Raw genomic sequence first — 43,285 nt, forward strand, 5'->3', positions numbered from 1 at the left:
TGGCTGCCGAGGCTGGCGGCCACGCGTCGCAGCGTGTCGAGCGCGCTGTTTTCCGCTTCATCGCGCATGTCGGCGAGAAACAGTGCGTCGATGCGTTCCAGTAGCCACTGGCTCCATGCGGCCAGCGAGCGCGTCGAGCCGAAGGCCTGGCGCATGGCGCGCAGTTCGCCGAGGAGACGATCGAGCTGGCCGATCGCTTCGACCGCGCCGCCGGCAACGCCGTCCAGTGGCAGAATGTCGTCGAGCAGAATGGTGTCCGATATTTGGCCGTCTGGACGGCTATCGACTGCGTCGGTCGAAACGTCCGAATCGCGCCCCACGATCAGTCCGGCATACAGGCGGTCCAGCCCGAACTGCCAGGAGTTGGCGTCGGTGGCCGCCGCGCCCACGTCCGCCTTCATCTCGGCATCCAGCCCCCAGGCTACGTGCGCACGCTGCAGCCAGCGCTCCAGCGCGTCGCGGCTGCCGCGGTCGATGCCAAAGCGGCGGGCCACGGCGGGCACGTCGAGAAAGTCCATCACCTCGCTGACCGTGAAGCGGCTTTCGGCCAGGTCGAATGCCTGCGTAAAGGCGCTCATCAACGGATGCGCCCGCGCCAGCCCGACGTCGGCCAGATGCCAGGGGATATGCCTGGGATCGCTGCGGTACTGCGCCTGCTCACCAAACACGGCGGCGAGATAGGGGGCATAAGCGCCGATGTCCGGCGCCATCACCACGATGTCGCGATGCTGCAGGCTCGGTTCGTCGGCCAGGGCCCGCAGCAAGGCGTTCTTCAGCACCTCCAGTTCGCGCAGTCGCGTGTGGCAGGCATGCACGCGCAGGCTGGCGTCGTTGCGCAGGGCTGGCAGCACGTCTTCGGCGCGTTCGCCGCCGTCTATCGCCTCGCGAATGGATTCGCCCACCAGCTCCGGCTGCAGGCAGCGGATGCTGGACTGCAGCTGCGCCAGCAGCGAGGTTTCGCCGGGCAGCGGTTCGGCCTCGTCCAGCGCGTCGCGTTCGTCGATGGCGTCGCAGTCGTCCAGGGTCAGGCAGAAATCCTGGGCGATGCGGCCGAGCGCCACCAGCAGCGGATGGCCGACCTCGAAATACAGCGCATCCGGATCGTTCTGGCGCTCCAGCAGAAAGCGCTGGCGGCGGAGATAAACCCAGTGCTCGCGGCACGGGTCGGGGAAATACAAATGCACCGGCCGGTGCAGCGCGCAGGCCTGCAGCGCGGCGAGTACGTCGGGCGGCAGGTGGCTGATGCCGAATACGTGCAGCGGCGTACTGTCGCGGTGGCTCTCTGTCTGCAGTGCATCGAGCAATGCGCCGCTGCGTTTGGCGCGATGCGGCCGGTTGATGGTCTGTTGCACCTGCCGCCACAGCGCCGCCTGCCAGTCGCGTGCGTGCTTGGCGGGGTGCTGCTCGCAGTCGAGAATCCAATCGGGCCGATACGTTAGATATTGGGTGTACAGGCCGGCCAGGTATTCGGCAAGTTGAAAGCCGCGGCGCGCGGCGTCGTCTCCGGCCAAGTATGCGCTGACTTCGGCGGAGCCCAGCGTCGGCAGCGCCATCAGCAAACGCCAGCGCAGCACGTCGCTACGGTACGCGCCGCCGATCAGCGCCTCGTCGCCGAGCGTGCGGCGGGCCACGCGCTCGAACCACTGCCACGGCAGAATCATCTCGATATTCGCCGCGATGCCGTGACCGCCATGGGGGCTGGGGCGATGCGCAATGCGGCCCAGCAGCCAGCGCTTCAGGCCCGGATGCGCCACCACCACGGTTTGCGCGGTCAGCGGATGGGGCGGTCGCTCGGCTTCGAGCAGTTCTGCCAGAGTATCGGCCAGCCGCTCGGTGCGGCTGCCGCGGTGCACGATCAAGTCGCCAGCGTTCGAATTCATCCGGGAAGACTAAGGTATCTCGGTCTCAATCGGCGATATGCGGGCAAGTGTCGGTCGCTTCTCGCGTATCCACCCGCTGCGACGCAGGCAGCGCCCGGGGCCTAGGCCGGGGCCGTATTCACGAGGCCGCCACTGACGTTCGCGGCACGATTCAGGCACGATGGGCTTATACGTGGTTTCGGGGATGGGCGATGTCGAGTCTGGAACAGGCACGGGGCGAACTGCGCGAGCGCTTTTATCAAAGCGTGGCGGAGACCCTGACACTGTTGCATACCGCACCCGGTTACGACCGTCGCCTGGCGATGGTCGAAATCGCCCGTATTCTTTCCTCGATCATCGACCTGCCTCTGGTATGGGTCGGGCGGCGTGAGCCGAATCGCTCCGACATCGACATTGTGGCCGCAGCGGGGCCGGCGGTCGATTACGTGGATACGTTGCGACTCAGCATCGACGAACAAGATCCCGGAGGCCAGGGGCCGACCGGCAGGACGTATCGCCTTGGCGGTGCCCGCATCACGTCCATCGATGATCCGGCCTTTGCGCCGTGGCGCGAGGTAGCCAGTCGATACCACTTCGGTTCGGTCATCGTGGCAGTGTCGAGCACACGCGACGGCGGCCAGATCAGTCTTTCCGCGTACGCGCGCAACGACGGTCCGGCGTTGAACGAGGAGCTGCTGGACTGGGCGCAGCGGCTGGTCGAGGAGCTGGCGCGTTTCTGGGATCACCAGGCCCTGCTCGAGCGCAATATGCGCATGAGCCGCTACCGCGATGCGCAGCGTACGATCCAGCGTGCGCTGCTGGATCAGCCCGATCCGGATGCGGTGTACCGCACGCTGGCACACGCGCTGGCCGAGATCGCCGGTGCCGCCGCAGTGGATGTGTATGCCGCCGAAGAGGGAAAGGACACACTGCAACGCGTGGCCTTGGTCGGGCCGATGGCCGAGGCGATGCGCACGCTGCCGCTGCCGGATCGCTACAGCGACGATCCCGATGCGCCGTCGCGCACGCGCGTGTTCATGCACGGCCAGCCGGTCGTGCTGATTCGCCCCTCCGACTATCCCGGCGCGTCCCAGCCCTGGCGCGAGTCCCCGCTTTCGCAGACCGGCGCGATCGGCTGCTGGCCGGTGTTGGCGGCATCGGGCGGCCACGGCAAGCCCGTACCGGTGGCGGTTATCGCCCTGGTCACCGTGGAGGCCGATGCGTTTGACGAGGAGATGCGCCGGCTGCTGGACGAAATTGCCGACGCCGCAGGCCTGGCCCTTCGCCAGCACAGCCAGCGACGCTCGCTGTTTCTGGAGCAGCAGCGACAGACCTATCTGGCCCTGCATGACGCGCTCACCGGTTTGCCCAATCGCCGCGCGTTGGATCTGCGTCTGGAAAAAGTGCTGGACAAGGCAAAGCGCGAGGTCAACCTGGTGGCGCTCGGCATGCTCGATATGGACGACCTGAAGCCGATCAACGACCGCTATGGCCATGCCATGGGCGACCGCATCCTGGTCGGCATTGCCGCGCGCCTGCGTCATGCTCTGCGCAACGAGAATTATGTGGCGCGCCTGGGCGGCGACGAGTTCGTGCTGCTGTTCGACCAGCTCGAATCTGAGCAGGATCTGGACACCTTGCTCGACCGCGTGGGCGACGCGCTACAGCAGCCCATGGTGATCGATGGCAATACTTTTCAGCTGTCGGCCAGCCTGGGCATTGCGCTGTTTCCCGTGCATGCCGATGCCAACGGCGAGCAGCTGCTGCGGCGTGCCGATCAGGCGATGTACCAGGTCAAGGCGCACAAGCGCAAACGCAGCCGCTGGTGGTCGTTGCCGACCTCACTCTCACCGGAGCGCATGAGCGGGCTGTCGGCCGAGCTCGATGCGCACGGCATAGCGCCCTACGGCGCGGCGGCGGCGAGGCTGCTGAAGAACGGCTTCGACGCCATAGATGAGAAGCTGCCGCGCGCGCTGGAGAACTACTATGCCGAACTGCAGCTGCATGAGGGCGTGGCCGGACTTATCAGCGTGCTGCCCGAAGACGGTGTCAGCGAGTTCAAGCGGCGCGTGGCCGATCACGTGCGCATGCTCTTTCAGCCCGAGCTGGAGTGGGAGGCGCACCGTGCGTACGCCATGCGCGCCGGCCTGATCTACGCCGCGTGCGGCACGGAGGAAGTGTGGCAGTTGGAAGTGATCGACCGGCTGCGCGAGGTGCTGGCTTCTACGCTTGGCGGCGGAGTGGAGCGCGATGCACGACCGCTTAGCATCGTGCTGCAGCGGCTCGGGCTGGAGCGCCAGTGGCAGCTGGAAAGCATGCGCACCTTGCAGCGTCGCCGCGTTGCCGTGCTGGCCAAGCTTAACGCGCTGGCATGGTCGGCGGAGAGTTATCTCGATCTGATCGAGGGTGTGGTGCATACGCTGGCCGCGCACGAGGAGGTTCTGGCCAGTGCGGTGGGACGGCCGGATGCGGCCGGCAAACTCATCTACGAGGCAGTGTCCGGTGAGGTGTTCGCGTGCTATCTGCGCGCGCTGGAGAGCGGTGAGGTGGCGCCGATTCTGATCAGCGCAGACCGCCCCGAAGGCAACGGCCCCAGCGGTCGGGCATGGCGAACTGCTACCGTACAGCGCTGCGCGCATTACGCCACCGATCCCAGCATGACGAGCTGGCGCGATCTGGCGGTGACGATGGGGCTGATTTCCAGCGTCGCCATACCGCTCTGTCCGTCGCCGCGGACCCCTGCGGCAGTACTGACGATCTACGGCGCTTTTCCGGGCGGCTTTCAGAGCGAGGATCAGCAGGCCTTTGTCGAGCAGATCAAGACCGTGCTCGACCTGGCCCTGTCGCGCCTGGCGCCGCCGCGACCCGGCGCCGAGCTGCTGCCATTTTTCATGCGCGAGCGCTGGCGCGGCCTGATCGCCACCGACGCGATGCAGATGCATTATCAGCCGGTGGTGCGGATGGCCGACGGCTACATCACCGAGCTGGAGGCGCTGGCGCGGCTTCGCGACGTTGACGGCACGCTGCTGCTGCCGGCGCGGTTTCTTCCCGCGCTCGGCGAGGTCGAGCTGATCCAGCTGTTCGGTCAGGGCCTGACCCAGGCCACCGCGTGCCGCCAGCGCTTGGCTGGGCTCGGCTTTACGCTGGATATTTCGGTCAATATCCCGGCGGTTGCGGTCGAGGATTCGCGCTATGTCGATATGGCGGCTGCCGTGCTGTCCGCCTCCAGCTGTCCGCCCGCGGCGGTGCTGCTGGAAATACTGGAGTCGCCCATCGGCACCGGCGATTCCGCGCCGCGCGTGCTCAACGGTATGAAGGCGCTGAAAGCGCTCGGCGTGCGTCTGGTCGAGGACGATCTCGGCGCCGGCTACAGCTCGTTGGTTCGACTGCGGCAGTGGCCGTTCGACCGGGTCAAGATCGATCAGGCGCTGGTCCGGCAGGTAGCCGACGATCCACTGCGCACGCTGCGCTTTATTCGCCAGCTGATCCGGCTTGGCCACGATCTCGATCTCGAAGTGGTGGTCGAGGGGCTGGAGACCATCGGGCTGATCGAGGCGGCGATGATTCTAGGCGCCGATCTGGGGCAGGGCTATGCGCTGGCTCGGCCCATGCCGGTCGATCGCCTGCAGGACTGGCTGGCCGGTTCGCACACCGCAGCGGACGCGAACCTCCCGATCACCGCGCTCGGTGCGCTCGCCTCTGCCTTGTTCTGGGAAGAACGCCTCACGGCGCTACCGTCTCACCCGACGTTCTGGACATCGCACGCCGAAGCCAGCTGCGCGCTGGTCAACTATCTGGAGTTCGGCGAAGGCGTATCGCCCCGTCTCGTCGATGCCCATACCGCGATGCACAAAGCCTGCGTCAATGGCCCCACCGACTCGGCGTATCGCAAGGTCCGCAGCGAATTCATCGATCTCCTGGTCGAGCACGTCAAGGCGGAGGAAGAGCGGCAGGATCGGGCAACGCCGCTTGTGTCGGCTTAGCGAGCCGGTTCAGCGGTTTGTGCCCGGCTACCACGCGAAGACTTTGAACAGGCTCTTACAGAAAATACCGGCTTCCGCGGAGTTGAGCCCTACGATGTGCCATGCCAAGGCTTCGCGACCTCGGCATGGCCTAACGCTACAACGGCCGTGCCTCAGGCCTTGTCGACAGACGCCTCGTAGATCTCGTCGATGGCTTCGGCCAGCGCGGCGTCGAACTCGCTGTCGCTCATGGACTTCTTCAGATCGTTGATCAGCGCACGTGAGAAGCTGGCGATCATGCCGTGGTTCTCGGCGAGTTTCTGGCAGGCTTCGCTGCGCGAATAGCCGCCGGAGAGCGCCACCACGCGAACCACCCGCGGATGCTCGATCAGCGGACGATAAAAATCCGGCACGCTCGGTATCGTCAGCTTGAGCATGACGCGACTGCTTTCCGGCAGTGCATCCAGGCCCTTCAACAGTTCCTCGCGCAGGATCGACTCCGCGCCCGCCTTGTCCGGGCTCTTGATCGAGACCTCCGGTTCGAGGATCGGCACGAGGCCGTGCGCCACGATCTGCTGGCCGATCTCGAATTGCTGTTTCGCAATGGCCGCGATGCCTTCCTTCGATGCGAGGTTGATCACCGAGCGCATCTTGGTGCCGAAGATGCCCAGCTTCACCGCGCGCGCCAGCAGGTCGTCCAGCCCGGGGATCGGCTTCATCAGCTGCACGCCATCGGCTTCGGTCTCCAGCCCCTTGTCGACCTTGAGAAACGGTACGACGCCGCGGTCTTCCCACAGGAACATCGGCACCGGCTTGTTCTCGGCCTGACCGTCCATGGTGGCTTCAAACAGAATCGCGCCGATGATCTTGTCACCGGTAAACGCCGGCGCGGTCATGATGCGTACCCGCATGGCGTGCATCAGCTGGAACATCTCGGTGTCGCCGCTGTACTCGCTATCGGCGATCCCGTAATGCCGCAAGGCGCCCGGCGTCGACCCGCCGCTCTGGTCTAGCGCTGCAAAAAATCCCCGCTTCTCAGCAATCTGTTTCAACATCTTTTCATGGGCCACGGATAGTTCTCCTTTCAAGACACAGCAATCGATGCGTAATACATCCAGCTTGTGCAGGTATCACACCTGCCGGTGAAGATACGATCTGGACGATCACTGACCCTTTAAGTCCGCTGTGGAGCAGGTGGGTTCAACCGGTGACGGAGAGAGCATTGATCGCCTCCAGTCGTGCAGATCTTCCGATCACAAAACGTCATGCTCTCATACATCAGTCCAATACAGTTCGAGCAGCACAGGCAACGGTGTCCATGACACCGACAGCTGTCCTGTTCCGAAGTCTTTGAAGATGCATCAGCATACCGATAGAAAGCGTATCGTTCCTGAAGTAGTTCAACGCTTTCAAGTCCAGCCTAAGGGTGCTGTTATGCTGGATGAGTCGTGTGAGTGACCAGGCCATGCGCAGCAAATAGCGAATGATGCGGCACGTGCTCAATGGTTTTGCTGGTGGCGGACTCTAAAGATGCATGGAGTTCTCACAGGGAGAAAACCAGAGCTTGCGTTTGTTTGGAGAGGACTCTCTTTTCGTCTCGATATAGATCTTTCGCAGTTGTCGTCTTGATCCGCACAGCTTTATCGAAACTCCAAAAAGCATGCCGTATGCAAAAAGTACAGATTTGAGCGTGTTTCGTAATTATGTGCGATTTACTTCGCAAGTAATTACATGTTTGCGCGGTCGAGGGCACCGCGATGTATGATCAGATCGTAAATAAGCGTTGCCGCAGCAATTGCGGTGACGCGTGCCCGATAGGGATAGGCAACAGGAAGTCTTCGCTACAAGGAACGTAATAGATGACCGCTAGTCTCCCTGAATCATGGTCCGCGCCGCCTCTGAGCGACAGCGCACGATGCTTTTCTTTGGTTGACGAAGACCTCTCTCAATTGCAAAAACCTGGACATAACGCTCGAAACTTTAGACGCGTTTTTCCCAGCCGAATCTTCTTCGTAAGGCGAGAGCAAAACGGCCTCCTTTTTTCGCTTGAAGAAGCGAGGTTGCATCTAGCTGCCTTGTCTGCGCATCCCATATTAAGAATTCAGGGGAGCCATGCAAATTTCATTGTTCACTGAGGTAATTGGTGACCTAGCCAAACCTCTTCATGCCGCGTCACGAAGTTGGCTTATGCCCTTGCTCTTCGGTTTTGCGTGCACCTTGCAGGGCTGCAGTGACCCGCCCGCACCAACACCCACTCCGAATCCACATCCTACACAGATCCTGAAATTGAAGATCAGCGTGGAGAAGGGATCGGACGTGAATCGAGTCGAAGTCCAGTCGCTTTGGGTTGTTAGCAATCTAGGTTGTGCACCCGTGATCTGGCCTGCAGGCAATACCAGGGTAAAACAGGTACAAGTGGCAGAACACGTAGAAAAAATCGGTGACAGTTACGTCGTGACTATTTTCAGGGATCGCTTCCTACTCGATAAATGCCGCTGGGTGGGAGGCGCCGCAGGCATAAGGTTTTTCAACGGCGATCAGCCCCTTTCATCAGTTGGTGTGAATGATGAGGTTTTAAGCGGTAAGCGGACCTTAGAGATGACATGCCTAACAAAGCCATTCGTCGAGGTCGGTACATGCGGCTTAAGGGAGGAGGAGTCGTTTTACAAGAGCGAAGACAAGCACGCCTTTAATATTACCGTGGAGTTGATGAAATGAATCATCCGATAAATGGACTTGATGGTCTTGATGCACTTCTTAACGGCGATGAGGACCGAACGGCATGCATTATTTAACGAAACTATCCGTCTTCGGGATGGCGTTTTTTACGTCAGTACAAAGTATCTGCGCTCCGGTTGCATACAGATTGATCGAAAGTAATAGCTATCCTCAATGCGGTGCCTTCCTGGAGGCTTTGGAGAGAGCTGGAGTCGCTGCCATGTCAGATCAGCAAATTTGCAACGTAATGAATTCCAGAATTACTGATCTGATTAAAGGTAAGGATTTTAGCGAGGTTGCATGGACACCGCTCCCAATACCGAATGATTTAGAAAAGAGAGAGATCGCAAAGAAAGTGTATGAGGCGCGATTAGATCGTGGCCACTTGCAGCGATTCGCGAGAGACGAAGCCAAATACCTGTCTTCTTTTACAAGTGCAATCTCTAAAACAGACATCATCTTTGAGAAGGCGGATTTAAAGGTAGGGCACGAACCGGCCTATGCCCTCCAGTACCGAAGGTCGTGATGCGCAGCTGGATACAAAGGTTACGACGGTATACCCAACTGGGCCGTCTTTGCGGATAAGAAATATCAATCCGGTTTGCTATCGGGGCCTTACACGCCACCGGGAAATTTATTCTATTTGGACGGCCGCCTAGCCGTTTTATCCATTATGCCAGATAGCTGGTATGCGGAATCAAATGCAACTACTAAGCGCAATCTGCTTAGCGTCAACATCCAATCAGTTGATGGTGCGATCCTCGCAGACGGAAGCATTCAATTCAGTACAAAAGTTTTGTGCGTGGCGACTATTCACAGGTAAGGTTTACTTAGGAGCATAGGACATGGCAGCTAACACTCCAGATCCACAAGATTACACGCCAATTGCAGCGGGAGAATCGGTAAATACTTCGCCTACTGGTGTGCCAAGCACGGTAGATCCCACCGCGGTTAAGAACAATGCGTATGGATTCTTTTGGAGGCCTGTACTGACCTTGTTTTTGGCTATATCAACCGCGAGCTACGGCGCCACCTTTAAAACGCAGGTGGACAACGATGGTCCCATCTGTACCACGTTCCTGGAGGACTTGAAGGCAGTGCATATCGAGCGGATGACCGACGCGCAGTTGTGCGATCTGGACCTGTCGAAAATCATGCGGGGGTTTGATTTCCCCACTTGGCAACGGCATCCGGAGATGGATGGCATCGCTACCTTGGAGAAGATACAGAAGGCCAGCCTGCTACCAAACCCTTCGTCCGACTGGTCGAAATCCTGGCCGCAAAACATCGACTACGCGAAAGACTTGGATCGCAAGCATAAGCTTTATGTGGAAAGCAGCAAGTTGACTCAATTGGGAACCGATGTCCATGTGCTTCAGGTAGAGGTCGATGGGTGTTACTTCAAATGGAGCAAAACCTCACCAGAACCTTTGAGGCTAACGCCGGATCTTTATGCATTGCCTGAATTTTCATTCGAACTCGATCCGGGACCCACACGGATGCTTCCATTCTTTATGGACCCTGGGTATTTATCAGGCACGTTGGCGAATTTCGGCAAAGGCAAGCGGCAGATATTGGGATTGAAGCTGGACCATTCATGGGCCGTGCAAGATGATGGATGGAAGGTTCTAATAACCCAGGTAACGGGCTTCAGTTTTGAAGTGCCTAAACCAGACTCAACCAACCATATCGACAAAGAAGCCGGGCTCAAGCCGTATATCTACAATTTCCCCATTTGTCAGTTCGACATCTGGGTCAACGCCAAGGAGCTTTCTCATGACTGACCATTTGACCGCCCTGACCGGGGGCGTTTCGCTGACGGACATTGTCGAGAAATTTCTCAGCATGCCCGGCGTGGAAGGCACCGTAGCAACGCCTTATATCGACAGCAAGGGCATTCCCACAGTGGGCGTTGGGATTAATCTCTCTAACTCTAAATTCTCAACAATTTACCTGAATGACCTTGGGATAACCGATACGACGGTTATTAGTAATTTACAAAAGAATGTTTTTACCCATACATATACAACGTTGGATGCTTTAAAAACAGACATCAAGAAATATTATAACGGTAATCTGCTGCAACCGTTAAGCGACGCTCAAATACTGAGCCTCTATACCGATATAGCCATTGGAACGCCGCCAGTCGCTGGCGGTGATCCCACCACCTATCAAAGCCCGGACGGGAAGTTATCGATCTACGCGAATTTCGCAAAATATATCAAAGACAATCATATCGATCCGGCGATGCTGACCTCGCAAGAAGGCGCGGCACTGCTTTCCTTGTATTTCAATGCGCCGGCCACGCTGGGCTCGAAGATCACGGCGGACTTGAATGAAAATGCCTTCAACCGGGTCGATGCGTGGTTCCAGATTCGCTACGAAACGAACAAGGGTGCGCTGACCACATCCGACCCCACCGACGGACATAACGGCGTGGCGATACGTCGCTATATGGAAAGCGCAGTCTTCGGCCTTTATGACCCGACCGATGCAACCAACGCTGATGGCACGCCGGTGCCAAGTATGGCGGAGGCCACGTCCATCTACGCCGATTTTTCCGGCACGCTGACAGATGCCAGCAAGCAGCAGCATTCGTTGCGCAATTGGGCGTTTAACTATGAGCAGGTCTACAGCTCGCAGGTCGATATCGCCACGCAGCGGCTGACGCAATCCGGGCTCAACGGCACGCCGATTCAGAACCTGCAGGTGCTGAGCTTAGAGAACGAACTCCAGCCTGCCGCCAACACCCTGAACGCCTCGCTCAACGACAAGTTGGAAAACCCGTATTACACCAATACCGCTGCATTTGATCCGCTTGACATTCAGGTGGCGGTGCAGGGGGGTGGTAACGACCTAATTGCAACGGCGCGCAATGGTTATCAACTGGCGACAGGGGCTTATAACGCCACGAATTCTGCTTTGCTCATCGCCCAGGGTGGCAACGACACGCTCGATGATACGGCCGCGGCATCAGGCACTAAGAATGTGCTGATCGGCGGTACCGGTAGCGACGTTATCAAAGTGGGCGTTGACACGTTCAAGGTGGGCAGCGGGGATGACTACATCGTCGCCGGCTCGGGCAATGCCTTGATCGAGGGAGGCACCGCCAACAGCGCCATCGGTGGCGGCAACGATACGATCGTTCTAGGCGAGGCCAACGCGCCATGGAAGGGTGGCGACGATACGGTGTGGGGCGGTTCGGGCAACGACGTCTACTATCTGGGTCTGCAGAGCCAAACTTCGCACATCCATCTAGGTTCGGGACATTCGACCATCAATGTGGTTTACAGCCCTACGGATATCGCCGCCTTGGCCATCGATGCTGTCGGCCTCGTCAGCGACCCTTTGAGCACAGTTCCGTTGGGCGAATCCCTGTTCGAAGACAACACGCATCACGAACTTGTCCTGAGCACGTCCAACTCCGATGGCACGAAGCATCTGGAAATCTTTGATTTACCGCCGCTGGTGTCCAACTCACCAAGCCAGGCCCCTCGCACGCGAAGCTTGAATGTCGCTGTCGGCACAGGCACAACCGATACGACCGGCGAGATCATCATCGACGGCTATACCGGCAACAATCTTTCCGGCATCCAACTGACGAACGGCCCGATCCAGACGATTCAATCCAGCAATTTGTCGCAGCTTTCCGAGTCGGGCGTTAACACTTACAACGATAATCCGAGCGGCGGTGGCGCAAACGTCGACAGCATTTACGGAAGCGATACGTCGAGCAGTACCAGCGGCAACACGATCAACGGTCAAGGGCATGCCCAGTACATCTATGCCGGCAACGGCAACAACGACGTGTTTACCGGCGAGAACATAGATTCGGCCGAAACGGCTTGGGCTAACGCGTTTAACGTGACCGTGCAGGGTGGCTCCGGCAATCAGTACCTAGTGGGTTTCGGCAATAGCAACGAAACCATCCTGGGCGGCGATGTCGGTCAGGACACCACCGCTTGGGACACCATTGATGGCGGCGGCGGCAACGGCTTGCTTGAAGGGGGCACGCAGAATAGCGTTATCTATGGCGGCACAGGGCAGGACACGCTGATCGCTGGCTCGGGCACGGCGAGCGGCTATAACCCGCAATCGTTCCTGTTGGCAGGGCTATCGTTCTGGAATGGAGGAGGCGTCGAGCCCGGTTGGTCCACTCCTGGTGGGACGGCGGCGAATTTTCAGGTCACCCTGACCAACGGTACCGATACGATCAGCTTGCTGGGTTCCTCGCTTGACCCTGCGACAGCCAATGCATCGACTTTGCCCGGCAGCCTGCTGATCGGTGGAACCGGTTATGACACGCTGATCGGCAATCAGGGCAATGACACGCTGATCGGTGGCACGCCGCTTCACTCCGTGGCGGGCGTGACTGACGAGGTTCTGGTAGGTGGTGCCGGCGCCGATCTGATCTATGGCGGCGATGGTAATGAATGGATTTTTGCCGACATGCCAGCCTCGGTCGCGAACTGGGCGGACGCTGACCCCAGTGATGCCGATACGATCTACGGTGGATCCGGCAATGACGCTATCTATGGTTCGGGCGGTAACGATGAAATTTATGGAGGTACTGGCAATTACTCGATCCAAGTCGGTAACGGCAATAGCTATGTCGACACGGGTACTGGCACGGCGATCGTCTACGGCGGAAGTGGTGCCGATACTCTGGTAGCCGATGGCAGCGTCGATCAAATCTATTCCGGAAGCGGCAATACCCTGATCGAGGCAGAAGGCAGTCAGTCGACCATCATTCTGCAGAGTGGCAACGATACTATTGCGCTGGGTGCGGGTAATAATTCCATCATTGAAGGGGCTGGCGCCACCACTTTGGTGACCGGGTTGAGCGGCGGATCGGATGTGGTTCAGTCGCTCCGCGGTACTACGACGGTGCAACTCATTGAGGGATTGACCGAGTCGAATCTTGTGGCCCGTGATGTCAACGGCGATTTGGTGCTGTCCGATGGCGGAAGCGCCGAAGTCACGCTGGGAGATTATTTTTCAGCTGGAGGCAGTGTTTCTCTGCAGTTCGCCGATGGCACGACATGGGGCAGTTCGCAGATTCTGCAGGCATCGATCACTCCGAGTAGTGACGGCAGCAATGATACGCTCGTGGGATCGAACGGAAGCGACAGCATTACAGCCGGTGATGGTGACACGTTGATCGTCGGCGTGTCGGGCAACAACACGCTCACCGGTGGCGCAGGTAACGACACTATCGAGGGCGGTAGTGGCGCCGATACGATTGAAGGTGGTTCGGGTACGAGCCAGATCTACGGCGGCTCGGGCACCGAAACCTACATTTTTAATCTGGGCGACGGATCTGACACCATCGAGGAGCACGGCACGGGCGCCGGTAACGATATTCTGCAACTAGGTGCTGGAATCAGCGCATCGGATCTCAGCTTCTCTTACAACAGTGCGACGAACACCATGCAGATTGGCTTTGGTTCGACGTCGGAATCGACGATGACCATCGAAAATTTCGCCGCTACGCAGAGTGGGCAGAATCAAATCAGCAAGCTGGTGTTCGCCGATGGCTCCTCTCTATCAACGATGCAAATGACCCAGTTGGGCATGATCATCAATGGCACAACGGGCAATGACAACCTCATCGGCACGACAGGGACAGATTATTTCGACGGCAAAGGTGGCAACGATACCGAAACAGGCAATGGTGGCAGCGACACATTCGTGTTCAACGCTGGGTACGGTGATCTGAATATTACAGAAGCCTATACCGCCGGTCAGCAGCCAGTGCTGCAATTGGGTAGTGGAATCACGCTCTCATCCTTGCATGTGACGCTCGGTAGAGAAGATTTCTCCTTTAATAGTGACGGTGACGGTAGCGATCTGTTGTTGTCCGATGGAGTGTCAGGCGACCAGATCACGCTAGTCGCTATGCTCAATTCTCAATTTGGCAACTATGGTGTGGCGAGGGTGCAGTTAGCCGATGGAACCACGCTGACAGCCAGTCAGCTGATTCAGATGGAAATGACCGGGACGAGCGGTAACGACACCATATTTGGTACGTCTGGTAACGATCGGATTGATGGCAAAGGCGGCAACGATGTGGTCTATGGCAATAGCGGTAACGACACGTTTGTGTTCAATACTGGCTACGGCCAACTGGAAATAATGGACACCAGTTATGCGGACGGTCAGCAACCGGTGCTGCAAATGGGTATTGGAATCACTGCGTCAACATTGCGCGTCACGAAAAGTGGAGACGATCTGGTATTAACCGATGGCATTGCCGGTGATCAGATCACATTGCCCCAGATGTGGCTCGCCGGCATCAGTGGCGGCAACTTTGGTATTGCAGCGGTGCAACTGGCGGATGGCACAACCCTGTCGGTAAACCAGCTGCTCCAGATGGAAATGATCGGAACGACTGGTAACGACACCCTTTATGGAACAGGGGGCGACGATCGCATGAGTGGCGATCTGCTTGATGGCAAAGGCGGTAACGATTTGTTGGTTGGTAATGGCAGTAACGACACCTTTGTCTTTAACTCGGGTTACGGGCACCTAGAGATTAGCGAGGCCTACACCGGCGATGCCCAGTCGGTACTGCAGCTGGGTGCGACAATTACCGCATCGGCACTCACCGTTGCACATGTTGGAAATAATTTGGTACTTACCGACGGCGTCGGTGGTGACCAGATTACGCTGGACAATATGTGGTCTAACAGTAGCGCCGCTGGTATCGGATCGGTTGCTCTTGCCGATGGCTCCACATTGACCAATGCCCAGCTCCTGTTCTTGGCCTCTGAAATCAATGGTACCTCGGGCAATGACACGCTGCAGGGCACCTCGGATGCTGACCTTATCGATGGTAAGGGCGGAAATGACTCGGTGGTTGGCGGCGGGGGCAGCGACACCTTCGTCTTCAATTCTGGTTACGGTCATCTGGAGATCAACGAGACTTACAAGAACGGGGAGGTACCGGTGCTGCAGCTTGGCGCGGGGATCACCGTCTCGGCATTACACGCAACAAAGAGTGGCAACAACCTAGTGCTGAGCGATGGCGTTAGCAGTGACCAAATCACCTTGGATGGCATGTGGAGCACTGCGAGTGACGGTGTCGTCGCCTTACAACTATCGGATGGCACAACGCTGACACGGACGCAGATTCTTGCTTTGGAGATGACGGGCACACCCGGTGCTGACACGATTACCGGCACGTCGGCCGCGGATGTGATCGACGGTAAGGGCGGCAACGATTCCGTCATTGGCAGCGGCGGTAACGACACGTTCGTCTTCAACTCCGGTTATGGCGATCTGGAAATCAACGAAGCTTTCAAGAGCGGACAGGTGCCCGTGCTGCAGCTTGGTGTGGGAATCACCGCCTCGGCCCTGCACGCTATCAAAAGTGGAAACAACTTGGTGCTGACCGACGGCGTCAGCGGTGACCAGGTCACGTTGGATGGCATGTGGACCACCGCCACCGATGGTGTCGCCAGCGTGCAGCTATCGGATGGTACGACGCTGACACGAGCGCAGATGATCGCGCTGGAGATGACCGGCACGACGGGTGCCGACACGATCACCGGCACCGCGGGTGCCGATGTGATCGATGGCAAGGGCGGCAACGATTCCGTCGTCGGCAGTGGCGGCAACGACACCTTTGTCTTCAACTCGGGCTACGGTCATCTCGAAATCAACGAGGTCTATAGCGGCAGTCAGCAGCCGGTGCTGCAATTCGGTGCGGGTATCACCGCGTCGTCGCTGCACGTGACCGAAAGCGCGAATAACCTCATCGTGACCGATGGGGTGGCCGGCGATCAGATTACGCTGGACAAGATGTGGTCCACCAGCACCGACGGTGTTGGCGAAGTGACCTTCGCCAATGGCACCACGCTTACTCGCGCGCAGCTGATCCAAATGGAAATGACGGGCACGACCGGCGCGGACACCATCACTGGGACATCGGGCGCCGACCTGATCGATGGCAAGGGCGGCAACGATTCCGTGATTGGCAGTGGCGGTAACGACACGTTCGTCTACAACTCGGGCTACGGCCATCTGCAGATCAACGAGGTCTACACCAGCGGTCAAACACCTATATTGCAGTTGGGTGCGGGCATTACCTCGTCGGCGCTGAAGGTCGCCAAGAGCGGCAATAATCTGGTGTTGACCGATGGCGTCAGCGGTGACCAGGTCACGTTCAATAATATGTGGACCACGGCCACGGATGGCGTCGCCAAGGTGACGCTGGCCAATGGCACGTCGCTCACACGCAGTCAGTTGATCACGATGGGTACGTCGGCGGCGACAAAGCCTGTCGCCCAATCGAAGGCCATGAGCACGTCCGCCGACCCGATGTCCGTCAATACGTTGATCCACGCCATGGCGAGCTACGGCGGAAGCGATCCTGCGGCCATCACGACATCGCCAACGCTTAATCCGGCCACCCCCGATCTCCTGTTGCATGCTGCGGCATAGCGGTGAGTCACCAAGCAAAAGGGCGTCGCTAGCGGTGAAGCACGGTTGTAGTCCATTGACTACAACCGTGGAGGGCTTTACCTCATAGCCCCTGTAAGCGAAGGAATGTAGCTTCAGCCAGCCAATGTGATGGGGAGCTCATGCTTGATGCAGCGGCATAGCAATCATATTGACAGAGAGAGAGCACCTGAGTGGAAACCGGCTCTCATGTGAGAGTCAGTGGATGTTTGCGAACCAAGCTTTTGCTTGGCTCGCAAACCATCGATGTGCTCAATGCCCGCTGATCTTATTGCCACCGATTGCACATTAACCGCCAAATTGAAACTTTCGCCATTCCTTAGCCCATGCCCCATCGAATCATCTTTATCCACCAGAATGCACCCGGACAGTTCAAACACCTCTTGGCGTATTGCGCAGCCAATAGTCAATGCGAAGTCGTCGTTATCGGGGAAAAGCAACGCCTGAAGGCTAACTTTCCCAAGGCTCTGCCCAACGTCCAGTTTCATGTCTATGAAATAACGGAGATATCACGCGAGCAAGTGCCTGTTGAGTTGTGGACGACAACGCAATCGATGCGTCGCGGTCGTGCCGTCGCGCTTTGTCTGCAGAATGTTCGTGACAGCGGTTTTCGTCCCGACGTCATCTACGGACATCCCGGCTGGGGCGAGATGCTTCACGTCAAGGACGTCTTTCCGGATGCTCGAATCGTCAACTACTGCGAGTTCTACTTCAATCGCGAGGGCCAGGACCTGAGCTTCGACCCCGAGTTTCAGCTGGAGGCCGTGGATAGCTATCGCGTCAGAACGGACAACATGGCCCAATTGGTCAGCTTGATCGATGCCGATGCCAGCATTTGCCCCACGCACTGGCAACGATCGCGCTACCCGACGTTGCTCAGGGATCGCATGACTGTGGTACATGACGGGGTCGATCCCACGGTGGTCAAGCCAGACCCTTCGGCAACCGTTCGGCTTAGCGATGGACTGGTGCTCGACCGATCACGCCCGGTCATCACCTACGTCAGTCGCAACCTTGAGCCGTATCGCGGGTTCCATGTCTTCATGCGTGCGCTACCTGAAATTCTACGAAGGCTACCGACCGCTCATGTCTTGATTGTTGGTGGTGATGATGTTTCCTACGGTCGCCAGCTCGCTGGTGGCATGTCGTATCGGGAGTTGATGCTCAAGCAGCTGGGTGCACAGATCGAAGCACAACGCGTGCACTTCCTTGGACGGATTCCCTACGCGCAGTATCTTCGGGTGCTTCAGGTATCACGTGTTCATGTCTATCTGACGTACCCGTTCGTGCTGTCGTGGTCGGTGCTTGACGCCATGGCCACAGGTGCGGTCGTCATCGGCTCGGATACCGCGCCGGTGCGTGAAGTCATCGACGATCAGGTCAACGGCTTGCTCGTCGATTTTTTCTCTCATGCCGCGCTAGCTGAAAAGGTATGTCAGGCATCTCTTAAGTTTGATCAATTCCTTGAGCTGCGGGAGCGTTCAGTAGCAACGATCAGGGATAACTTCAATCTGGCATCCTGCATCAGTCGTCAACTCGATGTGTTATTTCCTTCGTCCGACCTGCTGCGTCAGCAGCTGGCAACGGCCTAACGTGTTTTATGGAATAAAAGTTATGAACGGATGTCTCGAGCCACGCTTTGTTTCACCCGGTGAGTTAAAGCCCATATTCCGCATGGACTGGTTCTTGCTCACTAATGTGAGTGCTAAAGCATGACGCTGATCGCTGAAGACGACGCCACACAAACACAAGCACAACCTCAGGATGCCGGGCTGGCACTACTGCTGTTGATTGCACACTTCCATGGCGTGGCCGCCGAACCTGCGCAGCTGCGGCATAACGCTGCCCTGCAGGGCAGAGCGTTCTCAGAGGATGACCTTGTGCTTGCCGCTCGCTCGTTAGGGCTGAGGGCGAGGGCCGTGCCTTTGGAAGCCAAGCGCATGGATCGGTTGCCTTGGCCGGCGCTGGCGATGGATCGCGACGGTCGGCATTTCGTCATCGCTGGGATGAAAGATCAAACCGCGCTTGTGCAAGAAGCCACGGGAGGCGGACCGAGCATTCGCCCCCTCCAGGAAATCCTGGAACGTTCCAATGGCCGGATCATTTTGTTTACTTCGCGTGCTGCCATTGCCGGCGAGATAGCGAAATTCGATTTCTCCTGGTTCATTCCGGCGATGGTCAAATACCGGCGCATTCTGATGGAGGTCCTTGGTGTCTCCGCCGTCTTGCAGTTGTTTGGACTGGTCACGCCGTTAATGTTTCAGGTGGTGATGGACAAGGTACTGACCAATCGGGCGGAGTCGACTCTGCTGGTGATCAGTCTTGCCTTGTTGATCAGCGGATTGTTCGAAGTCCTTTTGACGGGGTTGCGTAATTACGTTTTCGCGCACACGACGAATCGCATTGATGTGGAGTTGGGTTCCCGGTTGTTCCGACACCTGGTCGCGCTGCCGTTGCCCTATTTTGCGTCACGTCGGGTTGGCGATACGGTGGCGCGAGTCCGCGAGTTGGAGAACATTCGCAATTTTCTGACCGGTCAGGGACTAACCGCTGTCATTGATGTGTTCTTCTCGTTTATTTTTCTTGGGGTAATGTGTTTGTACAGCGTGTGGTTGACGCTGATGGTCGCGGCATCGTTGCCCGTGTACGCCCTTATCTCCGTGTTATTGGTGCCGATCCTGCGTCAAAGGTTGAATGAGAAATTCGTACGGGGCGCCGACAACCAGTCGTTTCTGGTTGAATCGGTCTCGAGCATGGAGACGGTCAAATCGATGGCCGTGGAGCCGCAGTTTATTCGTCGCTGGGATACCCAACTGGCCGGCTATGTGGCCGCAGGCTTTCGCTCCAGTATGGTTGGCAACGTTGGTCAGCAACTCATTCAATGGGTCGGCAAGCTCGTGACCGTCGGCACCTTGTTCTTCGGCGCACTGTTGGTTATCCATGGGCGGCTGACCGTAGGCGAACTCATCGCGTTCAACATGATGGCGCAACGCGTTGCCGCACCGGTTTTGCGGCTTGCGCAACTATGGCAGGACTTTCAGCAGGTCGGCATTTCGATGAGCCGGTTGGGCGATGTGCTCAACGTGCGCAGCGAGGTGCCTACGCATCAGCAGTCGTTACCGACGGTGAAGGGCGAGATTGTGTTCGATCACGTCACCTTCCGCTATCGGCCGGATGCGCCTGAAGTACTCAAGGACATCAGCTTGCAGATACGCCCGGGCGAGATCATCGGCATCGTGGGCCGATCCGGATCAGGCAAGAGCACGCTGGCGAAGTTGCTGCAGCGACTCTATCTACCGGAGCGGGGGGCTTTACGTGTCGATGGCGTCGATCTGAATGTTGCCGACCCCGCATGGCTACGGCGTCAGATCGGGGTGGTGCAACAGGAAAATCGCCTGTTCAACCGATCGATCCGTGAAAACATTGCGTTGACGGATCCTGCCGCGCCCATGGATAAAGTGATTCAAGCCGCTACGTTAGCGGGAGCGCACGAATTCATCACGTTGTTACCCGATGGATACAACACGCGCGTCGAAGAGAATGGCGGCAACCTATCTGGCGGTCAACGACAGCGGCTGGCTATTGCGCGTGCCCTGTTGACTCAGCCTCGCATACTTATCTTCGATGAAGCAACCAGCGCGCTGGATGTAGAGACCGAGCAGGTCATTCAACGCAACATGGCCGCGATCTGCGCAGGCCGCACGGTCATCATCATTGCTCACCGACTGAGTGCTGTGCGCCAGGCACATCAGATATTGGCCATGGATGAGGGATGCATTATCGAGCGCGGCACGCATGCGGAACTGTTGCATCGTTCCGGGTACTACGCTCGCATGGTTGCGCTTCAGACGACGACGGTGGCCGCATGAGGGGTTTATTTTGGCAGGCTTTCGGCGACCTGTGGCGGCGCTATGGCGAGGTGTTTAAGGTCGCTTGGGGCGAGCGGGGCATGCATGCGTTACCTGATCGCCAAGGCCATGAGACAGCATTCTTGCCGGCGCATTTGGAGTTGATGGAAACGCCCGTCCATCCTGCTCCGCGCTGGACGATGCGTATCATTGCCGTAATGACGATATTGGTTCTGCTTTTGGCGGTATTGGGCAAACTCGACATTGTTGTTGTCGCCGACGGCCAGTTGGTCCCCGATTCCAACGTCAAAGTCGTCCAACCGGCGATCACGGGCGTGGTTCGTGCGATTCACGTTCAGGACGGTCAGCAAGTAAGCGCGGGTCAGCCTCTGCTGGAACTCGATACACGGCAGGCTGCCGCCGATGCCTCCACGGCGCACGCCAACCGCGTTCATGCCGCACTAGCGGTCGCGCGGGCACGGGCTTTGCTGGAAGCGGTCGCGACTAACCATTGGCCGAAGTTGGTTGCTGTTCCGGGAGCGACGGCACTCGAACAACAACAGGCCGCTGACCTGGCGGAGCAAACGTGGCAGGCTTACGTGGCAAAAGTGCAAGACGCCAAAGATGAGCTGAGCGCACGACAAGCAGATCTTGCCAGTACCCAGCAGGAAATTGCCAAGTATCAAGCCACGGCGCCTTTGGCGCGCCAACAAGCGGACGTCTATCACAGCCTGCTGCTGAAGAAGGACGTCGCACAGATCGACTATCTGGATCGCGAGCAAACCGCGCAAGGGCAGGAGCATGAGCTCGAAGCCCAGCGAAGCCATGCAGCGCAACTGGCAGCGACGATTCGTCAACAGCAAGCCGACCTGGCGGGCACGTCGTCAGGCTTCCTGCGCGACCAACGTTTGGAACTGGACAAGGATCTTCAAGATTTCACCACGAGCCAGGATGACGAGACCAAAGCGACCACGCGGCAGGGACTCATGGTTCTCACCGCGCCGACCGCGGGTACGGTGCAACAGCTGTCCGTGCATACCCTGGGTGGTGTCGTAACGACGGCGCAGTCATTATTGGAAATCGTGCCCAACGACACGTTGCAAGTGAAAGCGACGATTGAAAACCGTGATGTCGGATTCGTACGGGTAGGTCAGCCTGCTGTCGTGAAGGTGGCAGCCTTTCCTTATACCCACTACGGCTATTTGAAAGGGACAGTCGTCGAGGTATCCAATGATGCTGCCGCCGATCGCAAACGTGGCTCGGTCTTCGTAGTTTACGTGCAGCTCTCAAGCAATCGGATGCGGGTCGATGATCGTTGGGTCCCTCTCACGCCGGGTATGAGTGTCACTACTGAGATCACCACAGGACGGCGACGTGTGATCAGTTATTTCCTTGGGCCGCTCATACAGCATGCACAAGAGAGTTTGCATGAGCGCTAGGGCCATTCTTCTGGCGGCAAGCCTGGTTGGTCTGGGGGCGACTATCGCTGCTGGCGATTCTCGTGCTGTCGATCTTTTTCATACGCAGCGAGCCATCCCAGCAGCCGCAGCTAGCCCGATTCTGGCAGGACATGCCATATGTTCCTTCGGTGCGCCCAGTAACCCTTTGACGTTGCGCGAGGCGGTCGAGCGCGCGTTGTGCACCGGTCCGGATACGCGCGACGCCTGGACTATTATTGAAGAGCGAGCGGCAGCGGTCGGGGTAAGTAAGGCGGCTTATCTGCCGACCCTAACCGCAACAGGGCAATTAGTGCACGACGACTCTGTCACCAATGTGCGCGATCACGCTTCGCTAAGTTCCAACTATTCAACGATCGTCCAGTCCGACAGCTTGCAGCTTGGTTGGGTGCTTTATGACTTTGGCGGGCGTCGCGCCGCGCTGAAGAACGCGAAGGCGCTCCTGAGCGCGGCACAAGCTAACGAAGATGCGGTGCTTCAACAAACTTTTTCGGACACTGCAAAGGCTTATTACTCTGCGCAGGCTGCTATGGAGCAGCTTGTCGCGGACGCCGCGATTGTTGCCGATGCACGAGACAGTTCCATCGCCGCACAAGAAAGAATTACTCGGGGCGCCGCGCCAAGTACGGAGGGTTATCAGGCGCTCACAGCCTATGAGCAGGCACTGGTCACTCAGACCAAGGATCGAGGTTTAGCCGCCGCTGCATTGGGCACGCTTGCAAATGCTATGGGGCTCTCTCCAGATACGGCGTTAACGCTAGAGTCCGTCGATCAGAACCGGCTTCCGAACAAGGGCTTTACCGATACGGTTGCAGCGCTTATGCAACACGCGGAGCGAACCCATCCAGCGGTACTGGCAGCGGAGAAAGAGCTAGAAGCATCGCAAGCGGCGATTGTTCAGGCGAAGGCGCAGGGGCGCCCCACGGTCAAGCTGGTGGGTGATTACAGTCGCAACAATGAACCGGTTCAGTTAGGGCTTGGTCTGCCCCATTACCCGGCAACCGGACACGACGGTTACGTCGGTTTTCAGGTCAGCATTCCTCTTTTCTCAGGTTTCGCAACCCACTACCAAGTGCGTCAGGCGCAGGCGCAGCTGGATCAGCAATCCGTTGCGCTTGACAAGGCTCGACAGCAGGTGGCCCTGCAGGTTTGGACGAGTTATCAGACATTGCAGACCGACACACAGAACCTGTACGCCAGCCTGCGTTTGCAAGAGGTGGCCACTCAAGCTTGGGAATCGGCGCAGCGTCGCTATAAGTCTGGGATCGGCACCATCTTGGAATTGCTCAGTACCCAAACGGCGTTGGCACAAGCGCGGCAAATGCGTGTGGAGGCTATCACGGGGTGGCGCTACGACCGATTGGCTTTAGCCTCTGCATTGGGTCAACTAGGATGGGACGATCTCAGCGATCAATGAGGGATTCAAAAGAGCAGTGATTTCGGGCTGAGCTTTCGTTGACCACAAACCGAATCCATGTATCGATGCAGGAACGATCTCTTCAATGTTCGCCAAGGGAAAGCTGGCATGCGGCTGTTGCTAATTCATCAAAATCTTCCTGGACAATATCGCCATCTGTTGGTGCATTACGGACGGCAGCCCGACTGCCAAGTGATCGGTTTGGGCGAAGCGCGTCGTCTAAGGGAGAATTTTCGCGCCCCTATTCCGGGAGTGAAGTTGGTGGGCTACCAAACACCATCACCGTCAAAAGCAACGACGATGCCCACGATGCGTGCGACGGAAGCCGCGGTAACGCGCGGGCAGGTTGTGCTCAAAGCACTACTACAAATCAAGAAAGTCGGCTTTTATCCAGACGTTGTATACGCGCATCCGGGCTGGGGAGAGACGCTTTTCCTGAAAGATGTTTTTCCCAAATCGAGATTGCTGCACTTCTGTGAGTTCTATTACAACACCGCTGGACAGGACTTCAGTTTCGACCCGGAATTCCCCAATAGCGCCGACGACGTTCTGCGTCTGCGCATTCGTAATTTGCATCACCTCATGGCGCTTGAGCAGGCTGACGTTGGCATTGCACCTACGATATGGCAGCGCACGCGGTTTCCCTCCGCATATCAGCCAAAAATTGAGGTCGTGCACGATGGTGTCGATACGGATTATGTCAAGCCGGACGATCAGGCATTCATCGAGTTTCCAAACAAAAAGCTGCGTTTAACCAAGGCCGATGAGGTCATTACATTCGTTAGTCGGAACTTGGAACCTTACCGTGGCTTTCATATTTTCATGAGGGCGTTACCGGAATTGCTCAAAGCACGTCCCAATGCTCACGTTGTTATCGTTGGGGGTAGCGATGTTTCTTACGGGCGTCGGCCGGCCAAGGGGACTTACCGTGAACTCTATTTGGCAGAAATTGGGGATCGAATTGACTTCAGTCGTGTTCACTTTGTAGGCAAAGTTCCCTATGCAATATTTCTTAAGCTACTGCAGGTCTCTACCGCACATGTTTATCTGACTTATCCTTTCGTATTGTCGTGGTCGATGATGGAGGCCATGGCCGCAGGATGTTTGGTGGTCGGATCAAGAACACCGCCGGTGGAAGAGGTCATCACAAATGAGAAGAACGGTCTATTGGTAGATTTTTTCTCTAGCCAGCAACTCGTGGAATCGATTCTGCGTATTTGTGAAGATCCCAATCGGATGCAGGAAGTGCGAGAGCGCGCAAGGCAAACTATCGTGGATCGCTATGATCTGCACCGCATATGCCTGCCAAGACAAAAGGAATTGATTGAGTCAAGCAGGGCGTAAATTGAGCTTGGAATGGACAGATAGAGCGAAATGGAAGCCGCGATGTCGCCAGTAGTTTGGTGACCTCTCCCGGCTTGCGTTTGCCCTGCGTGAGGCTGAAGGCGGTAATGCCCACACTCCCCTCGGCCATCCGCCCTTCGTGTGGAGGGTGTACCCAACTGACTTCGCTGTCATATGGTAATGGCGACGTTCCCCCGTTTTCAGGGTAGTCCCCTGCTTTTGGCGGTCGCTAAAAGTAGAACTAGTCGAAGGGAAAGGAATTGAATCAACGCACGGGGTTTCAACCCAATGCTTCGCTCCGGCAATCAAAGAGACTTTCCGTACCGGCGTGCGTACAACGACTTAGGCCACCCGTTGAGGTGGCCTAAGTCGTTGAATCTAGTGGTGGGCGATGCAAGGATCGAACTTGCGACACCTGCCGTGTGAAGGCGAAATTCACACGCCCAGAAAGCTAGATGTACCAATGGTTTCAGAGATATTTCTGTGATGCGCGGAACGCCTATGGAACGGTTCGTTTTTGTATTGCGCGAAAGAAGCGATGCCCGACAATGAGGGCATGGCAACCATCTCAAAGACAGATGCAGGCACCTACAAGGTGCTCATCCGAAAGGCCCGTTTTGGTGTCCCCCAGCTGTACAAGACCTTCACCAGGAAAGAGGACGCGGAGGCTTGGGGAAGGAAAACCGAGAGCGAAATCGAGCGAGGCGCCTGGCGCGATGTTGGTGGAGCCGACAGGATGACCCTGGCGGTGGCGCTGGAAAAGTACCAGACCGAAGAAACTCCCAAGCACCGTGGTGCCGAGGTCGAGGGCTACCACATCAAAGTGCTGAAAGAGGAAGCGCTTGCACAGACAGTTCTCGACCGGATCACGCGTGGCAATGTGCGCGCCCTCTGTGACCGCTGGCTCACGAAGGGCTACGCCGTGGCCACGGTCAACCGTCGCCTGACGATCCTTCATGCAGTTTTCGAGTGCGCGCGAATCAATTGGGGTATGGCTGGGTTGAGCAACCCGGCTGTGTCTCTGAAGCTCAAGGGGGCGACCAAGCGCGAACGTCGTGTCAGTGTGGAAGAAGTTGCTGCGCTATGCGATGCCAGCGACTCGGCTTGGCTGCCTGCTGCAGTTCGCGTTGCCGTCGAAACGGCCATGCGTCGCGGTGAAATCTGCAAACTTCGCTGGTCGATGGTAGATATTGATGCCGGCGTGGCTTACTTGCCCGGTCGGATCACAAAGGCGGGTAGACCACGTGGTGTCCCGTTATCGCCTGAAACAGTCAAGGTGCTGAACGATCTTTTGCTTGTGACAAAGGGCAAGGACGAAGTGGCGGATGACTTCGTGCTTGGCGGTCTTCAATCGCATTCGATCACGCAGGCGTTTGCTCGCGCAGCCAAACGCAGTCGTGCCGGATATCTGGCTGACTGTGCAGTGAAGGGCACAACACCTTCGGCTGAATACCTTGCCGATCTGACTTTTCACGACCTCCGTCACGAAGCCACGAGCCGGCTTGCGGAGATTTTCAGCCTGCACGAGTTGATGAAGATCGTGGGTCATTCGTCGAGCTCCATGCTTGAACGCTACTACCACCCGCGCGCGGAAGACTTTGCCAAGCGTCTACGCGATGTGGCCAAGGGGCCACGAGTTCGATGATTTCGGAGGTGCAGCCATGATTCGTACGATCTACAGCAAGCGACCTGTGTGGTTGGTTGACAGCGAGCAAGAGCGCAGGTGAGTAATGTCTGATCTCTGGGCTATCGGCAAACAGCGCTTCATCAAGGGGCTTCGTGAAGGCTTCTACGAATTTTTTTGCCCAGGGATCGCCGCGGTGCACTGCGGAAAAATCATCGCTCATGTTTACCTCGAACAACTGGATCGAGCGATGGCCGAGGCGCGTGAGAAAGCCAGCAACACGAAAAAGGTAGGCGACCGTGAATGAGTTCCTTCAAGGTATGCGCAACGGCCACCGCAAGGGCACTATGTTGCCGTGGAGCGTAGTGTTGGCTGGTTATTTCGCGCCGTGGTCAGGCCTAGTACGCGCGATCATTTGGCTGCTGCGCGAAATGTCTGCCTGGCAAGATCAGGCGATGGCTGAAGCGCAACGCCGTTACGACCAGAAGATCGCCAGCCGCAAACGCAACAACTGAATGGGCTTCTATCTCTACCTGTTGGGCGTGCTCGCCACCGGTGGGTTTTTGGTCTGGAACGGTGCGTGCATCGGATCGAATGCATCACACGACCGATCGATGATGACCAGTCTGCCGGTCGGCATGATTAACTGCGGCTATTGCCGACGTAAGAAGGCTGTCCTTGGCTGCGCATCTTCTGTTGATGAAAGTGCTCCAGCAGCACATTGAAGGTCGAGAACGTCATGCGAGCGGATAGCCTCGTCCTCACCTCGGTAAGCGATTGCACGCTGTCCAATAGGACGTCGAGCTGGGCCACGCTCGCGGAGCCGGCATTGAGCGGATGCGCGTTGATGTGTTGGCCTGTCGCCTCAAGCAGGCGTGTCTCTTTCTGAAACAAGCGTAGATGCGTGTTGAATTCCTCGACTTGCTTTTTTTTCGTATAGCCAGGATCGCAGGTGAATTGGGCCGACAACAAAGCGTTATAAACGTTCCTAAGCATCCACCGATCCTGGAGCGCGCCGTGGTCCAGCAGGGTCACCGTGAGGCGCGTGATGTGCCGGTCTCGAAGCTCGAGACTCGTCCCGTCGCGGAAATGTATCGCGCCCACACTTCGCAAAATACGCTCATGCCTGAGAGCCTGAGCTTGAGAAGCAAACAAGCCACCTGCAAAATCAAGTAGCGCATCGCCCTGCATGCCAGTCATGGCGCCCCGCGTTAGCGCCTTCGCTTTGCACTCGACAAGGATGATATTTTCCTCATCCTCGAAAACGAGATCGCACTCGCCGGCACCTTGTTCACCCAGATCATAGATCGCGCTCTCGAAGCTCGGTTGAAAGTCGTGCTTGGTGAATATGTATTTCGTTAGCCGCTCTGCCGCATCGCCTCTCAGACGGGCGATTTCCTGATCGGTCTTGTTGGTTCTCCAAGCTGCGAATGTGGCTTCGAACAGGGCTGGGCCCAGTACCGAGGCCGCCGGCAGAACAACGCTGTTTCCCTTGAGCAGAATGAGCGGCTTGAAGATTACGTCAGGACCCGCGGCCCCGAAGGGGGAGCGATAGTGCTTGTTGGCCTCTCCCTCTTTGTGCGCAAAGAACGGCAACATGGACTTAAATATCCCCAGGTCGAAGCCGGTTTCAACCAACCTGGAGATCGGTACGACCTGAGTGCCAGGTGCGGCGTGCGCTTTAAGAACCTGGGCCAGCTCTATTGCATCCGCAACGTTCCAGCCGAGCCGCTGCTTCATATCGCCATCGAAGCTTTCACCGAAAAAAATGGTGAGAAACTGAGGCGTGAAGCTGAGGTGCCACTGACGAAGAGAGAAGCAGTGGTCGTAGTGAGCGACCTCTCGCAGTCCATCCTCCAAGGTTTCGGCGTTCAATCCTAAAAAAGCAAATTGTGAGTAGGATTCGAGATCGAGCATCGCCACGAGATCGCGCGCTAGGCAGACGGCCTTGTCCCAGAAGGACCTAGCATTGCGTTCGTTGGATCCCAGGGCCGGCAGCTTGACGGCAATGTTATAGAGCAGACCGATCGGCAATCCCGGGGGCCGATAGCCAAGGCCGCCGGCATATTTCCTGCCGAATAGAATTTGCTCGTAGGCGTAGTCTTGGGTCTCTAGGGCCACCCGCATGATATTCGAGAGCGCGTTGAGAGAGCCTACGCGCTGGAGGCATTTCCAAATTTGCCCGACGATATTTTCGATAACCTCAGGGCTGATCTGGTATCGGCCTGAGCGGATTGAAAAGGCGTAGCCGAACCGTTTGATCCGAGTCGCTGCGTCCGCAACCGCCTTGGTGCGAGCGTTGGAAAAAGGAAATCGCTTCAAGACCGTGAAGGCGCGGCCTATAAGCATGGCTTCCAGCCAGGCCGACTCATTGTCGAGTGCTTTCACGAAGGCAGTGACTTGCGGGGACGGAGATGCGCCTGGTTGAACGGGCCCAGATGGAATCCTCGTTCCGTCGGGCTGAGCAATTCCGGGCAGGCAAGCCGCAATGTTGTTGAGCGCCTCGGCGATCGGTTCGCTCACGTTATCCAGCACATTTGCCAAAAAGAAATGATTGGCTAGAGAGCGCACGGTGCCAACCGTTTGGTCAGTATTCTCCAAGACGATTAATAAATCGAAGAGTCGGTCCGGTGCGTGTTGTAGGCTCTGATAGGCTTCCAAAGCCTTATTCGCAGCAGCTTCATCTTTCATCGGCACGGTTGTGGCGGAATCCAGATAAATCGCTCTCAGCTTTTGCACCTGATCGTCCAGGTCCTGCATCCGGGTCTCCTTGAGGCTGGATGTTTCATGATGGGTGGCTCCGTAAATTTAAACGAGCCCCGCATGCTGGTTGTGGCAAGGCATATTGAATCAGCTACGCAAAAAATTAGCTTCCCCGCGGCTTACTATTGCACTGCAGTCCGTCAGATGGTTGTAGCCAAGGATTGGCGGCCGGCCGCTCCTGCCGATTCCTGCCGGTGGACTGATCATGATCGATTGGTGGTACTGATCAATTCCGTCGGTGTGCGCAGAACGGTTGCTTCCAGAACCGCGATCGTGACTCCGAATCTGTGCAGGATCGCGAAAACTCCTGTTGATAGGGGGCAACAATTTCTGCTGCCCCCTATCAACAGGAGGACAGCATGGATCACGAAACCCTCGCTCAGCGCGCACAAGATTGGGCACGGCGCCAACCGCGCGCATTTCTGATCCCCGTCGCGTTCATCGCGATCGTCGTTTTGCTATCACTCGCTTCGGCGGCGCGAAGGGGACTCTCTCGAACTACACCCGTGCCCGAGCACGCGCCAGTTGCGGAAGTTGTCCCTCATGAGCCACTGGCGCCGGCTCCGGTAATCAAACCACCTGTGGCCCCGCCGGTGGCGGTAGCACAGCCGCCGGCGGTAGGGGGTGGCGTTGCACTAGCGCCTGCACCGACAGAAGCAATCCGTGGCACCCCAAGCCCGGTTCCGCAGGTAATGGCCAAGCCGTCCGCGCCACCCCCCGGCATCGCGCCAGGCTGGGTCGAGTCTTCAACATTCCAGCGTAACCAATTCGGTCAACTCTCCCAGGTGGAGTCTGTTGCGGTAACGGCTCAACTGACTGAATTCCAGTCGGAGAATCCTGCGCGTGGTGGCCCGGACTGGGCGCAGAAATTTCAAGGCTGGTTCAAGCTCGATGCGCCCAAATCGATCTCAATTCTGCGTGCCGCTGCAGGGGTGGGTACGGTGGAAGCCACCATTGACGGCCAGCCGCTGGGGCAGCCGTTATCCCTTGCCAACGAACCGGCGTCGCAGACGGCCACGCTCAATCTCAATACGGGGTGGCACACGTTCGTCATTCAAGTGAGCCGGGGTGGTTTCCAGGGGGCCAGTACGGGCATCGACATGCAGATCGCAGTGGGTGATGGCACCACCTCGCCGGTGCCGATGGTGCCCTATGCCGTGCCGTCTGGAAATGGTGGCGATACCAACCACCCGGCCAACGTGCAGCCCTCGACGCCGGCGAAGCTTTCAGTAGTGGCTGCGCCTGCAAAAGGAGCGAACCATGAATAACCCGAACCTCAATGTGACTATGCCTCAGGGTTTGTCACGCGTCCGTATCGCAGTTGGTGTTGTGGTCGCGTTCCTTTTTCTTTCGCATCTTGAAGATCTCGCTGGCGGGCTGCTGACAGCGTCAGTAGCACTGGTTTATGCCCGTCTGCGGCGCTGGCCAGAGGTGAAGTTCCGGTACTACTTCTCAACATTGAAATTGGCGCTCCCCGGCTGCGCCTTTGTCGCGGGCGCTAGTGCCCAAGTGGCGCTCTTTTCACTCGATCAACCTGGCTTAGGAATCGGTGCTGCGCTAGCCGCCGCAGTTGCCGTTGCGGCACTCATTCTCATCCTCGAAGGCAAAGTTATGAAGAACATTTTCGACCTCGTACCCACCGACCAGCAAGACCAGTTGGACGATTTCCTCGGTGCCAAGGCGCCACAGGGTCAGCGCGCTGATTTTTCTCACCTAGACCCCGTGCGCGTGGAAGGATTTTTGCGCGATCGAGTGATTGGCCAAAACTCGGTCGTGCATGAATGCGTGCAGACAGCGTTCCGACGGGTGAGGCTGGCACGCTCCAACAAGCCGGTCATGACCGCGCTATTTGTGGGTGCCACAGGCGCAGGGAAAACCGAGCTGGCGAAGGCGTTGGCAGCCGAACTTTTCGCCGGGCGAATGATTCGCGTGGATTGCAATGAATTGAGCGCCGAGCACGGCGTGCAGCGACTGATCGGAGCACCTCCGGGCTACGCCGGTTCGGAGGATGGCGGGCAGCTCTGCCGCGCCATCGGACGGTTTGGCACAGGGTTGATTTTGCTGGACGAAATCGAGAAGGCGCATCCCGTGGTGTTGAAGACGGTGATGGGTCTTTTGGACGAGGCAAGATTGACCGAACAATCGACCGGGCAGGTCTATGACGCATCGGGCTTCATGATCGTGCTGACCAGCAACGCTAAGCAGGCCGAAATCGGCAAGATCGCGGCAGCGACCGCCGATTCTTCCGAACGCACGCGCAAGGTCAAGGACGAGCTGAAAAGCAGCGGATTTCTGCCTGAAGTGCTGGCACGTCTGGATGCCATTTTTCCTTTTGAACCTCTGAGCCGTCGGGCGCTCGCCGCCATCGTGGGCCGCTTCCTGATGGGCATCGCGGGGGAGGCTGGCGTCGAGGTGGTGAGTGTTGATGCGGAACTGTTGATCGATCTCGTCGCCAAGGCCGAGAAGCTCTCGGACTACGGTGTCCGTGAGGTGGTGCGGGCGGTCGAGAGTGCCGTGGTCGATCAACTGCTCGACCTCAAAGATCGCGGGGTCTCCCATGTTGCGATTCGCGTTGAAAACAGCCGTGTCGTCGTCCATCCGGCGACGAGGGCGGTAGCGATCTGATCGCCAAAACTTCAACAGGTACAGACAACAAATGAGGACGCGAACATGAGCAAGAAGATCGATGCCATCGAAGCCAAAATCGCCAAGCTGCGCGAGCAACTCAAAGCGGAGCAAGCCGCTGATCGTGAGCGAGACGAGCGGGAGCTTTTGCGCCTCGCTCGGGCTGCAGGGTGCACGCGTGACCTGATTCGTATCGCACAGCAAAAAGCAACTGCTGCGGCGAAGGCTTCGGTTGTGAAGTCGGGTGCGGAGACGAAGCCGGCATGAGCATCGGATCTGTGAAAACGGAGATTCATTCCCGCTACGCGGGGCCCGGAAAGTCGCGGACGAGTCCGCTTGCTCGCTCGCTGCGCTCGTTCGCACACACCATGCACGGCTGCGCCACCGCCTTCGGCGCTCAAACCCCGGCAAATCCAGCGGTGATGCGGGTTGTGGATGACGGCATGGGAGCCGTCGCTTTTTGCCGTCAATGTGCCGTCACAACACCCTGAAACCGTGTTGCAGCGCGGTTTCAGGTGCCGCCGCCATGCCGTCATGGCTCGCGGCCAAATCGTGGAGAAAAACAGCCATGCAGGACGAGAAGAAACTCACGTTACGCGTGTCGCCGGAGAACGCGGAGGCGATCGCAAGGCATGCCGCGAATCTCGGCATGTCGATCAACGCCTACCTCACTGCATCCGCGCTTGAGCGCGGTTCAGCCGATGAGCGGGATGAACTGCTTTTGGAGCAACTCCATGCCATGCGTGATGAGCAAAACGCACAGTTCGCCGAATTTAAGGCGGAGCTGACGGAGGCGATCTCGGCGACGTTGGCGACTGAACTCAACGCAAGCGCGGTGCGTATCAATGCCGGGCTCCAGAAGTTCACCCAGTGGGCGGAAGCACGTTGGCCTACGGATCGGAAGTGAGGAGGTTTCGAGCATGATCGGTGTAACGAAAATCGGCAATGCCGCCCAAGCATTCGACTACTACAGCGAGCGTGACGATTACTACCTGTCCGACCAAAGCGCGGCTGCGTGGTATGGGCGTGGTGCAACGGAATTGGGTTTGTGCAGAGACATCAATCCGATCGAGTTCCGTGATGTGCTGGCTGGCACGTTTGGAGCGGCGGCTGTCAAGAATCCTCATCGTCATACGCCAGGATGGGATGTGACTTTCAGCGCGCCAAAGAGCGTGAGCATTGCGGCGCTGGTGAACAAGGATGAACGCTTGACGGCTGCACACGACACGGCTGTCCGGGCGGCGCTCGATCACATCGAAGTGCACGCGATCATCACTCGCCAGCGCGATATGGCCGACGGCTACGCATACCGAAATACCGGAAACCTTGTCGCCGGTGTCGTCCGTCATTCGACGTCGCGGAACCTTGATCCACAGCTCCACAGTCATGCGGTGATTGCCAACTCGACGTACGATCCGGTTACAGGGCGTTGGACTAGCATCGACAGCCGGCAAGGGCTCTATTCCGCCCAGGTCGAGGCCAACAATGTTTACATGAACGCACTCGCTGCCGGAGCGCGGCAAGCCGGCTATAACGTCGATTGGACGGTGCATGACGGCGGGGCCGTCAGCTTTGAGTTACGGGAGGTTCCCAAGGAACTGTGCAACGATTTTTCGAGCCGAAGGAACGAGATCGATGCTGCCTTGGCCGAGCGGGGCCTGAGTCGTGAGGATGCGAGTGCAGCGGCCCGTGAGGCCGCCACACTCGATACGCGCAAGGCGAAAGAACACCTTCCGCCGGGGCAGCTGCATCAACGCTGGGAAGCGCAAGCGGTGCAAGTGGGATTTGCTCTCGGTCGTCGACCTTCCGGCCGGGACTTGGCTGGCGATTTCGAGCATACCGTGGTGGCTGCGGATACTGCCGTCCGTGATGCAATTACCCACCTTTCTGAACGCGAGACGCGCTTCACTGCGCGCCAGATTCTTGCGGCAGCCCGGACGTTTTCACAGGGCAGGGCTGATGAATTCACGCTGGGAAAAGCGGTTCAACTCGCTTGTACGAACGGAGGGCTGATCTCCCGCGAGACGCTACAAGACGTGCCTGGCGGTCGCCGCGAATACGTAGCTGGGTTTACCACCCGAGCGGGCGAGGAAACCGAACGGCAGATGCTGGCGGCAGCGAAGACTATCGCTGTGGCCGGCGAAGGCCAGATGCGGATCGGAGAGAAACAGCGCGGCGACAATTCAAAGGCCTCCATTGATGCGGCGATTGAGCGTCAGGAGGCGCGCAGTGGTCATCCGTTCTCCGAGGAGCAGCGGGCGGCTGTGCAAGGCATCCTGTCGAGCGAAAGTGGCCTCCATGTGATTCAGGGATTCGCCGGCACCGCCAAGACAACCACTGTGCTCGCCACTGTTTCGGAGGCAGCACGGGAAGCGGGCTGGACGGTACGGGCACTCGCGCCGACCAACAGCGCGGCCCAAACCTTGGGCGATGCCATTGGTGCGGAAGCACAGACTGTCGCGGCGGCCAACCATTCCCGTGAACGCGCAGGCCAGCATGGGCAGCGTGAGGTCTGGATCGTGGACGAGGCAGGCATGGTGAGCGCCGGCGACAAACGCGACTTGCTCCAGCTTGCGCGGGAGCGCGGCGCGCGCGTCATTCTCGTTGGTGATGACCGGCAGATCGGTAGCGTGGGGGCGGGGGCCGCCTTCGAGCAGATCAAGGCGGTCCACCTCGATGCAACCCACGAACTGACCGACATCAAACGCCAGCGGAGTGAGCGTCTCCGCGGAGCTGTCTACGATGCGCTGAATGGACAGGTGGCCGATGCGCTCGACAAGGTGGATGTGCGCGAGCATGCCTCGGCAGATGAGGCGGCGAAGTGTGTCGCTGATGACTACATGCGCGAGACGGCTGCGGGGAGGGACACCCTCGTTGTGACACTTTCTCGTGCCGACCGCGATGCGGTCAATGAGGCAATCCAGCAGTGTCGCGTGGACGTTGGTGAAGTCCAGAACACGCGGCCGGTTACTACGCTGCGAGACCGGCAGATGACCGAAAAGGAACGGGCTGACGCCGCTCGGTATCACGTTGGCGATGTCATTGAGGCTGGGCGGGACTATCGTGGTGGCCCGAAACGGGGCGAGCTGGCTGAGGTTGTCCGAATCGAGAGCGGTCGGATCACTGCACAGTGCTCGGATGGTCGCGAGTGGACGTTCGATCCAGCCAAATCGAACAGGCTTCAGGTGAACGAGGCAGTGCAATCTCGGATTGGCACCGGGGACAGGATCGTTGCCAAAGGGGCTATCCGTACCGAAGCTGGGGAGCGGATCAAGAATGGCGCGGATTTGGTTGTTGATTGCGTGCGGGACGATGGCCGGATTGAGGCCACGGATACTGCTGGCCGACGTCACACTATCGACGCCAGGCAGGGGGCGAAGATCGACTTGGCCTATGCGCAGACTGCCAACCAGGCGCAGGGGCGGACGGTAGATGTGGTGATCGCCAATATGCGATCGGGGCAGCGCAAGTTGGCGGATCAACAGCGCACCTACGTCGCACTTTCCCGTGCGCGGGAAAGTGCCATTGTCCACACCGATGATCGGAAGAAGCTTGCGGCACAGATCGAGAGTCATTCCGGCAGGAAGGAAACGGCGATGAAGGCGGGCGATATTTCAGTCGAAAGCCAGAATGGTGGCCGGCGTTCGGCGTCAGTGACGCCTGACGCTGAACGTCGGCCCGCGCGCGTAGCGCGCAGCCAACAAGTCGAGCGAGAGGGCTCGGGTGAACAGCTGCGAAGCAGCAAGTTGCAGCGGTATGCCAGTGCGGCGGGGCACGCCATTGGGGCGGGTGCTGAGCGCCTAGGAAATCGGATTCGGGACTACTCCGCCAAGGCACCACGGCGGCGATTTGATCGCACTACAAAGCAAATGCTCCGCAACATCGACAAGCAGGCGCAGGCAAAACGGCAGTCGGCTCGCAGGGGACGGAGCATGGTGAACCCCGTCCGCCATGTGAAGGTGGCCGTTGCCAATGCGAACGCAGAGCGAAGCAAGGGCAAGGTCAGGGGGATGCAGGTAGTTGCGCACGCCCGCTGGGAAGCTGCGGATGCTCGCCGGAAACAGGGATGGCAAGACCCGAAAGCACGAAAGCTCCTGGTGCGATCGGAGGACGGGCGAACGGCGCGTAGTACCGATGGCAGCCGTACATTCACAGAAGAGCGCGGCATCAAAGGCTTTGTCGACCGGCATCAAGCAGTAGTGGCGGCGCGCCGTGAGGCGGCTCTTGAGCAGGGGCAGCGTGAGCACCGCATGCGTGGCGGTGGCGAAACTGCAGACAGTCGGGAGCTGGCGCGGCGTGCCCTGCAGACGCATCAGGCAGACCAACAGCGGCTCATCCAGCCGAAGAGGGACTGGGATGCGATGGCCTCCAAGCACGGCGTGGAATACGACCGACATGGTCACCGATACGCGCACGATGGGAAGGGTGGTCTGCACAGCGAGGCGCTGACCAAGCGCGATCACGCGATGAATGAAACGCAGCGGGGCAGGGAGGTGCGCAACCAGACCAATGGGCGCACCGCAGGTGCTGTGCGCGGCATGCTGGCTAGGCGTGCCGTTGAGAAGACAATCAAAAGCGAACGCGAGGCGGAAATTCAGCGGCTTAATAGGCTCGCGGGCGGCGGCGCGGAACCTAAGACGACGATGGCCGGGGCTGGATCGAGACATGAAGATGTCCAGCAAACGGCCTCACAGCGCAGAGCGGAACCTAAGACGACGAAGGCTGGGGCTGGATCGAGGCATGAAGATGGCCAGCAAACGGCCCCACAGCGCGGAGCGGAACCTGAGACGACGAAGGTCGACGTTGGCAGGGGTCAGAAGCTAACGAACCGCGGAGACAGAGCCAGGCGTGACAAAGGGCTCAATTGGTAATTCCGAACACGGGGGGCGCCGCCGCCGAGGCCGAGTACGCATTCCGGTCTGGTTGATTGCTCGTTCCGGTGAACGCTGACCACCGTACCGACGCTGATCGGAGACGCCGAAAATTCGAGGTGGCCCTGATATGTGGTGATTAGGCTTTGTAGTAACACGGAGCTTTCTCATGAGCCGCCTGACCATCGACATTACTAGCCAGCAGCATCAGAGCCTGAAGGCGCTGGCCGATTTGCAAGACAAGTCGATCAAGCAATACACCCTCGAGCGACTGTTCCGAGGTAACGCTGCCGGCGACCAAGCGTGGTCGGAGGTAAAGCCCCTGCTGCGCACGCGCATCGACGAAGGGCTGAGGGGAAAGGGTTCCATTAATGGCATGCAGTCCATCCTTAATGAGGAACTGACCGAAGGCGGCCGCGCGTGACCCGGCCGGATATGCTCTGACGCACGCGGCGGAAACCAATACCCACCCGAACCCTGCGATTACGAAAGGGATCGCGATTGCTGACGCAATCGATGCTGGTCATCTATATATGGTCGGCCTTGAATTTTGATACGTCTGACTGAATCAGCGGCCGCCGACTAACTGACGTTATACCCGCATTATCACCATGACTGAGCCCAATGACAGACCTCCCTTAAGGGCGAATCAGCTGTTTAGTGTCACCGCTATAGTCAAGTTGCAGCCAACAAAAGGGCCTAGGCCGGCAGCGACTATCCCAAACAAGATACTTTTGGATTCCGGTCCCATGGTCATTGTGATGCCTAACGAAATTCAAACTCTAGGAGTGTGGCACACTCGTGCTGCCCAACAAGCCTAAGATCGTCAACCGAATCAGGACAGCCATGATCCAGATAGCGAACGGTGTAACGACGCCCATAAGTATCGCGTGCCCGTAACTTATATCGCGCCTTGTCCAAGTCTTAGAAGCTCGCCTATAACTCCAAAAGAAGAGCGGAAGCGCGACAACGAAAAAGAATAAATTTGGATAATCTAATTGATCGGCGATTTGTCCACCGCAAAGGAAAACAACCGGAAAAAGCCAAGCGGGAAGGAATGATCGCCAGTGCTTTCTCGTGTCTTCTAGGAGTGTCTCTTGATGCTGGTCATTCATGCTGGTCATCTATATATAGTCGATCTTGAATTTTGATACGTCTGACTGAATCAGCAGCCGCCAACGAGCTGACGTTATACCCGCATATCACCATGACTGAGCCCAATGACTCACTGAAGTAGCCATTTGGGAAATCGTCGGGGTTGTATACGTATAGGTGCGAGCCGCGCCAGCCCCAGCCCAGACCCCGCCTCCTACTCCATATTTCCCTAGCCCTGTTGATGCTCCAGTATCTTGTCCTCCGTTGGACGTCACGGTTACACCTGCTGAAGGACCGTACCCAGCATCAACCTCTGCAACTGCCGATGTACTTTCCGACGCACCTGCTTTGCTATCGCATTTCGAATGGCTAATGCCGCCAGTGAAACCGGCCCCAAGATAAGCACCTAGACCGAGTTCTGCTTGGCCGGTCGCGGAAAAAGAGATTTGGCCATTTGACGTAAAGGTAAGATTCACGCTACCACCGAGACCCCCGAACAAGAATGCGCCGGTTACCCCAAAGCCAAAAGACGCTTGCCATTCGAGTCCAAACGGATCTACGTACATCAATGGGTTGCTGGCTGCATAGGCATATGTATTGATGCCTCCCATCAATCCGCTGGGGTCACTTTCTATATAACGCCCAAAGACGGAGCTATAGTCCCGATAGCCGTTGTTCCACGTTTGCCTTTCGGCATCGTAATACTGTCCCGGAAAACCCAGGTTCAACGTGATGTTTGCCGTAGTTACCTTCTGCGTAAACGGGAAGTTCTGCGCCAGCCACACCACATTCTGTGAGGCATCCGTCACCACCTCCGGGCGACCCACCTGATCGTCGTGGATGGCGCTGACCTGTCCGGCGCTGATCCGACCGATCAACCGGCCGTTCAACCGCACGTAGTCGACCCAGGTGCCGTTGTCGTCCTCGGCCAATAATGTGCCATCTGTGCTGGGCGCAAAGTAGGTTGTGCCGGTCGAGCCGCCCGCCTTGCGCAGGCGCTGTCCTTCCGGGTTCACGTAGTCGGCCGCGCCGCCGGCGGCATCAAGCCGGATGTAAGGGTCGTATTGATAGCTCGCTGCCCCGTTGACCAAGGTGGTGTTGCCGTTGGCGTCGTAACCGTACTGGGTGCTGGCGCTGCCACTTACCCCGGTCAGCTGGTTGCTGGTAGGGCTGTAGGTGTAGGTCTGCGTAACGCCGTTGACGGTTGCCGTGTTCCGATTGCCGTTGGCGTCGTACTGGTAACTTTCGTTTTCCACGCCGGAATAAACGGACACTAACCGGGACTGCGCGCCGTAGCCTAAGTTTTGCGTCAGCGTGTTGTCGATGCCGTTGGTGATCTGCGTGATGCGATCGGCCGCGTCGTAGGTAAAGCCCAGGCTTTGCTTGCCCGGCACACTGATGCCCATCAGCCGCCCGTCCGTGTCGTAGCTCAGGGTGTTGGCCAGCCCATTGCTGGACGTCCAAGCGGACATTGCCATGTCCATGGGGCGGTACGTAATAGCCGTCGCGCCATTGACGGAGGTGCCTCCGACCTTAAGGCTGACACTGGCGACGGCGCCATTGGTGTAGGAGTAAACGGCCTGGTTGCTGTCGGGGTAATTCACCACGGTCACGCGACCCATGGCGTCGTAACTAAAGCCCAGCGCGTACGTCGTGCTGCCCATGGTGAAGCCACGCCCGCCGATCCAGCCTTCCGGCGTATAGCTATACGATGTCGCCCCGGTAGCGTCGCTATCCGAACACAGGCGACCCAGGCCGTTGGTGCAGTTGTCGTAGGTGTAGGTCTGGGTCAGCCCCCCGGCGCTCACGGTGGTACGGCGGTTGATGCCGTCATAGCCGTAGGTAGTCTGGACCCCATCGGCGCGTGTCATGCCGGCCAGCCGGCCGTAACCATCGTAGGCGTAATTGACCGTGCCCGTATCCGGGCTCACTTGTTGCAGCAGGTGGCCCAGACCGTCGTGCGTATAGCTCGTGACGAGACCACGCGGATCGGTGACGCTCGTCACGTGATCGCCCGCGTCGTAGGTCATGACCGTGGTGACGCTCTGGGCGAGTAGCGGAGGTGAGCAAAGCGCCATCAGTAACGCTGCTGGCAATAGCTTGAGAGCGAGTGGCGATGTCTTCGGGGCGGCCATGGTTTCCTTCCTTGAGTATCCGGTGCCGCGCACGGTCGGTGTGATGAGACGTGGTTTCATCAGTTCGTCCCCACCACTTTCGCCGTGAGCGTGCAGGTCGAGCTGGACACGTTGGCTCCAGCCGCATTGAAGAAAGTCACCGTCAACTGATATTGCTCACCGTTGCCGTTGGACGACGCGGTGTACAAACTGGTGACATAGTTACTGGAAGGATTGCTCGTAATCGCTACTGGTGAAGCAGCAGGATTGACCAACGTACCTGTGGACGCCGAATCACCCGCAGGCGGGCCGATAAGCGTCCAGACGTACTGGACGGTGACCGCCGTAGCTGGCACGGCGCCCGATATCAGCACGGCATGCGTTGCATTGGGCTTAGATCCCCAAACATCCCATGTGGTACCGCTCACGATTTCGAAACCGATCGACGCACTTCCGCTGGCTTTAGAAATGGCATAGCTCTCGGTGTACGACTGACCGTTGATCGCGAGAGGTACGGGAATGGTCACCACGGTTGTGGCCGTGCCACTGAACGGCCCGCAGCCAACGGCGTCGCAGGCCTGTACCCGGTAGCCGTAACTTCCATTCGTTTCGCCACTGACCGCCAGACTGGCCGCCGCCGAGTTCTGCAGGGTTGTCCAGCCACCACCGTTGACCTGCTGCTGCAGGAGATAGGCACTCGCGCCGGTCACGCCGCCCCAGCTCACGGTGTAACTGCCGGTAGCGTTGGTGGCTGGCGCGCTCAGACCCGGAGCGGCGGTAGGCGCCGTAACGGTCACCGTACCGGTGCCACTCCAGGGGCCGCAACCGCTGACATTGCACGCCTGTACCCGATAGCCATAAGTGCCGGCGCCCCGACTGGCCGTGCTCCAGCTAGCCGATGCGCTCGCTTGCACCGTGCTCCATGCACCGCCGTTGACCTGCTCCTGCAGGGTGTAGCTGGTCGCCGCGCTCACGCCGCCCCAGCTAATCGTGTAGCCGCCGGTGTAGCTGACGCTTGGTACGCTGAGCGCCGGCGCGCTGGCCGGTATCGGCGGAATGGCGACCGTGACGGTGGCCGTGACACTCCAGGCACCACACCCGGAGCTATTGCACGCTTGCACGCGGTAACCATAGGTGTTGTTGCTCTTGCCCGTGGCCGCCCAGCTGGTCGCTGCGCTGTTCTGCACCGTAGCCCACGCGCCACCGTTCACCTGTTCCTGCAAGGTGTAACTAGTGGCGCCGCTCACCGCACTCCAGCTCACGGTGTAGTAGCTCACATTGGCGCTGGTCGGGACGTTCAGAGTCGGCGCGCCGGCAGGCTCGTTCACCGGCACTTGGAAACTACCCGCGTTGGCCAGGGCGAGGTTGGCGGCCCCTATCGGCGAAATACCGTAGAGATAGATCGCCTGACCGGCGTATTGGCTGCGGGTAGCGACGGATAGTGGAATGCTGTAGCGGTAGCTGCCGCTGCTCACATCGCAGGCACTGGCGACCGCCGGCTCGCTGGTTTGGTTGGCGGTGTAGCGCCCGATGTCGGTACCCGTGCCGGCCGGTCCACCCAGATACAGATCCACGCTGATCGACTGCGCTATGCCTGTGGAACACGCCCAGCCCGTCACGGTGGCATTGCCCGACCCGTCGATGGAGACGCCGTCAATGCTACCGGTCACCTGCGTCACGATCACGCTGCCCACATTGCTCCATGGGCCGCAGCCGCTGCTGGTACAGGCTTGGGCGCGGTAACCAAAGGTGGCCGGACTCTTGCCGCTGAGCGACACGCTGGTGGCACTGCTGTTCTGGATCGTCGTCCATGCGCCGCCGTTGGCCTGCTCCTGCAGGATATAACTCGTGGCGCCGCTCACGGCCGTCCAGCTGACGGCATAACTGCCGTTGCTGCTGTTCGCCGGCGCACTGAGCGTCGGCGCTGCCGTGGGTATCGAGGGGCTCGCGCCGCCGCTTTCCACGGTCTGCGTGAGGCGATCGAGGTGATCGTACTGGTAGTTGATCACATGCCCAACGGCGTTGGTCGTCGAAAGCACATTGCCGTTGCCGTCATAGGCGTACGTCAGCGTCTGGCCGTTGTTGCCGGTCTTTTGATACAGCCGACCTAGAGCGTCGTAGGTGGCAGATTCCTTGAGGCCGACGTCGCTGCCGCGCGTCACGATATGGCTGGTGACATCCCCGTTAGGATCGTAGCCAAACGTCTCGGTCGACGTACCGTCCTTATCGTTATGGGTGATGGTCTGCACCATCATTTCCGCATTGCGATTCCACGTGGTCACCTCATTATCGGGCGTGGTGAGCGTGTAGAGCAGACCAAAGCCGTCGTAGGTATAGGTCCATGTTGCGGCGGTACCATTGGGATGCGTTGTTTTGGTGCTGATGCGACCACGCGCGTCGTACACGAAATCAGTAGCGTCACCGTTCGGACCGACAACGTGCTGTGGCTCACCTAGACCGTTATAACTGCTATACGTCGTCGTGTGACCTAGACCATCGGCAAATGAGCTGACGTTACCCAGCGTGTCATAGGTGGTCACATCGGTGTCGCTGTTGTTCGGTGACGGATGGGTCACCGACATCGTTTGCACCATGCCGTTGGCGTACAGTGTGTAGTTGTACTGCGTCGTGAGTGTCTGATTGGCGGTGCCGTTGGCCGACAGGTTGGTGACCGACACGGAGGCCAAGCGATTCTGAGCGTTGTAGGTGTATGCCGTCTTCGACCAGCCTTCGACCGTCGCACTCGTCAGGCGGTTAAGTTGCGCGTTGGGATCCCACACGTAATCCGTCGTCCGCGCCTGCGTCGTGCCCGACGCTTCGGTCTCTGTCTGCAGCTGACCGTTCGCTGCGTACGTGTAGGTGTGCACATTGCCGTTGTTGTCGACCGTCTGCGACAGATTGCCGTTGTTGTCGTACTGGCGCGAGTTCACCGTCGCGCCACAGTCGGCTACCGCATTATTGCTGACCGAACTCAATTGGCTGTTATAGCCGCCGCCCGTGCCATAGGTGCCATCATAGGTTTGCACGGCCTGATGACCTAAAGGATTGGTGACCGTCGCCTGGACGTTGCCTGCGCTGTCGGTCGCATAATTGATGCTGATGTTCTGAGTGTCATCTGCGAGATA

Annotated in this window: 24 protein-coding genes (1 of these 24 running past the window's edge); 19 read left to right on the forward strand and 5 right to left on the reverse strand. The window is 58.4% G+C overall.

What is annotated here, in order from left to right:
• A protein-coding gene (gene recC / locus HDE76_RS18820; RefSeq protein ID WP_184509813.1) for an exodeoxyribonuclease V subunit gamma crosses the window boundary here: on the reverse strand, nucleotides 1-1,880 show its 5' portion. It extends 1,633 nt beyond the left edge of the window; only the first 1,880 of its 3,513 coding nucleotides appear in the window; its start codon is at nucleotides 1,878-1,880; its stop codon lies beyond the left edge, outside the window.
• A gap of 191 nt (nucleotides 1,881-2,071) precedes the next feature.
• Between recC and HDE76_RS18825 the strand changes: the two genes are divergently transcribed.
• The gene (locus HDE76_RS18825; RefSeq protein WP_184509822.1) at nucleotides 2,072-5,842 is read left to right on the forward strand and encodes a diguanylate cyclase; all 3,771 of its coding nucleotides are present in this window, start codon (nucleotides 2,072-2,074) and stop codon (nucleotides 5,840-5,842) included.
• Between the two features lie 152 nt (nucleotides 5,843-5,994).
• On the opposite strand, the gene HDE76_RS18830 is transcribed toward HDE76_RS18825, so the two are convergent.
• Nucleotides 5,995-6,876 (reverse strand): fructose bisphosphate aldolase, encoded by an 882-nt coding sequence (locus HDE76_RS18830; RefSeq protein WP_221262484.1) that lies wholly within the window; start codon nucleotides 6,874-6,876, stop codon nucleotides 5,995-5,997.
• Nucleotides 6,877-8,107: 1,231 nt separating this feature from the next.
• Between HDE76_RS18830 and HDE76_RS18835 the strand changes: the two genes are divergently transcribed.
• From HDE76_RS18835 to HDE76_RS18890, 12 genes are all read left to right on the forward strand, one after another.
• Entirely contained in the window at nucleotides 8,108-8,539 is a 432-nt protein-coding gene (locus HDE76_RS18835; protein ID WP_184509826.1) for a hypothetical protein, read from the forward strand.
• A 64-nt stretch (nucleotides 8,540-8,603) separates the two neighbouring features.
• Nucleotides 8,604-9,065, forward strand: coding sequence for a hypothetical protein (locus HDE76_RS18840; protein ID WP_184509828.1), 462 nt, complete (start codon nucleotides 8,604-8,606; stop codon nucleotides 9,063-9,065).
• Nucleotides 9,066-9,384: 319 nt separating this feature from the next.
• Entirely contained in the window at nucleotides 9,385-10,323 is a 939-nt protein-coding gene (locus HDE76_RS18845) for a hypothetical protein (RefSeq protein ID WP_184509830.1), read from the forward strand.
• Nucleotides 10,316-16,984 (forward strand): calcium-binding protein, encoded by a 6,669-nt coding sequence (locus HDE76_RS18850; protein WP_184509832.1) that lies wholly within the window; start codon nucleotides 10,316-10,318, stop codon nucleotides 16,982-16,984. Before HDE76_RS18845 ends, HDE76_RS18850 begins: the two co-directional genes overlap by 8 nt.
• Nucleotides 16,985-17,328: 344 nt before the next feature.
• Nucleotides 17,329-18,594: a glycosyltransferase gene (locus HDE76_RS18855; protein WP_184509834.1), complete on the forward strand. Its 1,266-nt coding sequence runs from the start codon at nucleotides 17,329-17,331 to the stop codon at nucleotides 18,592-18,594.
• Nucleotides 18,595-18,714: 120 nt separating this feature from the next.
• The gene (locus HDE76_RS18860; RefSeq protein WP_184509836.1) at nucleotides 18,715-20,871 is read left to right on the forward strand and encodes a type I secretion system permease/ATPase; all 2,157 of its coding nucleotides are present in this window, start codon (nucleotides 18,715-18,717) and stop codon (nucleotides 20,869-20,871) included.
• Nucleotides 20,868-22,289, forward strand: a complete 1,422-nt coding sequence (locus HDE76_RS18865) for an HlyD family type I secretion periplasmic adaptor subunit (RefSeq protein WP_184509838.1) — start codon at nucleotides 20,868-20,870, stop codon at nucleotides 22,287-22,289. Before HDE76_RS18860 ends, HDE76_RS18865 begins: the two co-directional genes overlap by 4 nt.
• Nucleotides 22,279-23,724, forward strand: coding sequence for a TolC family protein (locus tag HDE76_RS18870; protein WP_184509840.1), 1,446 nt, complete (start codon nucleotides 22,279-22,281; stop codon nucleotides 23,722-23,724). Before HDE76_RS18865 ends, HDE76_RS18870 begins: the two co-directional genes overlap by 11 nt.
• Nucleotides 23,725-23,832: 108 nt before the next feature.
• Entirely contained in the window at nucleotides 23,833-25,068 is a 1,236-nt protein-coding gene (locus HDE76_RS18875) for a glycosyltransferase family 4 protein (RefSeq protein ID WP_184509842.1), read from the forward strand.
• Nucleotides 25,069-25,606: 538 nt separating this feature from the next.
• On the forward strand, nucleotides 25,607-26,713 hold the full coding sequence (locus tag HDE76_RS18880; protein WP_184509844.1) for a site-specific integrase: 1,107 nt from the start codon (nucleotides 25,607-25,609) through the stop codon (nucleotides 26,711-26,713).
• 85 nt (nucleotides 26,714-26,798) lie between these two features.
• A complete protein-coding gene (locus HDE76_RS18885) occupies nucleotides 26,799-26,999 on the forward strand; it encodes a hypothetical protein (protein ID WP_184509846.1) in 201 nt (66 codons plus the stop codon).
• A complete protein-coding gene (locus HDE76_RS18890; RefSeq protein ID WP_184509848.1) occupies nucleotides 26,992-27,207 on the forward strand; it encodes a hypothetical protein in 216 nt (71 codons plus the stop codon). Before HDE76_RS18885 ends, HDE76_RS18890 begins: the two co-directional genes overlap by 8 nt.
• A 127-nt stretch (nucleotides 27,208-27,334) precedes the next feature.
• Here HDE76_RS18890 and HDE76_RS18895 read toward each other — a convergent pair whose 3' ends face one another.
• Entirely contained in the window at nucleotides 27,335-29,452 is a 2,118-nt protein-coding gene (locus HDE76_RS18895) for a hypothetical protein (protein WP_184509850.1), read from the reverse strand.
• 695 nt (nucleotides 29,453-30,147) lie between these two features.
• Here HDE76_RS18895 and HDE76_RS18900 point away from each other — a divergent pair.
• The 6 genes from HDE76_RS18900 to HDE76_RS18925 all read left to right on the forward strand — a co-directional run bounded on the left by HDE76_RS18900 (nucleotide 30,148) and on the right by HDE76_RS18925 (nucleotide 37,375).
• Entirely contained in the window at nucleotides 30,148-30,723 is a 576-nt protein-coding gene (locus tag HDE76_RS18900; protein WP_184509852.1) for a hypothetical protein, read from the forward strand.
• Complete coding sequence (locus tag HDE76_RS18905; RefSeq protein WP_184509855.1) at nucleotides 30,716-32,080, forward strand: AAA family ATPase; 1,365 nt, start codon at nucleotides 30,716-30,718, stop codon at nucleotides 32,078-32,080. Before HDE76_RS18900 ends, HDE76_RS18905 begins: the two co-directional genes overlap by 8 nt.
• A gap of 45 nt (nucleotides 32,081-32,125) precedes the next feature.
• Nucleotides 32,126-32,347, forward strand: coding sequence for a hypothetical protein (locus HDE76_RS18910; protein WP_179481907.1), 222 nt, complete (start codon nucleotides 32,126-32,128; stop codon nucleotides 32,345-32,347).
• Between the two features lie 301 nt (nucleotides 32,348-32,648).
• Nucleotides 32,649-32,987: a toxin-antitoxin system HicB family antitoxin gene (locus HDE76_RS18915; protein WP_184509857.1), complete on the forward strand. Its 339-nt coding sequence runs from the start codon at nucleotides 32,649-32,651 to the stop codon at nucleotides 32,985-32,987.
• Between the two features lie 13 nt (nucleotides 32,988-33,000).
• Complete coding sequence (mobF, locus tag HDE76_RS18920) at nucleotides 33,001-36,951, forward strand: MobF family relaxase (protein ID WP_184509859.1); 3,951 nt, start codon at nucleotides 33,001-33,003, stop codon at nucleotides 36,949-36,951.
• Between the two features lie 169 nt (nucleotides 36,952-37,120).
• Nucleotides 37,121-37,375: an antitoxin gene (locus tag HDE76_RS18925; RefSeq protein ID WP_184509861.1), complete on the forward strand. Its 255-nt coding sequence runs from the start codon at nucleotides 37,121-37,123 to the stop codon at nucleotides 37,373-37,375.
• Between the two features lie 778 nt (nucleotides 37,376-38,153).
• Here the strand turns inward: HDE76_RS18925 and HDE76_RS18930 are convergent.
• Both HDE76_RS18930 and HDE76_RS18935 read right to left on the reverse strand, forming a co-directional pair.
• Nucleotides 38,154-40,241 (reverse strand): RHS repeat-associated core domain-containing protein, encoded by a 2,088-nt coding sequence (locus HDE76_RS18930; protein WP_184509863.1) that lies wholly within the window; start codon nucleotides 40,239-40,241, stop codon nucleotides 38,154-38,156.
• On the reverse strand, nucleotides 40,241-43,285 hold a 3,045-nt coding region (locus HDE76_RS18935), incomplete at its 5' end, for an RHS repeat protein (protein WP_184509865.1). The genes HDE76_RS18930 and HDE76_RS18935, both read right to left, overlap by 1 nt.

Source organism: Rhodanobacter sp. ANJX3 (assembly GCF_014200755.1).
In the GTDB taxonomy this organism is placed as follows: Bacteria; Pseudomonadota; Gammaproteobacteria; order Xanthomonadales; family Rhodanobacteraceae; genus Rhodanobacter.

What these genes read in the sequence shown, in the direction of transcription:
- HDE76_RS18825 (WP_184509822.1), top strand. Translation starts at nt 2,072, where the DNA reads ATGTCGAGTCTGGAACAGGCACGGGGCGAACTGCGCGAGCGCTTTTAT.
- HDE76_RS18830 (WP_221262484.1), bottom strand. Translation starts at nt 6,876, where the DNA reads ATGTTGAAACAGATTGCTGAGAAGCGGGGATTTTTTGCAGCGCTAGAC.
- HDE76_RS18840 (WP_184509828.1), top strand. Translation starts at nt 8,604, where the DNA reads ATGCATTATTTAACGAAACTATCCGTCTTCGGGATGGCGTTTTTTACG.
- HDE76_RS18845 (WP_184509830.1), top strand. Translation starts at nt 9,385, where the DNA reads ATGGCAGCTAACACTCCAGATCCACAAGATTACACGCCAATTGCAGCG.
- HDE76_RS18850 (WP_184509832.1), top strand. Translation starts at nt 10,316, where the DNA reads ATGACTGACCATTTGACCGCCCTGACCGGGGGCGTTTCGCTGACGGAC.
- HDE76_RS18855 (WP_184509834.1), top strand. Translation starts at nt 17,329, where the DNA reads ATGCCCCATCGAATCATCTTTATCCACCAGAATGCACCCGGACAGTTC.
- HDE76_RS18860 (WP_184509836.1), top strand. Translation starts at nt 18,715, where the DNA reads ATGACGCTGATCGCTGAAGACGACGCCACACAAACACAAGCACAACCT.
- HDE76_RS18865 (WP_184509838.1), top strand. Translation starts at nt 20,868, where the DNA reads ATGAGGGGTTTATTTTGGCAGGCTTTCGGCGACCTGTGGCGGCGCTAT.
- HDE76_RS18870 (WP_184509840.1), top strand. Translation starts at nt 22,279, where the DNA reads ATGAGCGCTAGGGCCATTCTTCTGGCGGCAAGCCTGGTTGGTCTGGGG.
- HDE76_RS18875 (WP_184509842.1), top strand. Translation starts at nt 23,833, where the DNA reads ATGCGGCTGTTGCTAATTCATCAAAATCTTCCTGGACAATATCGCCAT.
- HDE76_RS18880 (WP_184509844.1), top strand. Translation starts at nt 25,607, where the DNA reads ATGCCCGACAATGAGGGCATGGCAACCATCTCAAAGACAGATGCAGGC.
- HDE76_RS18885 (WP_184509846.1), top strand. Translation starts at nt 26,799, where the DNA reads ATGTCTGATCTCTGGGCTATCGGCAAACAGCGCTTCATCAAGGGGCTT.
- HDE76_RS18895 (WP_184509850.1), bottom strand. Translation starts at nt 29,452, where the DNA reads ATGCAGGACCTGGACGATCAGGTGCAAAAGCTGAGAGCGATTTATCTG.
- HDE76_RS18900 (WP_184509852.1), top strand. Translation starts at nt 30,148, where the DNA reads ATGGCCAAGCCGTCCGCGCCACCCCCCGGCATCGCGCCAGGCTGGGTC.
- HDE76_RS18905 (WP_184509855.1), top strand. Translation starts at nt 30,716, where the DNA reads ATGAATAACCCGAACCTCAATGTGACTATGCCTCAGGGTTTGTCACGC.
- HDE76_RS18910 (WP_179481907.1), top strand. Translation starts at nt 32,126, where the DNA reads ATGAGCAAGAAGATCGATGCCATCGAAGCCAAAATCGCCAAGCTGCGC.
- HDE76_RS18915 (WP_184509857.1), top strand. Translation starts at nt 32,649, where the DNA reads ATGCAGGACGAGAAGAAACTCACGTTACGCGTGTCGCCGGAGAACGCG.
- mobF (WP_184509859.1), top strand. Translation starts at nt 33,001, where the DNA reads ATGATCGGTGTAACGAAAATCGGCAATGCCGCCCAAGCATTCGACTAC.
- HDE76_RS18925 (WP_184509861.1), top strand. Translation starts at nt 37,121, where the DNA reads ATGAGCCGCCTGACCATCGACATTACTAGCCAGCAGCATCAGAGCCTG.
- HDE76_RS18930 (WP_184509863.1), bottom strand. Translation starts at nt 40,241, where the DNA reads ATGAAACCACGTCTCATCACACCGACCGTGCGCGGCACCGGATACTCA.